Annotated in this window: 55 protein-coding genes (2 of these 55 cut by a window edge); 27 read left to right on the top strand and 28 right to left on the bottom strand. The window is 57.9% G+C overall.

Annotation, left to right across the window (positions count from 1 at the left end; translation table 11 throughout):
• Positions 1 to 2,315, bottom strand: partial view of a carbamoyl-phosphate synthase large subunit gene (carB, locus tag Q0816_RS16255; RefSeq protein ID WP_298852430.1) — the 5' portion only. It extends 1,030 nt beyond the left edge of the window; 2,315 of the gene's 3,345 nt are visible here — the first part of the coding sequence; the start codon lies at positions 2,313 to 2,315; the stop codon falls past the left edge of the window.
• A 177-nt stretch (positions 2,316 to 2,492) separates the two neighbouring features.
• Between carB and Q0816_RS16250 the strand changes: the two genes are divergently transcribed.
• From Q0816_RS16250 to aspS, 4 genes are all read left to right on the top strand, one after another.
• On the top strand, positions 2,493 to 3,620 hold the full coding sequence (locus tag Q0816_RS16250) for an aminodeoxychorismate synthase component I (RefSeq protein ID WP_298852428.1): 1,128 nt from the start codon (positions 2,493 to 2,495) through the stop codon (positions 3,618 to 3,620).
• Positions 3,575 to 4,222 carry an aminotransferase class IV family protein gene (locus Q0816_RS16245; RefSeq protein ID WP_298852426.1) on the top strand — a complete coding sequence of 216 codons (648 nt, stop codon included), beginning with the start codon at positions 3,575 to 3,577 and terminating at the stop codon, positions 4,220 to 4,222. The genes Q0816_RS16250 and Q0816_RS16245 overlap by 46 nt, the downstream gene beginning before the upstream one ends.
• Complete coding sequence (locus Q0816_RS16240) at positions 4,219 to 4,890, top strand: CPBP family intramembrane glutamic endopeptidase (protein WP_367180514.1); 672 nt, start codon at positions 4,219 to 4,221, stop codon at positions 4,888 to 4,890. The genes Q0816_RS16245 and Q0816_RS16240 overlap by 4 nt, the downstream gene beginning before the upstream one ends.
• 79 nt (positions 4,891 to 4,969) lie before the next feature.
• Entirely contained in the window at positions 4,970 to 6,745 is a 1,776-nt protein-coding gene (aspS, locus tag Q0816_RS16235; RefSeq protein ID WP_298852424.1) for an aspartate--tRNA ligase, read from the top strand.
• A gap of 175 nt (positions 6,746 to 6,920) precedes the next feature.
• On the opposite strand, the gene Q0816_RS16230 is transcribed toward aspS, so the two are convergent.
• Positions 6,921 to 7,640, bottom strand: a complete 720-nt coding sequence (locus tag Q0816_RS16230) for a response regulator (RefSeq protein WP_298852422.1) — start codon at positions 7,638 to 7,640, stop codon at positions 6,921 to 6,923.
• Positions 7,641 to 7,776: 136 nt separating this feature from the next.
• Between Q0816_RS16230 and mce the strand changes: the two genes are divergently transcribed.
• Both mce and Q0816_RS16220 read left to right on the top strand, forming a co-directional pair.
• On the top strand, positions 7,777 to 8,181 hold the full coding sequence (gene mce / locus Q0816_RS16225; protein WP_109313240.1) for a methylmalonyl-CoA epimerase: 405 nt from the start codon (positions 7,777 to 7,779) through the stop codon (positions 8,179 to 8,181).
• A 24-nt stretch (positions 8,182 to 8,205) separates the two neighbouring features.
• Positions 8,206 to 8,478: a DUF1467 family protein gene (locus Q0816_RS16220; RefSeq protein WP_298852413.1), complete on the top strand. Its 273-nt coding sequence runs from the start codon at positions 8,206 to 8,208 to the stop codon at positions 8,476 to 8,478.
• 6 nt (positions 8,479 to 8,484) lie between these two features.
• Here the strand turns inward: Q0816_RS16220 and Q0816_RS16215 are convergent, their stop codons facing one another.
• On the bottom strand, positions 8,485 to 9,183 hold the full coding sequence (locus Q0816_RS16215) for an EI24 domain-containing protein (protein WP_298852411.1): 699 nt from the start codon (positions 9,181 to 9,183) through the stop codon (positions 8,485 to 8,487).
• On the bottom strand, positions 9,180 to 9,758 hold the full coding sequence (locus Q0816_RS16210) for a nitroreductase family protein (protein ID WP_298852409.1): 579 nt from the start codon (positions 9,756 to 9,758) through the stop codon (positions 9,180 to 9,182). Before Q0816_RS16210 ends, Q0816_RS16215 begins: the two co-directional genes overlap by 4 nt.
• 135 nt (positions 9,759 to 9,893) lie before the next feature.
• Between Q0816_RS16210 and Q0816_RS16205 the strand changes: the two genes are divergently transcribed.
• Positions 9,894 to 10,169 (top strand): DUF167 domain-containing protein, encoded by a 276-nt coding sequence (locus tag Q0816_RS16205; RefSeq protein ID WP_298852407.1) that lies wholly within the window; start codon positions 9,894 to 9,896, stop codon positions 10,167 to 10,169.
• On the opposite strand, the gene Q0816_RS16200 is transcribed toward Q0816_RS16205, so the two are convergent.
• Entirely contained in the window at positions 10,157 to 10,405 is a 249-nt protein-coding gene (locus Q0816_RS16200) for a hypothetical protein (RefSeq protein ID WP_298852609.1), read from the bottom strand. The two genes, Q0816_RS16205 and Q0816_RS16200, sit on opposite strands and share 13 nt — an antisense overlap.
• 121 nt (positions 10,406 to 10,526) lie before the next feature.
• On the opposite strand from Q0816_RS16200, the gene Q0816_RS16195 reads away from it, so the two are divergent.
• From Q0816_RS16195 to Q0816_RS16175, 5 genes are all read left to right on the top strand, one after another.
• Positions 10,527 to 11,234, top strand: coding sequence for a M48 family metallopeptidase (locus tag Q0816_RS16195; RefSeq protein ID WP_298852405.1), 708 nt, complete (start codon positions 10,527 to 10,529; stop codon positions 11,232 to 11,234).
• Positions 11,231 to 11,599, top strand: a complete 369-nt coding sequence (locus tag Q0816_RS16190; protein ID WP_298852403.1) for a YigZ family protein — start codon at positions 11,231 to 11,233, stop codon at positions 11,597 to 11,599. Before Q0816_RS16195 ends, Q0816_RS16190 begins: the two co-directional genes overlap by 4 nt.
• A gap of 69 nt (positions 11,600 to 11,668) precedes the next feature.
• Positions 11,669 to 11,920 carry a DUF6455 family protein gene (locus Q0816_RS16185; RefSeq protein WP_298852401.1) on the top strand — a complete coding sequence of 84 codons (252 nt, stop codon included), beginning with the start codon at positions 11,669 to 11,671 and terminating at the stop codon, positions 11,918 to 11,920.
• A gap of 14 nt (positions 11,921 to 11,934) precedes the next feature.
• Positions 11,935 to 12,204 (top strand): DUF6455 family protein, encoded by a 270-nt coding sequence (locus tag Q0816_RS16180; RefSeq protein ID WP_298852399.1) that lies wholly within the window; start codon positions 11,935 to 11,937, stop codon positions 12,202 to 12,204.
• Complete coding sequence (locus Q0816_RS16175; RefSeq protein WP_298852397.1) at positions 12,204 to 12,464, top strand: DUF6455 family protein; 261 nt, start codon at positions 12,204 to 12,206, stop codon at positions 12,462 to 12,464. The genes Q0816_RS16180 and Q0816_RS16175 overlap by 1 nt, the downstream gene beginning before the upstream one ends.
• Here Q0816_RS16175 and Q0816_RS16170 read toward each other — a convergent pair whose 3' ends face one another.
• Positions 12,465 to 12,707: a CDGSH iron-sulfur domain-containing protein gene (locus tag Q0816_RS16170; protein WP_298852395.1), complete on the bottom strand. Its 243-nt coding sequence runs from the start codon at positions 12,705 to 12,707 to the stop codon at positions 12,465 to 12,467.
• Between the two features lie 230 nt (positions 12,708 to 12,937).
• Between Q0816_RS16170 and Q0816_RS16165 the strand changes: the two genes are divergently transcribed.
• Positions 12,938 to 13,126, top strand: coding sequence for a hypothetical protein (locus Q0816_RS16165; RefSeq protein WP_298852393.1), 189 nt, complete (start codon positions 12,938 to 12,940; stop codon positions 13,124 to 13,126).
• Positions 13,127 to 13,259: 133 nt separating this feature from the next.
• Here Q0816_RS16165 and Q0816_RS16160 read toward each other — a convergent pair whose 3' ends face one another.
• A complete protein-coding gene (locus tag Q0816_RS16160) occupies positions 13,260 to 13,619 on the bottom strand; it encodes a hypothetical protein (protein ID WP_298852391.1) in 360 nt (119 codons plus the stop codon).
• Positions 13,620 to 13,735: 116 nt separating this feature from the next.
• A complete protein-coding gene (rimO, locus tag Q0816_RS16155) occupies positions 13,736 to 15,124 on the bottom strand; it encodes a 30S ribosomal protein S12 methylthiotransferase RimO (protein WP_298852389.1) in 1,389 nt (462 codons plus the stop codon).
• 94 nt (positions 15,125 to 15,218) lie between these two features.
• Here rimO and Q0816_RS16150 point away from each other — a divergent pair, with 94 nt between their 5' ends.
• Positions 15,219 to 17,174 carry an AsmA family protein gene (locus tag Q0816_RS16150; protein WP_298852387.1) on the top strand — a complete coding sequence of 652 codons (1,956 nt, stop codon included), beginning with the start codon at positions 15,219 to 15,221 and terminating at the stop codon, positions 17,172 to 17,174.
• A 47-nt stretch (positions 17,175 to 17,221) separates the two neighbouring features.
• Here the strand turns inward: Q0816_RS16150 and Q0816_RS16145 are convergent, their stop codons facing one another.
• From Q0816_RS16145 to Q0816_RS16130, 4 genes are read right to left on the bottom strand one after another with little or no spacing between them, the layout of a single operon-like run.
• Entirely contained in the window at positions 17,222 to 18,718 is a 1,497-nt protein-coding gene (locus Q0816_RS16145; protein WP_298852384.1) for a phosphomannomutase/phosphoglucomutase, read from the bottom strand.
• Between the two features lie 15 nt (positions 18,719 to 18,733).
• The gene (gene kdsA / locus Q0816_RS16140; protein WP_298852382.1) at positions 18,734 to 19,567 is read right to left on the bottom strand and encodes a 3-deoxy-8-phosphooctulonate synthase; all 834 of its coding nucleotides are present in this window, start codon (positions 19,565 to 19,567) and stop codon (positions 18,734 to 18,736) included.
• A gap of 5 nt (positions 19,568 to 19,572) precedes the next feature.
• Entirely contained in the window at positions 19,573 to 21,150 is a 1,578-nt protein-coding gene (locus Q0816_RS16135) for a capsule biosynthesis protein (protein WP_298852380.1), read from the bottom strand.
• Positions 21,128 to 21,787, bottom strand: coding sequence for an ABC transporter ATP-binding protein (locus tag Q0816_RS16130; protein WP_298852378.1), 660 nt, complete (start codon positions 21,785 to 21,787; stop codon positions 21,128 to 21,130). Before Q0816_RS16130 ends, Q0816_RS16135 begins: the two co-directional genes overlap by 23 nt.
• Positions 21,788 to 22,035: 248 nt before the next feature.
• Here Q0816_RS16130 and Q0816_RS16125 point away from each other — a divergent pair, with 248 nt between their 5' ends.
• Both Q0816_RS16125 and Q0816_RS16120 read left to right on the top strand, forming a co-directional pair.
• Entirely contained in the window at positions 22,036 to 22,623 is a 588-nt protein-coding gene (locus Q0816_RS16125; RefSeq protein ID WP_298852376.1) for a uracil-DNA glycosylase family protein, read from the top strand.
• Entirely contained in the window at positions 22,616 to 23,404 is a 789-nt protein-coding gene (locus Q0816_RS16120; RefSeq protein WP_298852374.1) for an SseB family protein, read from the top strand. The genes Q0816_RS16125 and Q0816_RS16120 overlap by 8 nt, the downstream gene beginning before the upstream one ends.
• Positions 23,405 to 23,463: 59 nt before the next feature.
• Here the strand turns inward: Q0816_RS16120 and yghU are convergent, their stop codons facing one another.
• Positions 23,464 to 24,342: a glutathione-dependent disulfide-bond oxidoreductase gene (gene yghU / locus Q0816_RS16115; protein WP_298852372.1), complete on the bottom strand. Its 879-nt coding sequence runs from the start codon at positions 24,340 to 24,342 to the stop codon at positions 23,464 to 23,466.
• Between the two features lie 250 nt (positions 24,343 to 24,592).
• Here yghU and Q0816_RS16110 point away from each other — a divergent pair, with 250 nt between their 5' ends.
• Positions 24,593 to 25,111 (top strand): YHS domain-containing (seleno)protein, encoded by a 519-nt coding sequence (locus Q0816_RS16110; RefSeq protein ID WP_298852370.1) that lies wholly within the window; start codon positions 24,593 to 24,595, stop codon positions 25,109 to 25,111.
• Between the two features lie 50 nt (positions 25,112 to 25,161).
• On the opposite strand, the gene Q0816_RS16105 is transcribed toward Q0816_RS16110, so the two are convergent.
• Both Q0816_RS16105 and metF read right to left on the bottom strand, forming a co-directional pair.
• Entirely contained in the window at positions 25,162 to 25,827 is a 666-nt protein-coding gene (locus Q0816_RS16105; RefSeq protein ID WP_298852367.1) for a J domain-containing protein, read from the bottom strand.
• A 231-nt stretch (positions 25,828 to 26,058) separates the two neighbouring features.
• On the bottom strand, positions 26,059 to 26,925 hold the full coding sequence (metF, locus tag Q0816_RS16100; RefSeq protein ID WP_298852364.1) for a methylenetetrahydrofolate reductase [NAD(P)H]: 867 nt from the start codon (positions 26,923 to 26,925) through the stop codon (positions 26,059 to 26,061).
• A gap of 93 nt (positions 26,926 to 27,018) precedes the next feature.
• Between metF and Q0816_RS16095 the strand changes: the two genes are divergently transcribed.
• Entirely contained in the window at positions 27,019 to 27,924 is a 906-nt protein-coding gene (locus Q0816_RS16095) for a LysR family transcriptional regulator (RefSeq protein ID WP_298852362.1), read from the top strand.
• A 98-nt stretch (positions 27,925 to 28,022) separates the two neighbouring features.
• Positions 28,023 to 28,808 carry an inositol monophosphatase family protein gene (locus tag Q0816_RS16090; protein WP_298852361.1) on the top strand — a complete coding sequence of 262 codons (786 nt, stop codon included), beginning with the start codon at positions 28,023 to 28,025 and terminating at the stop codon, positions 28,806 to 28,808.
• An 18-nt stretch (positions 28,809 to 28,826) separates the two neighbouring features.
• Here the strand turns inward: Q0816_RS16090 and Q0816_RS16085 are convergent, their stop codons facing one another.
• Positions 28,827 to 29,570 (bottom strand): rhomboid family intramembrane serine protease, encoded by a 744-nt coding sequence (locus Q0816_RS16085; RefSeq protein ID WP_298852359.1) that lies wholly within the window; start codon positions 29,568 to 29,570, stop codon positions 28,827 to 28,829.
• A gap of 42 nt (positions 29,571 to 29,612) precedes the next feature.
• Entirely contained in the window at positions 29,613 to 33,011 is a 3,399-nt protein-coding gene (putA, locus tag Q0816_RS16080) for a bifunctional proline dehydrogenase/L-glutamate gamma-semialdehyde dehydrogenase PutA (RefSeq protein WP_298852357.1), read from the bottom strand.
• A 107-nt stretch (positions 33,012 to 33,118) separates the two neighbouring features.
• On the opposite strand from putA, the gene Q0816_RS16075 reads away from it, so the two are divergent.
• Positions 33,119 to 33,601 carry an Lrp/AsnC ligand binding domain-containing protein gene (locus Q0816_RS16075; RefSeq protein ID WP_298852355.1) on the top strand — a complete coding sequence of 161 codons (483 nt, stop codon included), beginning with the start codon at positions 33,119 to 33,121 and terminating at the stop codon, positions 33,599 to 33,601.
• Between the two features lie 30 nt (positions 33,602 to 33,631).
• Positions 33,632 to 34,198, top strand: coding sequence for a tetratricopeptide repeat protein (locus Q0816_RS16070; protein ID WP_298852352.1), 567 nt, complete (start codon positions 33,632 to 33,634; stop codon positions 34,196 to 34,198).
• Between the two features lie 114 nt (positions 34,199 to 34,312).
• On the opposite strand, the gene Q0816_RS16065 is transcribed toward Q0816_RS16070, so the two are convergent.
• Positions 34,313 to 35,086 carry a FadR/GntR family transcriptional regulator gene (locus tag Q0816_RS16065; protein WP_298852350.1) on the bottom strand — a complete coding sequence of 258 codons (774 nt, stop codon included), beginning with the start codon at positions 35,084 to 35,086 and terminating at the stop codon, positions 34,313 to 34,315.
• A gap of 333 nt (positions 35,087 to 35,419) precedes the next feature.
• Between Q0816_RS16065 and Q0816_RS16060 the strand changes: the two genes are divergently transcribed.
• The 4 genes from Q0816_RS16060 (at position 35,420) to dld (ending at position 41,504) form a co-directional block, all read left to right on the top strand.
• Entirely contained in the window at positions 35,420 to 36,469 is a 1,050-nt protein-coding gene (locus Q0816_RS16060) for a TRAP transporter substrate-binding protein (RefSeq protein ID WP_298852348.1), read from the top strand.
• Between the two features lie 110 nt (positions 36,470 to 36,579).
• Positions 36,580 to 38,643, top strand: a complete 2,064-nt coding sequence (locus Q0816_RS16050; protein WP_367180510.1) for a TRAP transporter large permease subunit — start codon at positions 36,580 to 36,582, stop codon at positions 38,641 to 38,643.
• 11 nt (positions 38,644 to 38,654) lie between these two features.
• The gene (locus Q0816_RS16045) at positions 38,655 to 39,806 is read left to right on the top strand and encodes an alpha-hydroxy acid oxidase (protein WP_298852346.1); all 1,152 of its coding nucleotides are present in this window, start codon (positions 38,655 to 38,657) and stop codon (positions 39,804 to 39,806) included.
• An 18-nt stretch (positions 39,807 to 39,824) separates the two neighbouring features.
• On the top strand, positions 39,825 to 41,504 hold the full coding sequence (dld, locus tag Q0816_RS16040) for a D-lactate dehydrogenase (RefSeq protein WP_298852344.1): 1,680 nt from the start codon (positions 39,825 to 39,827) through the stop codon (positions 41,502 to 41,504).
• A gap of 7 nt (positions 41,505 to 41,511) precedes the next feature.
• Here the strand turns inward: dld and Q0816_RS16035 are convergent, their stop codons facing one another.
• Together Q0816_RS16035 and gph are read right to left on the bottom strand one after the other, a co-directional pair.
• Complete coding sequence (locus Q0816_RS16035; RefSeq protein ID WP_298852341.1) at positions 41,512 to 43,215, bottom strand: SulP family inorganic anion transporter; 1,704 nt, start codon at positions 43,213 to 43,215, stop codon at positions 41,512 to 41,514.
• Positions 43,216 to 43,563: 348 nt separating this feature from the next.
• A complete protein-coding gene (gene gph / locus Q0816_RS16030) occupies positions 43,564 to 44,223 on the bottom strand; it encodes a phosphoglycolate phosphatase (RefSeq protein ID WP_298852339.1) in 660 nt (219 codons plus the stop codon).
• 207 nt (positions 44,224 to 44,430) lie between these two features.
• On the opposite strand from gph, the gene hemP reads away from it, so the two are divergent.
• Together hemP and Q0816_RS16020 are read left to right on the top strand one after the other, a co-directional pair.
• On the top strand, positions 44,431 to 44,598 hold the full coding sequence (hemP, locus tag Q0816_RS16025) for a hemin uptake protein HemP (RefSeq protein WP_298852604.1): 168 nt from the start codon (positions 44,431 to 44,433) through the stop codon (positions 44,596 to 44,598).
• Positions 44,595 to 45,071, top strand: coding sequence for a hypothetical protein (locus tag Q0816_RS16020; RefSeq protein ID WP_298852337.1), 477 nt, complete (start codon positions 44,595 to 44,597; stop codon positions 45,069 to 45,071). Before hemP ends, Q0816_RS16020 begins: the two co-directional genes overlap by 4 nt.
• A gap of 50 nt (positions 45,072 to 45,121) precedes the next feature.
• Here Q0816_RS16020 and Q0816_RS16015 read toward each other — a convergent pair whose 3' ends face one another.
• From Q0816_RS16015 to Q0816_RS15980, 8 genes are all read right to left on the bottom strand, one after another.
• Positions 45,122 to 48,187 (bottom strand): aminotransferase class III-fold pyridoxal phosphate-dependent enzyme, encoded by a 3,066-nt coding sequence (locus Q0816_RS16015; RefSeq protein WP_298852335.1) that lies wholly within the window; start codon positions 48,185 to 48,187, stop codon positions 45,122 to 45,124.
• A gap of 32 nt (positions 48,188 to 48,219) precedes the next feature.
• Positions 48,220 to 49,164 (bottom strand): NAD(P)-dependent oxidoreductase, encoded by a 945-nt coding sequence (locus tag Q0816_RS16010; RefSeq protein WP_298852332.1) that lies wholly within the window; start codon positions 49,162 to 49,164, stop codon positions 48,220 to 48,222.
• Between the two features lie 18 nt (positions 49,165 to 49,182).
• On the bottom strand, positions 49,183 to 49,572 hold the full coding sequence (gene cueR, locus Q0816_RS16005; RefSeq protein ID WP_298852329.1) for a Cu(I)-responsive transcriptional regulator: 390 nt from the start codon (positions 49,570 to 49,572) through the stop codon (positions 49,183 to 49,185).
• Positions 49,569 to 52,037: a copper-translocating P-type ATPase gene (locus tag Q0816_RS16000; protein ID WP_298852327.1), complete on the bottom strand. Its 2,469-nt coding sequence runs from the start codon at positions 52,035 to 52,037 to the stop codon at positions 49,569 to 49,571. Before Q0816_RS16000 ends, cueR begins: the two co-directional genes overlap by 4 nt.
• Positions 52,038 to 52,115: 78 nt before the next feature.
• Complete coding sequence (locus Q0816_RS15995) at positions 52,116 to 52,880, bottom strand: SDR family oxidoreductase (protein WP_298852326.1); 765 nt, start codon at positions 52,878 to 52,880, stop codon at positions 52,116 to 52,118.
• Complete coding sequence (locus tag Q0816_RS15990) at positions 52,877 to 53,809, bottom strand: SDR family oxidoreductase (RefSeq protein WP_298852324.1); 933 nt, start codon at positions 53,807 to 53,809, stop codon at positions 52,877 to 52,879. The genes Q0816_RS15995 and Q0816_RS15990 overlap by 4 nt, the downstream gene beginning before the upstream one ends.
• Positions 53,806 to 54,708, bottom strand: coding sequence for a bile acid:sodium symporter family protein (locus tag Q0816_RS15985; RefSeq protein WP_298852322.1), 903 nt, complete (start codon positions 54,706 to 54,708; stop codon positions 53,806 to 53,808). Before Q0816_RS15985 ends, Q0816_RS15990 begins: the two co-directional genes overlap by 4 nt.
• A protein-coding gene (locus Q0816_RS15980; protein WP_298852320.1) for an NAD(P)-binding domain-containing protein crosses the window boundary here: on the bottom strand, positions 54,705 to 55,904 show its 3' portion. It continues 117 nt past the right edge of the window; 1,200 of the gene's 1,317 nt are visible here — the last part of the coding sequence; its start codon lies off the right edge, out of view — the gene reads right to left on this strand; the stop codon is at positions 54,705 to 54,707. The genes Q0816_RS15985 and Q0816_RS15980 overlap by 4 nt, the downstream gene beginning before the upstream one ends.

Here is a 55,904-nt window from a genome sequence, read left to right as displayed (position 1 = left end):
GAGACCACAACGGCCTCGTTTATGTAGCGTCTCAGCTGATCCATATCGCGTACAATTTCCATCGCGCGACCGCCCAGGACATAAGAGGGGCGGATCACCAGCGGGAAGCCGATATCCTCGGCGATTTCCAACGCCTGTTCATCGGTGGAGGCGATACCGTTATTGGGCTGTTTCAGGCCCAGATCGTTGACCAGCGCCTGGAACCGCTCGCGGTCTTCAGCCAGGTCGATAGCGTCCGGGGTGGTACCCAGGATCGGGATGCCTTCGGCTTCTAGCGCATTGGCCAGTTTCAGCGGGGTCTGGCCGCCGAACTGAACGATGACGCCGTGAAGTGTGCCGTTTTCCTGTTCCTTTGCCAGGATTTCCATAACGTGTTCGAAAGTCAGTGGTTCGAAATACAACCGGTCCGAGGTGTCATAGTCGGTCGACACGGTTTCAGGGTTACAGTTTACCATTATGGTCTCATAACCCGCATCGGTCAGCGCGAAACAGGCGTGACAGCAGCAATAGTCGAACTCGATCCCCTGGCCGATCCGGTTGGGACCACCGCCCAGAATGACGACCTTTTTGCGGTCGCTTGGGCGTGCTTCGCATTCAACCTCACCCATCATCGGGGCCTCGTAGGTCGAATACATGTAAGGCGTTTGCGCCTCAAACTCGGCGGCGCAGGTGTCGATGCGTTTGAAGACGGCGGTGACGCCCAGATTGCGCCGGGCGCGGCGGACATTGTCCTCATCCCGGCCCGTCAGATTGCCCAAACGCGCATCGGTGAAGCCCATCATTTTCAGTCTGCGGATACCGTTCTCGGTCACCGGCAGGCCGTCTTTCCGCACCTGACGCTCGGCCTCGATGATCTCGCGGATCCGGGCCAGGAACCACGGGTCGAATTTTGTGACACTAAAAATCTCGTCGTCGCTCAAGCCGTGACGCATGGCCTGTGCAATGGTGCGCAGACGATCAGGGGTCTGCTGGCTGATCGCCTTGATCACGGCTGCTTTGTCGTCGGCTTCATCCCAGACACCAACATTCAGGCCGGGGATTTCGACCTCATCAAAGCCGGTCAGGCCCGATTCCATCGAGGCCAGCGCCTTTTGCATCGATTCGTGGATTGTGCGGCCGATGGACATCGCCTCACCCACCGATTTCATGGCGGTGGTCAGGTACGGCTCGGAGCCGGGGAATTTCTCAAACGCGAATTTCGGAATCTTAGTGACGACATAGTCGATGGTCGGCTCGAAGGATGCGGGTGTGACCTTGGTGATGTCGTTGTCGAGCTCATCCAGCGTATAGCCCACGGCCAGTTTTGCCGCGATCTTGGCAATCGGGAAACCGGTTGCCTTGGACGCCAGCGCAGATGAACGCGACACACGCGGGTTCATCTCGATCACGACCATCCGGCCATCGTCGGGGTTGATCGCCCACTGTACATTCGAGCCGCCGGTCTCGACCCCGATCTCACGCAGAACGGCAATCGAGCCGTTGCGCATGATCTGGTATTCCTTGTCGGTCAGCGTCAGGGCAGGAGCCACGGTGATCGAGTCACCCGTGTGAACGCCCATCGGATCGATGTTTTCAATCGAGCAGACGATGATCGCGTTGTCGGCGGTGTCACGCACCACTTCCATCTCGTATTCTTTCCAGCCCAGCAAGCTTTCATCGACGAGGATCTGATTCACCGGCGAAGCATCCATACCCGAGCGGCAAAAATGGATATAGTCCTCACGGTTATAGGCAACACCGCCGCCGGTACCGCCCAAGGTGAAGGCAGGGCGAATGATGGCGGGCAGGCCGATCTCTTCCAATTCGTCCAGCGCCATCTGTACCCCGGCGTCCAGATCGGTCGAGCCGTTGTCGCGCTTGGGAGCGGTGATGATGGTGGCCTTGGGGTTCTCCAGCTCCAGCCGGTCCATCGCTTCGCGGAACAGTTTACGGTCTTCGGCCATTTCGATGGCGTCGCGCTTGGCACCGATCATCTCGACACCGAACTTGTCCAGTACACCCATTTCTTCCAGCGCGAGCGAGGTGTTCAGGCCGGTCTGTCCGCCCATCGTGGGCAGCAGGGCGTCTGGGCGCTCTTTCTCGATGATCTTGGCGACGACCTCGGGCGTGATCGGCTCGATATAGGTGGCATCCGCCAAACCGGGGTCAGTCATGATTGTCGCCGGGTTCGAATTCACCAGAATGACCCGGTAGCCTTCTTCGCGCAGCGCCTTGCAGGCCTGAGCACCGGAATAGTCGAATTCGCAGGCCTGACCAATAACAATGGGGCCCGCCCCGATGATCATGATCGACTGGATGTCGGTTCTTCTCGGCATGGCCTTGATCCTTTGATTGTCCGCGAGTCAGGGCACCGCCCAAGCGCCCAAATTGTCCTGCGTTATAGGGACCGCGCGAAAAGGTGCAAGAGGGATCGGAAACAGGGGCGAAATTGCCGCTTTCCCCTCTTTCACTTGGCGGAGTATTCTCTATATCGCCCCTCACGGCAAATGAGGATGCAAGTGCGTATTCGTTTCGATCAGGGACCGGCCGGGCGTGGAACCCGGTTTCAGCGTCCGTCTCAGATCATCCGCGCGGATGTCGCGGAAGAGGTGCCCCAGGCTCTGGCGGCGCTGGATGAGTCGCGTGCGGGTGGTGCCTGGCTGGCAGGATATGCCAGTTACGAGCTGGGCTATGCGCTTGAGCCGAGGCTAAATGCTCTTTTGCCGGAAGAACGCCGTTTGCCTTTGCTGTGCTTTGGGGTGTACGACGCACCGGATCGGGTCGCCTTGCCGTTGCCTGCGGGTGACGTGGGTGCGTTCCGGCCCCGTTGGGACGAGGCGCGCTATGCCAAAGCCTTTCAGACCGTGCATGACGCCATCGGCGCGGGCGACATTTATCAGGCCAACCTGACCTTTCCGATTGATCTGACCGTCTTGGGCGATAGCGAAACGCTCTATGCCGCGCTGGTGGCAGGGCAGCCGGTGGGCCACGGAGTACTGGTGCAGCAGGATGGGTTGCCCGATCTTCTCAGCCGCTCGCCGGAACTGTTTTTCCGCACGGATGAGGACGGAAAGATCGAAACTCGCCCGATGAAGGGCACGCAGCCACGCAGTGAAGACCCGCATGAGGATGCGCAGCGTCGGGCCTTTCTGTCCACGGATGAAAAGAACCGGGCCGAGAACCTGATGATCGTTGACCTGCTGCGCAACGACATCAGTCGGGTCGCGCTGCCCGGATCGGTCCATGTGCCCGAGTTGTTCAGGGTCGAAACTTACGCCACCGTTCATCAGATGGTCTCTCTGGTCCGCGCGCAGCTACACAAATACGTCGGGCTGGGCGAGATTGTGACAGCGCTGTTCCCCTGCGGATCGATCACCGGTGCGCCCAAGATCCGCGCAATGGAGATTCTGGCCGAGCTGGAGCCATGGCCGCGTGACATCTATTGCGGTACCATCGGCTGGGCCGCGCCTGATGGTCGGTCCGAGTTCAACGTGGCAATACGCACCTTGATGCTTGAAGACGATCACGCCACCCTGAATGTAGGCGGCGGAGTCGTATGGGACAGCACCGCCGCGTCAGAATATGAGGAAGCGCTATGGAAAGCCCGCTTCGCCCATCAGCTGAGCCTGATTTCCGTCTGATCGAAACGCTGGCCTTCCGGCCTGAGCAGGGTTTCGTTCGACAGGACCGCCATCTTGCGCGCATGGCCCGCACAGCATCGGCCCTTGGCGTTCCCTTCAATTCGGATGAAGCGACCGCAGTGTTGAATGAAGCTGTCGGTGATACCCCGTTGCGTTGCCGTTTGACACTGGACGCATCTGGAGTGTTCGATTTGACGACCGGCGTTTTGGCCGGCAATCCACCAATCTGGCGCGTAGCCCTGTCCGATCAGCGTCTGGCTTCGAATGATCTTTGGTTGCGTTACAAGACGACCCACCGCGCTCTCTATGATTCCGCACGTGCCGCATTGCCGGAGGGAATAGATGAGTTGTTGTTCCTGAATGAACTTGACGAGCTTTGTGAAGGCACCATCACAAACCTGTTTTTGGAGATGCCTGATGGCCGAGTTCTGACACCGGCGCTGTCCAGCGGACTGTTACCGGGTATTCTGCGTGAAGAGCTGCTGGATAAAGAAACAGTTATAGAGGCTGTCCTGACCTTGACCGATCTTAAAAACGCACAAACTGTCTACATGGGCAATTCATTGCGCGGACTGATCCGGGTGGAGTTTAGAGACACGTGACCAAAGACTTCGCGATGATCGCTCCGCCGGTTGCGCTGCCGCGGCTACGGCTGGAATTCAGCCTGTTCTTTATCGGCCTGCCTTTGCTGATCGCTGTTTTCTTTCCGCCGAGCTGGATGTTTCCGGCGTTGTTTGCCCTGACAGGGTTGGGTGTCGTCCTATTGCATAGGACGCCCGGATTTCAGTGGGCCGAGCTGCGTTACGACTGGGCCAACTGGTCATTGCGTGAGGTGGCGTTGTTCACCGCTATTATGACCGTCTTTTGCGTGGGATTGATACAGATCACGCGCCCCGATGCTGCTTTCTTCCTGCTCAAACACCGCCCCGAAATGCTGGCCTTTATCTGGATCGGCTACCCGATTTTGTCGGCCCTGCCACAAGAGCTGCTGTTTCGCCCATTGTTCTTTCGCCGCTATCACGCGATTTTACCTGAGGGGCGCGCGGCCTATCCGTTGAACGCGGCCATATTCTCGTTCGCGCATCTGATGTACTGGAGCTGGATCGTCGCTATTATGACCTTCGCGGGCGGGCTGCTGTTCACATGGGCCTACCGAAAGCGTGGCTCATTCTTCTATGCGGTGCTGTTGCACGCGATTGCGGGCAATATCATCTTTGCTGTGGGGCTGGGTGTCTATTTCTACTCAGGCAATGTGCAAAGGCCGTTTTGACGGGGCAACCCGCCTTGACTTTCCCTGTCTGACAGGGTGTATCGGCCCGACGAATTCTGCGCCCGAAGGGATATGATCCATGCACGCCTATCGCAGCCACACCTGCGCCGCTCTGACCGCCGCCAATGTTGGCGAAACCGTTCGCCTGTCCGGCTGGGTGCATCGGGTACGAGACCACGGTGGCGTGTTGTTCATCGACTTGCGCGACCATTTCGGCGTGACGCAGGTTCTGTGCGACGGCGACAGCGCCGCTTTTGCCGAGCTTGAAAAGGTGCGCTCCGAATGGTGTATTCGCATCGACGGCACCGTCAAAGCACGTGACCCGGAACTGGTGAACGCAAAGCTGCCCACCGGCGAGATCGAAGTTTACGTGCGTGAACTGGAAGTGCTGGGTGCTGCCGACGAACTGCCGCTGATGGTGTTCGGCGATCAGGAATACCCTGAAGAAACCCGCCTGCGCTATCGCTATCTGGACCTGCGCCGCGAAGCGATGCAGCAGAACATGACCCTGCGCTCGGACGTTGTGTCCTCGATGCGCAAACGTATGTGGGATCAGGGTTTCCGCGAGTATCAGACGCCGATCATCACCGCTTCGTCGCCCGAAGGCGCGCGCGACTTTCTGGTGCCCTCGCGCCTGCATCCCGGCAAGTTCTATGCGCTGCCGCAGGCACCGCAGCAGTTCAAGCAGCTGATCATGGTGTCGGGGTTTGACAAGTATTTTCAGATCGCGCCGTGCTTTCGTGACGAGGACCCGCGTGCCGATCGTTCACCCACCGATTTCTATCAGCTCGACCTTGAGATGTCGTTTGTCGAGCAGCAGGACGTGTTTGACACGATCCAGCCCGTTCTGACCGGCGTGTTCGAAGAGTTCGGTGGTGGCCGCAAGGTCGATCAGGACTGGCCGCAGATTTCCTACAAGGACGCGGCACTTTGGTATGGTAGCGACAAGCCCGACCTGCGGAATCCTATCAAAATGCAAGTGGTCTCCGACCACTTCCGCGGGTCTGGCTTTGCGATTTTCGCAAAGCTGCTTGAGCAGGAAGGCACCGAAATCCGCGCCATTCCCGCGCCGACCGGTGGCAGCCGCAAGTTCTGTGACCGCATGAACGCTTTTGCCCAGAAGGAAGGTTTGCCGGGAATGGGCTATATCTTCTGGCGCGATCAAGGCGAAGGGATGGAGGCCGCAGGACCGTTAGCCAAGAACATTGGCCCCGAGCGCACCGAAGCGATCCGTCAGCAACTGAGTCTGGGCGTTGGTGATGCAGCGTTCTTCTTGGGCGGCAAGCCCAAGGCTTTTGAGAAGGTCGCTGGCAAAGCCCGTGATGTGATTGGCGACGAGCTTGGCCTCTCCAAAAAAGACCGTTTTGCCTTTGCCTGGATCGTGGACTTCCCGATCTACGAGCAGGACGAAGAAACCGGCGCGATCGATTTTGAACACAACCCGTTCTCGATGCCGCAAGGTGGCATGGAGGCGCTGCAAGGCAACCCGCTGGACGTGCGCGGATACCAGTACGATTTGGCCTGTAACGGGTACGAGTTGGTTTCGGGCGCGATCCGGAACCACAAGCCGGAAATCATGCTGAAAGCCTTTGAACTGGCAGGCTATGGCGAGGATGAGGTCAAATCCCGCTTTGGCGCCCTGTTCAACGCCTTCCATTTTGGCGCACCGCCACACGGTGGCTGCGCAGCTGGCATCGACCGGATCGTGATGTTGTTGGCGGATGAAGCCAATATCCGCGAAGTCATGATGTTCCCGATGAACCAGCGCGCCGAAGATCTGATGATGGATGCACCTTCGGATCCGACCTCGGATCAGTTGATGGAGCTGGGGCTTCGCATTATCCCGCAGGACTAAGCAATTTCCGCCCGCGCCATGCGGGCGGATTTTTGCTCGTGCAGGCTGTGCGCATCAGTCCAGCGGGTTTTTCAAATTGTCCCGATTGATACGAATGGAACGCGCAGCGTGCCGGGTTTGTCGGTAAACCCAAACGCACAAAAGGGTCGCGGTGATGAAATAGGCCGTGACCATTTCAAATCGCCTCTCTCTGTTCCAGACGGTTCTGCACCATCCCTGCAACCTGAGCCGCTTGCGCCGTGATCGGTGCCCCGGTTGCACGCGACCGCGCCAGCTTTTGGGCTGCTTCGGCAAGGGGGCGGTCGTCAGCTTCGCGCGCGACGCCTTGCAGAAACTGGGCGGCATAATCCAATGTGCGGTGATCGTGGGTACCGGACAGAACATCAGCGATATGAGCCATATCGTCCTGATAGGCCATCGGGTCGGGGTTGATAATTTCGTCGCGCACCGCATGCAGTCCACTGGGCCGCCGATCTTCCGGCAGGCGTTCCAGGATGGACTTCTGAAAATAAGACATTGATTTTAGCGGCTTGGGCAAAAAACCATCCGCCCCGGCTGCAATAGCCGTGTCTTCGTTGGCATCATCACCCGACAGGCCGAGGATGACACTGATACGTGGAGTGGCTTCTGCCAGCTCCGCGATCAGATCGGCACCGGACCCGTCCGGCAGGCCCATATCGACCAGAATGACCGAGGGGCGATAGATCTGCAGATGTCGTCGGGCCGATTTCAGGCAATCCGCGCGGCGGATACGCGCGCCGCTGTGCAAGCACATCAGGCGTATCGCGTCGCAGGCGTATCGGCTGTCTTCGACAACCAGAATGGTCTGACCCAGCAAGGGCCGCGTCGCGGTGGGCGCGGCGGTGGTGGTGACAAGTAGGCCCGAATCGTCCATGACAGCTCTCCTATCCAGCAGATGCTTCAAGCTAGGAACTTCTGGCTAACACGACGTTAACGCGCGATTTGGCGCACTTGTCCTTTTGCAGATCAGCCCCCATAACCCACGCAACGCAGGACAGCAGGAGTGAGACATGATTGGACGCTTGAACCACGTTGCCATCGCCGTGCCGGATCTTGAGGCGGCGTCCGAGCAATACCGCAACGCGCTGGGCGCCAAGGTTGGCGCACCGCAGGATGAGCCGGATCACGGCGTCACGGTTGTGTTCATCGAACTGCCCAACACCAAGATCGAGCTTTTGTACCCGCTGGGCGACGACAGCCCGATCAACGGATTTCTGGAAAAGAACCCCGCAGGCGGCATCCATCATGTGTGTTATGAAGTCGAAGACATCATTGCTGCACGCGATCATCTGAAAGAGACCGGAGCCCGGGTTCTGGGGTCGGGCGAGCCCAAGATCGGTGCGCATGGCAAGCCGGTTCTGTTCCTGCATCCCAAAGATTTCAACGGCTGCCTGGTTGAGCTGGAACAGGTATGATCCCCCAACCCCGGAGGGCCTGAAATGACCATTACTGCCGCATTGGTGTTGTTCGCCGTCATCTGGTTCATGACGTTATTGGTGGTGCTGCCCATTCGCATCAAGACCCAGGGCGATCTGGGCGAGATCGTTCCGGGCACCCATGCGGGCGCGCCGGAAGTGCATCACATGAAGAAAAAGATGTGGATCACCACAGGCATTTCAGTGGTCCTATGGGCGATCATTGCCGGTATTATCCTTTCCGGAGCGATCTCGGTGCGTGATTTCGACTGGCTGAACCAGTTGGAGCGACGGTAAACCTTGTCAGACCTTTGGGTCTGACAAAGCGTGATAGATATGAGTGAAGGTGGCTGCTCCGATGATCGGGATCACCAGGTTTATCAGGGGCACCGAAAGCGGAATGGCCATCAAAGTCCCCGCCACCCATATCGTTGTCGCATGCTTGGCACGCAGCTTGCGTGCACCATCGCGTCCGACCCTTCGCATGGCAGCAAGGGTGAAGTATTCCCGCCCCAGCAAGAACCCGTTCATGGCCCAGAAGATGAAGGGCGCTAGCGGAGTGAAGATTGCATAAAGGATCAGCGCCAGCAGGTTTGCGAAAACCAAAACGCCAAGAAAACTGAGACTGTCCAAAAGCGCCTCGGAAACCGGAATACGCCGCGCAGTTGGCAAGGTAGGGAAGTGCTTGTCCTCAACGGCCTGTGCCACCTCGTCCAGAAAGATTGAGGTGACAGCCGACGCGACCGGTACCATCAGAAAAACGGGCAGAATCAGGACAAGTAGGATACCAGAATAATTCAGAACGTCGTTCAGCCATGGCACCGCGCCGATAAATGGCAGAGAGATCTCGCGGCCTGACAACCCGTTAATGAGCCAGATTGCACCCGCGCAGGCGATGACCAGAAATAGGATGGTCAAACCTATGCCGCGCAGCAAAACGGCACGAAATTTGGGATCACCAATCTGGCCAAGTGCGCTGAAAAATGCGTTCAGGATGTTCATTCCATGACCCATTCTGTCAGAGCCTCTATATCGGGCCGTGGGCGTTCTGGCGGCACCGTTCCTTCGGTTGCGATATGGATCAGCCCGGCCACACGTTCGCTGTTGGCTAGTCCAAATGCGTCGACGCAAAAGTCGCGATCATGGGTTTGCCAACCTGACAGCCAGTTCGCGCCCCAGCCTGCAGCCAGCGCGGCGTTCAACAAGGCCAGGCAGACCGCGCCAGCGGAATAGGTTTGTTCGACCGCTGGGATTTTCTCGGATGGCTTGTGCACCTCGATGACTACAACAGCCAAATGCCCCATATCGAATTGATTGCGCGCTTTGACAATGTCTTCAGGGCTTTTACCTAGCTTTTGCCCGCAGGTTTCAGTCAGGGTCGCCAGACGCGGCATCGCGCCCTTCTCCAGAACGATGAATCGCCAGGGCTCAAGCTTGCCATGATCAGGACTGCGCGCGGCGGCCGTCAGCAAAGGCAGCAACTCGTCCCGCGTCGGGGCCGGTGCAACCAGTGTCTTGGCGGGCCGGGACCGGCGCGACTGTAAAAACTCCAGAGCGGCGGGGTTTTTCAGGGACATATGTTAACTTCCTTTACATCACGACACTGTATCTTGGTCGACATTCAGCCCGTTTCAAGGGCGCGCCGATGGATTGCGTGGATCAATTTCATTCTGACGTCCTTCATGCAAGACTATTGAAAGAAGGGGATGACAATGGCGAAATCCAAACTGCGCGATCTGCCGGATCTCAGCGCGCTGGCGCGGGCGGAGACCACGTTAAAACTGAAGGTAACGCCCAAGGCGGCCCGTGATCGGGTGATCGTCGAAGAAGATCAGATCAGGGTTTTCGTTACGGCCCCGCCTGACAAAGGAAAGGCCAACCATGCGGTTCAAACGATCCTTGCGAAATGCCTTCGCGTTCCGCCGTCAACCTTGACGCTGAAGCAGGGGCAAACCGCGCGGAATAAGGTATTCGTCTATGAGCCCTGAGTCCCGGTTTCACGAATCTGATAAACGCCTTCGGGCAGGTCCAGCGCCGCCGCCAGATCACGCACCTGTTCCGGAGACAAGGTGATCTTTTGAATCTGATCTGTACGTGGATCAAGCTGCTCCAACGTAACGCATTCGGCGAAATTGTTGATCACGACATCTTCTTGCAAAGGCTTTTCACCTTCGTCCACAAGCGTAATGACCGTCGAGTCGAATTCATGCTCAATCGAAAACATGGAGCCAGAGTGCAGCCCACCGAGGTGCAATGCAAGCCGTTCCTTGTGTTGCACGGAGTGGTCTCGTCGGAATGGTCGTACTATGTTGAAATTACGGCTATTCGGTCCCAGAGGATATAAGATGCACAGATGGTTTGCTTTATTGCTGTCCTTGCTGGTTGTTGCCTGCACAGAGGGTACTCTGCGCGTGCAGCCCGCCGAGGAATGGCTGGGAGGTGAGCCGGAAGCCGAAGCCATGGTCCAGACCTTTCGTGAGGTCAGCCAGGCCATTGGGGAAGAGGCTCGCAGCCAGTGCTTGCAACAGACGACAGGGCAGAATTGCGAATTCCGGATTTTTGTCGATCTGAACCCTCAGGCCCCGGCCAATGCGTTTCAGACGCTGGACGACAAACGTCAGCCGGTGATCATATTCACCCGCTCGATGATCGAATCTACTCAGAACGCGGATGAGTTGGCGTTTGTCATGGGGCACGAAGCTGCCCACCACGTTCTGGGACATATCGCGAGGCAGAGTGAAATCGCCAGCGCAAGTGCGGTCGAGTTCGGACGGGTGGCACAGTTGCGCGGCGGGGATGCCGCTGCCATAGAAGAGGCGCAAAAGGTGGGGGCGAAGGTTGGCGTTCAAGCTTACGTGAAAGACTTTGAGCTTGAGGCAGATCAGTTGGGAACCATCATCACACATAACGCTGGGTACAACCCATTGATTGGCGCCAAGTTCTTTGACCGCATCCCGGATCCAGGTAACAGGTTTCTAGGAACTCATCCGCCAAACGCACAGCGTGTTCAAATCGTGCTGGAAACCGCCGGGCAACTGGGTCTGACCCAATGACCGAGCTTACGCGTCTGGGTGTCATTCTGTCAGACCGCGGGTCGAAATACGCGGTGTCCGGGGCGTGCGTCACGTCGCGGGCTGAAATCGATGCTGTGCTGGATGATCTGAAATCGATCAAAAGCTATGCCAAAGCCTCACATAACACTTGGGCCGCGACGTTGCCGACCGGTGCGTTGAAGGCTGACGACGGGGAAAGCGGGGCCGGCATGGTGATCCTGCGGATGATCGAACGTGCTGGGTTGGAAAACCATGTGATCATCGTCACCCGATGGTATGGCGGCAAGAAACTGGGCGGGGATCGCTTTCGCAGGGTTCAGGACGCCACCCGGGCCTATCTGGATCACATCGGCGTTCAATCTTGACCTGTGTCAAAGTGCATCTTTTCAGATTCGCTACGCTTTTAACAAAGCGCGAAAGTGAAAGGAAACAGCATGCCCACCCAAGAGACCCTGCGACTGCACGCCGGACTGGTGGACGATATGGCCAGAATGCTGGATATTGATCTTGAGGAAGCAGCTATAGATGGTTCCGTTTCCGTGGACCAGATTTCTGACGCTGTTTTGCGCTGCAGCGACTGTCCAAACCCCGATCATTGCAAGTATCTACTGAACACTGCGGTGTCCGCGCAACGTACGCCGGAATACTGCCGAAACCAGGAATTGCTCCATAAACTCATGCCTTAACTCACGGGTTCCTCATGTCACGTCTGGGCGAAATCATGACCCATCTGCGTCTGGTATTGCGCATGGGGCAGGCAACCGGAACCGATTTGGCCGCGGCCTATCGGGACGGTCATCTAAGGCACGAGGAATGGGCCGAGATCGTACAACAATGTCGTGGCTGTGCCTGGGCCAAAGACTGCCCGGAATGGCTGGAACAACGCGAGCAGGTAAATCAAGCGCCTTGCACCTGCCCGAATCGGGAGCGATTCGCTGACTTGAAATCCCGGCAGATGGAGCACGCGTGATGCCTCAGATCGCGTTGGGCGACATCGAAAAGCACTTCTGGCTGACACGCTCTATTTCGCGATGTATGGGCATTTCGATGACCGAGGCGATGGCGGAGGGGCGACTGTCGCCGGATGGATATGCTGAACTTGTCACACGGTGCCGAGCCGCCGGATGTGACGTGCAATGTGAACACTGGATGTCCACGCAACAAGGCCCGGTAGCCAGAGCCCCGGAGTTTTGCGCGAATGCCGAGACCCTGAACAGGCTGAAAACCTGATCAAAGCCCGCTGTGCGTTCCATCGCATAACGGTGCCTTCGAACTGTGTTTGCACCCGCAAAAGAAGACCTTTTTAGTGGCGTCTGCGGTATATTTCACGGGTTCGAATTCGGTTCCTTTATGCGATCCGTCGCAAAACGGCTGGCGGTTGGACTTTCCGCAGGCGCACCAAAAATAGGTTTTTCCTTCGACCACCTCGACCGGAAAGGGTGACTTCTGGGCAACGATGGGTGCGTCTGACATGTGGCTTCTCCGTTTTTTGGCTGATGTCATAGGAACAGTTTACGGTGCTGCGGCCAAAAGAATAGCTGCGACGCCGTAAAGATCAGCGTTACGAGCCTCAATTGGCATGGAATCGCTTTGACTCACAGAGACGTGATCGATTTAGTTGCCAGATTGTCGTTCAGCCCGTATTCTAAACTCGGCCCCGAAAAGTTGGGCAATATCAGAAAAGTAATAGAGGAATGACGGACATGAAACTGAAACTCGCTGCCGTTGGCGCATTTGCTCTGATCCTGACTGCCTGTGCGCAGCAGGAAGAACCGACACCAGTTTACGTTCAGCCCAGCTATGACAAAGCCGGCACAGCCAGCTGCCCGGGCGGCTATGAGCTGGCCACAACCGAAGCAGGCCAGACCGTCTGTAACCCGGTTACTCAATAAGCTCTTTGCAGGCGGTCCGGATACGGACCGCCTGCCCTATTTTCGGAAATTGCCGCCGCCATCCATGGCGGTTTTTTCTTGCCTGCGTTTTTTCGCGCCATTGGGCAGGGCGCATTTTGTACGCCGCCCCACCTTAGTGCCTTTTGAACCCGTAGGAATGCTTGAACCTGTAAGACTTGAACTTGTGTCGTTTGATCGACCTGTAGGGGACATGCCCGATCACACGCCGTTTGGGGCTGTGTTTACGATAAATCTTAGTTGGCTTTTTGTGATGCAACTTGGGGTGTTTGACATGTGATTTAGCTTTCGGCGCGACATAGTACCGTTTGATCTTGTGGTTGCCGTGTTTGTGAAAGTTGAGATGCTTGCCCCCAACCGCAATGACCCCGTCAGAGCCGATCTGTATGGGCTGGGCATAACCGGGGGTGGCCAGGAAATGCACGGCCATCAGAAAGACCACGCCGTTCAGGCCAAGCTTGCAGATACGAGACATGAAAACCTCCGTGTTTGGCTTTCAGTCTAAGATCGGGTCTGGCCGCGCGTTCCGCCAATAAACTTGCTTCACGCTTTGCCCATGTGCTGTGTGTCGGGCACGTTCATTGTCAGACGTTAGGCAAGCCTTCCCCACAAATCGTATTCGCCGGCTTCGTCCACTTCGACTGTGACGACGTCGCCGGGCTTTAGATCTTCAAACCCTTCATCGATGAACAGGTTCCCGTCGATCTCGGGCGCGTCTGCCCTCGTGCGGCAGGAGGCGGCCTCGTCATCAACCTCGTCCACGATCACCTGAAGTGTCTGTCCGACCTTTGCCTGCAATTTAGCTTCTGAAATGGCCTGCGCTTTTTCCATGAAGCGATCCCAACGCTCTTGCTTGACTTCGGCCGGGACGTGATCGGGCAGGTCGTTCGATCGTGCTCCGTCTACGTTTTCATACTGAAAACAGCCGACACGATCCAATTGAGCCTCGCCCATCCAGTCCAGCAGGGTCTGAAACTCGGCCTCGGTCTCACCCGGATAACCAACGATAAAGGTCGACCGCAGGGTGATGTCCGGGCAGATCGCGCGCCAAGCTTGGATTTCATCCAAAGTTTTGGCCGCTGCAGCCGGGCGGGCCATGCGCTTCAGAACGTTAGGGTGCGCATGCTGGAACGGGATATCCAGATAAGGCAGCACGTTGCACCCGGCATCGGCCATCAGCGGAATCAGGTCGCGTACATGCGGATAGGGGTAGACATAGTGGAGCCGAACCCAGGCATCCAGCCGCCCCAATTCGCGCGCCAGATCGGTAATGTGGCTACGCACCTCGCGTTCTTTCCACTGATTGACATCGTATTTCCGGTCCAGCCCATAGGCCGAGGTATCCTGCGAGATCACCAGCAATTCGCGCACGCCATTATCAACCAGTTTCTCGGCCTCACGCAGAACAGCATGCGCAGGGCGGCTGGCCAGTTTGCCGCGCATATCGGGGATGATGCAGAACTTGCACTTGTGGTTACAGCCTTCCGAGATTTTCAGATAGCTGTAGTGGCGCGGCGTCAGTTGCACACTGCTGGCGGGCAGCAGGTCTACAAACGGGTCCGGATCGGGCGGAACGGCGTCATGTACCGCATCCAGAACCTGTTCGTATTGATGTGGACCAGTGACGGCCATGATGCGGGGATGATGTTCGCGGATGTAGTCGGGTTCAGCGCCCAGACAGCCGGTCACGATGACCTTGCCGTTTTCAACCAAGGCCTCACCGATCGCGTCCAGCGATTCCGCTTTGGCGCTGTCAAGGAACCCGCAGGTGTTCACAATGACGGCATCGGCCCCGGCATAATCGGGCGAAATGCCGTATCCTTCGGCGCGCAGTCGGGTCAGAATGCGCTCACTATCGACCAACGCCTTCGGGCAGCCCAATGACACCATACCGATGGTCGGCTGGTTCGCGTGCGGTGTCTCGGTGATCCGGGCGGCAGGTGCCAGGTCGGGGCGGAGGTTTGGCGGGTTTGTCGTCATGCGCGGCATATAGTGGGGAAAGCTTCCCCTTGCAAATGTGACGTGTGATTTGAATGATCACAGCAAAGATAAGCCAAAAGGCGGAGAGCAGAATATGAAATGGCTGATGCGCGTCCTGTTTATTGTTGTAGCGGTGGTCGGGTTGGTTATCGGCGCGCTGCTGCTGATGCCGGGGGACAAGTTGGCTGCAATCCTGGCCGAGCAGGTGAAGGCGCAGACCGGGCGTGATCTGACACTGACCGGTGATGTGAACATATCGTTCTGGCCGGTGCTTGGGATGGAAACCGGGCCGGTGCGTTTTGGAAATGCCAGCTGGGCCGGACCAGAGCCGATGCTGAGCGCCGAAAGCCTTGCCGTGGGCGTGGACGCCGCTGCGCTGTTAAATGGAGATCTTCGGATAAAACGGGTTTTCGCGGAAAACCCGGTATTGCGATTGGAGCGGTCGCAAGGGCGAGGAAACTGGGAGCTGAGCGCGCCGGTGGCCTCCTCGGCCACTGCCCCGTCCGAAGGGGCGGGGCCTGCGGATACATCGGCAACTGTTACCTTGGAAGAGTTGCAACTGACAAACGCGCGGTTGATTTATTTGGAAAACGGTGTCTCTCAGATGGACTTTTCTGATGTGACGTTGGCGGCAAGTTGGCCACAGGTCACGGCACCTATGGTGATGGAAGCCGCCATCTCTGTACCCGGAGGTTCCGTTCGGGTTGACCTCAAAATCCCGGATTTACCCGCATTTGCCTCGGGGTCCGTGACCGGGCTGGACTTGGCTATGACGGCTCCGGGGGGTGAGATCGGCTTTGACGGGCGCGTCAATCTGATTGGTGAAATGGATGGAATGATCAAGGTTGAGACCCGGGACACCGAAAAGATGCTTGCAGCCTTTGGTCAGAGCGGGACAACTGTACCGCCCGGGTTGGGCAAAACTGCCGATATCGCGGCGCATATGACTTACACGCAGGACGGGCAAATTTCCCTGCGAAAAATGAATGCGCAGTTAGATGACAACCGATTTGCGGGTGAGGCGGATATCACGATCTCGGACCCCCCGAAGATCGTGGCTCGTCTGGATGCCGGTGATCTGAACCTGTCGCGGATTTCCGATACAGGGTCGACGTCGGCAGGAACGCCTCAACCGGGCGCACCTGCATCGGAAGGATGGTCGCAAGACCCTATCGACGCGTCCGCTCTGGCGCTGGCGAACGGCAAAATTCGTCTGACCGCCAACACAATCGCCGTTCCCGGAATGACGTTCGGCAAAAGCGACCTGACCCTGTCTTTGGATCGGTCGCGGGCCGTGCTTGAAATGCACCCGGCCACACTGTTTTCGGGTCAGTTGAACGGGCAAGTGGTCGCTAACAACCGCAATGGCCTGTCCGTGGGTGGCAATGTGACGGCCGGCGGGATCGACCTGAATCAGGCGCTGACCACCATGGCGGGCATCGAGCGCCTGTCGGGAACCGCTGCCGGAGCGTTTGAGTTTCTGGGTGTCGGTCAGTCTGAGGATCAGATCATGCGATCTCTGAGCGGCAAAGGAAATCTGGATGTCGGGCCCGGAGTGATATCCGGTTTCGATCTGGACCGTTTGATGGGGCAGGGAAGCGGGTCGGGTGGAACGACGGTGTTCAACAGTCTGACAGCCAGCTACACCATCGATCAGGGTGTTCTGACGAACAACGATCTTCTCATGTCGTTGAAAAACTTCCGCGCAGATGGAACTGGCACCGTGGGGTTGGGTGCCCGCGATATAGATTACCTGTTCACTCCGGTGGCGCTGAGGGCCAATTCCGGGCAGGGGATTTCGGTGCCGGTACGCATCGTCGGCCCGTGGAGCAACCCGTCGATCAAGCCGGACCTGACCAAGGTGATCGAGGCAGCCGCCGATGTGAAGGTCAAAGAACTGGAAGACGACGCCAAACAGAAGGTTTTTGAGAAGGTCGGGAACGAACTGGATACGACCATCACCGACAGCGATCAGATCGAAGATGCGATCAAGAACAAGCTTGAAGAAGAGGCGAAGAAAGGTCTGCTCAAGCTGTTTGGCGGCGACTGAGCAAATGTTGCGCTTGGGGCATTAGGATATGCCCCAAGCGGTTAGCTTCAGATCGTCTGGTCGTAATCGCCGACGCCCGGTTCCGTCCGGATGACCGCGTCGATATCCGCAAAAATCGCCCGCATCTCGGCCTCGCTTTCGCTGCTTTCACAGACGACAACCAGATTGGGCGTGTTGGACGACGCCCGCACCAGACCCCAGCTGCCATTGTCCAGAATGACACGTGCGCCGTTCACAGTGACCACTTCCTTGATCGCGCGACCTGCCAGAGTCTCGCCCGCGTCGCCTTTGGCGACCAGTTTGTCGACCAGACGCTGCAGGATATCGTATTTTTCGGTATCGGCGGCATAGGGTGACATCGTGGGCGTGGACCATGTCTTGGGCAGAGCCTTGCGCAGATCCGACATGCTTTTTTCCGGGTTGCGGTCCATCAGCTTGCAGATCTCGACCGCGACGCGCATGCCGCAGTCATATCCGCGCCCGATCGGCTCAGCCAAAAAGTAGTGGCCAGACTTTTCGAACCCGGCCAGTGCGCCGATTTCCTTGACCCGACGCTTCATGTGGCTGTGGCCGGTTTTCCAGTAATCCGCCTTGACGCCCAGGGCCTGCAACTCGGGGTCGCTGGCGAAAAGGCCAGTGGATTTTACGTCCGCAACGAATGTTGATCCGGGGTGCAGCTTGGCCAAGTCGCGCGCCATGATCACGCCGACCTTGTCGGCAAAAATCTCTTCACCTTCGTCATCGACGACGCCGCAGCGGTCGCCATCACCGTCAAATCCCAGCGCCATATCGGCACCGCTGGATTTCACCGTGGCGGCCATGTCGTGCAACATTTCCATCGCTTCGGGGTTGGGGTTGTAGTTCGGGAAAGTATAGTCCAGTCGGTTGTGACTGGGTACGATCTCGACCCCGATCCGTTCGAAAATCTCGGGCGCAAACGCCGAGGCGGTGCCATTCCCGGTCGCGCAAACCACTTTCAGCGGGCGGGACATTTTGAATTCGCCTACCAGATCATCGATATAGGCTTCTTTCACGCCCTCGACGAACTCGTAAGAGCCGCCTTCATTCGTAAGGCCTTCGTCATTCAGAACGATGTCGCGTAACTCAGTCATCTCATCCGGGCCATGGGTCAGCGGGCGGTCAAAGCCCATTTTTACCCCGGTCCAACCGTTCGGGTTGTGGCTGGCGGTGACCATCGCGACTGCAGGTACATCCAGGTGAAATTGTGCGAAATAGGCCATGGGGCTGACTGCCGGGCCGATGTCTTTCACCTGAATACCGGCCTGCATCAGGCCAAGGATCAGCGCGTTTTTGATCGCAAGTGAATAATCGCGATAGTCATTGCCGACTGCGATCACGGGCTCGATCCCCCTCTTGCGCATCTGGGTGCCCAGGCCGAGACCCAGGGCGGTCATGCCGGGCAGGTTGATCTCTTCGGGGTATTTCCAGCGCGCGTCGTATTCGCGAAACCCGGTGGGTTTGATCATCGCGTCGCGCAGAAAACTCCAGGTGTTAGGTGTCACCTCGGGGAGGGGTTTGGTCATAACAAGTCTCAATCGTTAAATCTGAATCGGATTCGCTTTTGCCAACGCATCAAAGCGCATCAATGTGTCAACAAGTTGGGGCATCTGGTCGAGATAAATCATGTTGGGTCCGTCGCAGGGCGCGTTATCCGGATCCTGATGAGTTTCCATGAAAACCGCAGCGGTACCTACTGCAACCGCCGCACGTGCCATGACCGGAGCGAATTCTCGCTGGCCACCGGAAGATCCACCCTGGCCACCGGGCTGTTGCACTGAATGGGTCGCGTCCATCACCACAGGATACCCGGATTGGGCCATTTGCGGCAGGGACCGCATATCAGCCACCAGCGTATTATAGCCAAACGAGGTGCCGCGTTCAGTCAGCAGGATATTCCGATTTCCCGTACTTTCGATCTTGGAAACGATATTGGGCATCTCCCACGGAGCAAGAAACTGGCCCTTTTTCACGTTGATCACAGCGCCGGTATTGCCCGCGGCCAACAGCATATCGGTCTGACGGCACAAGAAGGCAGGGATTTGCAGAACGTTCACTGCCTCGGCGGCGATGGCGCATTGTGCTTCGTTATGGACATCGGTCAGAACCGGGATGCCCATGGTCTTGCGGATGTCGTCCAGAACCTGCAGCCCCGCATCGATTCCCATGCCACGCTTGCCCGACAGTGAAGTGCGGTTTGCCTTGTCGTACGACGCCTTGAAGACATATTGCGCCCCGGCTGCATCGCAGGCTTCTTTCATCTTACCCGCAATCATTTGCGCGTGGTCTGCCGTTTCAAGCTGACAAGGGCCCGCAATAATGGTCAGCGGAAGGTCGTTGCCGACTGTCAGGTCGGAGATTTTTACATGTTTCATGAGTCTTATGAGGATACCTGTTCACGAAGGACCGACGCGGTAAGCGAGATCATGAGGTAGATACCAGCAAACAGCAGGAATGCCAAAATCGTATTTTCGAACTTGCGCGGATAGCTGGGTTCCTGACTGGGAATTGGGTTGACTGAGACGGTCAGATAGCGAACCTGTCGGTTGGCTTCGGACCGGGTCGATTCCATTTGCTGCATTGCCGTTTGCAGCATCATATCCCGCGTCGCCAGATCTGCCTGCGCGATCTGGATGCGCACGCTCAATCGCGCCAGCGAATTTTCGCCGGCAGAGGCATCCTGCATCTCGGCATTCAGTTCCTCCAGCACCTTTTCCAGGCGGTTGATATCCGCCGTGACGCCATCAACTTTCGCTTTGTTCGGGCGCAGGTTGTCTTGCAGAGCGGCAAGTTCAAGTTCTTTGTCCTGCACGAGTATTTCGATTTCGTTGATGCGGCCACGCAGGCTGGCGATGACGTTTTCAGGGTCCAGAACCGCCCCCTGAAGCTGAAGCTCAATCAACTCTTCCTGAGCCTGTTGTCGCGCTTCCTGCGCCGCTTCAAAGCTTTGCAGCGCGTCGCGCATCTGGTCTTCACGCTTCTTGCCGGACAAGGCGTTCACCCTGTCTTCAGAATAGGAGATCAAACGTTCGGAAAATTCGGTGGATGTCTGCGCATCAGGTGCGGCAACTTCCATCCGAATGACTCCTTCGGTCGGGTCATAACCGATGGTGATCATGCGTTTGAATAGCTTATAGGCGTCTTCCAGCGTCGCATCGGGTGCCAGCCTTTGGATCGGGTCGATCCAGTCCTGCTTGAAGACATCAGAAAACCCGGCGTCTTGATCCAGCAATAGCAAAGCCTCTTTAGATTCCAAAAAGGACTGGACCGAGATCGAGTCCTGAGTGGTGGCAAATTGCGTACCGGCAAGCAGACCGCCGATATTGCCCGGTCCGCCATCAGCTTGCAGGATCAAGAATTCTGAATCGCTGGCGTACATCGGGGTCGCGATGCGGTAGAAATAGAAGCCGACAATGAAGGTTGGCAGGAATACGAACGCCGCCAGACGCGCAAACAATCCAAATAATTTGCGCTTGCGACGGCGCGCAATGTCTTTTTGGATCTGCCCGATTTCAAGGTTGCGCCGTTCAGCCGGGCTGAGCTCGGGGCCGGGCAGGTTGGATTTCTCTGCGCCCACGGTTTGCGGCAGTTGAATGCTGATCTTGTCCTTCGGCTTGTCGTCCTGTTCCGATGGCTTGGCGGCGACCAGATCAAGGAGATTGGTCCGCTGGAAAGGATCGACACCCTTATTGCGCAGCAAACGCACCGCGTCATAATCGGATGTGGCGGCCAGGCCATGTTTCTGTGCCAGACGTCGCGCGATACGCAATTGGCGACCGGTCAGGCCTTCGCGCTTGATATCGTCCAGTTGTATACCCGGTTGTGCCTCTCCGGCGGCCGCGGGCCCCTGCGTCGCGTTGCGAATGCGCGAGATCGCATCCGACCGCGCCTCGGCCGAACCTTCCGTCTGCCGTTTGCGGCGCCAGTTATATTTTCTAACCTTGGGTTTCGTAGTCATAAAGCTGCTTTGCCTCTTCCAAGGAGTCAAACATATACAATTGCCCGTCCAGAAGAACGGCGGCTTGAAGGGCGAATTTCTCCAGCACGGAGGGGCTGTGCGATACGATCACCAATGTCGTTGTGCGCAGCCTTTCCTTCAGGATCGATCCTGCTTTTTCGTTGAATTCGACATCTGTTGTCGCAGGCATCCCTTCGTCGATCAGATACATGTCGAAATCCAGCGCCAGCATCAAAGAAAACGTAAACCGGGCCCGCATCCCGGAAGAGTATGTGGCCAAGGGCTGGTCGAAATACTCGCCCAGACCGCAAAGCCACTTGCAATAAGCCTCGATGTAATCGGGGTCCATGCCGTAGATATTGGCAATATAGCGAGCATTTTCCAGCGCCGACAGTTTCCCCACCACACCGCCTGTAAAACCCATGGGGAACGACACGCGGCACTCACGACGGATCACACCTTCGTCGGGTTTTTCCAGACCGGCCATCATGTTGATAAGTGTGGTCTTGCCGGTGCCGTTCGGGGCCAGAACGCCCAGCGACCTGCCCAGTTCGACCCGGAACGAGACCCGGTCCAGGATCACCTTGCGGCGCGTCCCGGTCCAGAAGGATTTGCTGACATTTTCGAACTCTAGCATTCGCGGTCTGCTGCTCGTTTTGGTCGTGTTGTCGCTCGTGCGGGTGGCCAGAAAGGGTTATTTTTACCGACCCATGTTGGCTACATTATGTCCAATTATGAAACAAATGATCAATGCGTCCTGATAATGGTCGTGAGTGCCTGATCAGACGCAGCTGAGTTTTCTAATCCCTTGGTGCTGCGTCTGGTCATTATTATCTGTCTAACCAGCCAACAATAGCAACGGTGAACAGGAGCTTTTGCCATCAGATGAACGGTTTACGAGAGGACATTCGAAATTGCCGCCTGTGTGCTGAATCATTCGCACAAACAGAATCCGCACACGAGCCGCGCCCTGTGGTCTGGTTTCGCCCCGGAACACCGATCCTGATCGCAGGGCAAGCTCCGGGTGCGCGCGTGCACGAGTCCGGGCGGCCGTTTACCGACCCGTCCGGTGACCGGCTGCGGCACTGGTTGGGTATTGACGATACGATTTTCTATGATCGTGACCGCGTGTCGATCGTGCCGATGGCGTTTTGTTTTCCCGGATATGATGCGCGCAGTGCCGATCTTCCTCCACCCGCGATTTGCCGCAAGACATGGCATGATCGGGTGATGCAGGATCTGGGACAGGTGCCGCTGACCGTTCTGGTCGGAGGCCACGCGCATAAATATCATCTGGGCACGCGCGGGTCTGTGACCGATACGGTTCGGAAATGGCAGGGCTATGCGCCGCGGGTCTTTGCCTTGCCTCATCCGTCCTGGCGCAATACGGCATGGTTGAAGAAAAACCCGTGGTTCGAAGCTGAACTGCTGCCGGTTTTGCGTGCGCGGGTCCAAGAGGTGCTGAATGACTGAAACTACAGCGTTGGACACAGTGCATGCTGCGATGCAAGCGGATCCGCAGAGTGATGCTGCCCGGCTGCGTTTCTTCGAACGGCTTGCCGACAGCGAGCTGTTTCTGATGCTGACCGAGGAAGCGCGGGGCGAGAATATCTCGCCCGAACTGTTCGACGTGGCCGACGGGCGCTTTGTGCTGGTCTTCGACCGAGAGGAGCGGCTGGCGCAGTTTGCCGGACGGCCCGTGCCCTATGTCGCACTTTCGGGGCGGGTGTTGTCGGGGATTCTGGCAGGGCAGGGGATCGGGCTGGGCCTGAATCTGGAAACGGCGCCATCTTCGATGCTGGTGCCAGCAGAGGCTTTGGGTTGGTTGGCTGAAACGCTGCAACACGGTCCGCAAGAGGTCGAGGAAAAGCTGGCTGAATTCATGCCGCCCTCTGGCTTGCCCGATAACTTGCTGACCGCTTTGGATGCCAAGCTGGCAACCGCAGGCGGGTTGGCCCGCGCAGCCTATTTGGTTGCAACCAAGTCAGAGACTGGCGCGCAGGGGCATCTGTTGGGATTTGTCGATGTGGTTGACGGGGCCGAGACCGCTCTGGCCAAGGCCGCGTCCGAGGCACTTACCTTTTCCGGGATCGAAGCGGGCGCGATGGACGTTGGTTTCTTCACCGCCAGTGAGGCCGCCGCTGCGCTGCTGGCCAAGGTGGGTCTTCGGTTTGACCTGCCAAAGCCGCAAGCGGCTGAGCCGGTACGGGAAGTCCCCGGCAGCAACCCGGACAACCCGCCAATTCTGAAGTAACCGACAAAACGCAAACACACGGCGCAAGCTGCACCGCGTGTTGTTCGGCGAAGCTGTGATTATTCTGCAGCCGCTTCCAATTTGTCCTGCGTGCGGGTTTCGAAATCGCTGGCGTCATGGCGCTCGTGAAGCTGCGTGTGCGGCTCGCCAAAGGCGCGGTTGACCATACGACCACGCTGAACTGCTGGACGCGCGTCAATATCCTTGGCCCAACGCATGACGTTCTTGTACGATTCAACGTCCAGAAACTCGGCAGCACTGTAGAGGCGACCCAGAACCAACTGGCCATACCACGGCCAGATCGCCATGTCGGCAATCGTATACTCGTCGCCTGCGATGAAGGTCTTATCCGCCAATTGCTGATCCAGGACGTCCAGCTGTCGCTTGGCCTCCATCGCGAAGCGGTTGATCGGGTATTCCCATTTCTCGGGTGCATAGGCGTAGAAATGGCCGAACCCGCCGCCCAGGTAGGGCGCGCTGCCCATCTGCCAGAACACCCAGTTCATCACTTCGGTCCGCTCCGGACTGGATTCGGGCAAGAACGCGCCGAACCTTTCGGCCAGATGGAACAGGATCGAGGCGCTTTCAAAGACACGAACAGGTTCTTCACCCGACCGATCCAAAAGAGCGGGGATTTTTGAATTCGGGTTGGCTCCAACAAAGCCCGAGCCAAACTGATCGCCCTCACCGATGTTGATCAGCCACGCGTTGTATTCCGCTTCTTCGTGACCCAGCGCCAACAGCTCTTCCAGCATGACGGTGACTTTTACGCCGTTGGGCGTGGCCAGTGAATACAGCTGAAGGGGATGACGCCCGGTTGGCAGGTCTTTGTCATGAGTGGCCCCTGCAATTGGACGATTGATGTTGGCGAATTGTCCGCCACTTTCACTGTCCCAGGTCCAGACCGTTGGAGGGGTGTACGGGGATTGGTCGCTCATCTCTTGCCTTTCTTCCCTAATTTGCGGGGCCGTGCCCACGGCTGCCTTACAGCTAATGTTGCAGTCTGCAGAGTCCAACCCAGTCTATCCGGCTTATTTTGTAATAATCCACGATCAATCTTTCACGTTTTCTCGTTCGGGGTCACAGCGCCGTTAGGTGGACTACGAACTGGACGGGAATCGCATATTGTCTTCTCAGACCAGCCAATACGGCGACACCGAGTCAGTTGACACGAAAAGGATAGATCACATGAAACGCTTCGCAACGACCTTCGCCGCGGCCATATTCTTGGCCATTCCGGCCTTTGCCGGCCCACAATATGTTGACGGCACTGGCTTTGCCGTCTCGGGCTATGACGTTGTCGCCTATCGCAGCCTGGACCAAGCGCCTGTTGGCCAGTCGCAGCCGGAAGGCGTGCGGGGCAAAGCCGACATCACTGCGGAATACAACGGTTCAACCTGGGCTTTCGCGACCGCGGAAAACCGCGACAAATTCCTGGAAAACCCGGCCTATTACGCACCGCAATATGATGGGCACTGCGCTTATGGTGTGTCGCGCGGTGGTAAAGTTCCGGCAAACCCGAACCTGTGGCGGATTGTGGACGACAAGCTGTACCTGAACATCACCGATGTGGTTGTCGGGTTCTTCGAAGAAGATATCCCAGGCAACCTCAATCTCGCTGAAGGCAACTGGCCGGGTATCGAGGCCACAGATGCCTCGACCAACGTGATCCCGAAATTTACTTCGGAAGGTCCGGTTTCCAACTGATCCGGTACTGAAGGATCAAAGCCCGGCTTGTTTAAGCCGGGCTTTTGCGGTTAGCCAGCAAGCCAGAACTGATCCCGAATATCCTGATCGGCGTCAAATCTGATCCGCACGCTCTTGGCCCCGGGAAACTTGCTTTCGCGGATTGTATCGGGAATGACCACTTCTCCGGCGCCTGTATCTTTGGACTGAAAGCTCAGAATTTCAGCCTCGCTGTGACGCGCGCTGGTCAGGACGGTGGTTGGCAGGGCCACGCGATTTGCACCATGATTCACAGGCGTGGTGACAAAATAGGTCAGATGACGCCCGTAACACCCGACCGCGTCGGGAACATGGTCACAGACAATTTTGTCGGGCGCAGGCTGAACATCGGTTGTGCTGTGCATTTGCGGTAGCACCTGGTCGGGGTTCAGCATCGCCTTGCAGGTGGCAATATCTTCCTGTGGAAGTTCAATAATACGCTTCTTCAATCGGGGTCGGCGCGGCTGGGGTGGGCCGGAACTGGCACCACCTTTTGTTGCCAACCCTTCTTGGCGCAGAAAATCATAAGCCGCCTTGGCGCGTGAAAACCCGGAACTGTCCCCATCCTTGTGATCAGGATGCGAATGAAAGGCGATCTGCCGCCAGGCATCCCTGATTTCACGGGAACTGGCGCAGGGGCTTAAACCCAGATCTGCCAACGCGTCCGTGCGTGCCCGTACTTTATCGACAGGTTCCATACTCAAAACACTCTTTACAAACTACACTCCTCCAGTGTTACCAGAGTCATAGTTTTGTCAAATTTCGAGGCTGATTTAAGGGGCTTGCGACGACAATCAGGATGCGGTGATTCAATTGTCCCGCAATGGCGGCGTTTTGTGAACGGGACTGCGAAACAGTTCACACATACCGAAACGAAAAACGCCCGGGCGTAAACGTAACCCGGGCGACTCGTTGGGGTTTTTTAGATTTCAGGCGACGTTTTCCAGCTCGACGCTTGGTGTGATCCCAAGGGCAAAACACACATCGCGCGTCAGTTCCGGGCGGTTCAGGGTGTAGAAATGCAACTTGTTCACACCGCCTTCGATCAGGTCCGAACACAGTTCGGTGCAGATCGCCGTTGCCAGTAAATCTTCACGCTCGTCACGCACGGCCTTTTCAAAGGCCTGTTCCACCCACACGGGAATATGCGTGCCACAGCGCTTGGCGAAATTGCGGGCACCCGCCCAGTTTTCGATCGGCAGGATGCCGGGCACAATCGGTTTATCGATCCCTGCCTTGGCGCAAGCGTCGCGGAATCGGAAAAAGGTCTCGGCCTCGAAGAAGAACTGTGTCAGCGCCTCATCCGCGCCGGCGTCCAGCTTGGCTTTCAACCAGTCTACATCTGCAGCCATATCCGCAGCTTCGGGGTGTTTGTCAGGATAGGCACCAACGCGGATGTTGAACATCTCGGTTTCGGCCAGCGCCTCGATCAGTTCGACTGAACTGGTGAACCCGTCGGGATGTGGCACGAATTTGTCCTGGCCCTTCGGCGGGTCTCCGCGCAGGGCGACGATGTCCTGTACACCTGCGCGTGCAAAAGTGTCGGCTATTTCCAGCGTTTCCTGCCGCGAGGCATCGACGCAAGTCAGATGCGCGGCCACGTTCAGACCTGAGGATTTGTGCAGGGTCGAAACCGCGTCGCGCGTCAACTCTCGTGTCGTACCGCCAGCGCCGTAGGTAACGGAAACAAAGCGGGGATCCAACGGCGCCAATGTCTGAACCGTGTCCCATAGGCGGAAAGAGGCTTCCAGAGTTTTGGGCGGAAAGAACTCGAATGAAATTTCAGGTTTGGACATAACGGCCTCTCTGGATCAATTGAGCCTCTTGTGCCATGACTGGCAATGTGAAACAAACTCATATTACTCAACAACAACATGAACGCTGTTTGAATGCATATTGAATTCCGGCACCTGCGCACCATCAAGGCAATCCATGAATGCGGCGGGCTGGCGCGTGCTGCGGACCAATTGAATATCACCCAATCCGCTTTGAGCCATCAGATCAAAGGGTTGGAGGATCAGGCCGGAGTTGAGCTGTTTCTGCGCCGTTCCAAACCCATGAAACTTTCAGCTGCCGGATTGCGCCTGCTTCGGTTGGCGGAACAGATCCTGCCGCAAGTGGAAGCTACTCAGAATGAGTTTTCATCGTTGCGGGACGGGCGCACCGGGAGAATGCACATAGCCATCGAATGCCACGCCTGTTTCGAGTGGCTGTTTCCGGTGCTCGAATCCTTCAGAAAATCCTGGGGCGATGTGGATGTTGATATTCGCCCCGGTCTGGCTTTCGATGCCCTTCCGGCCTTGCAAAAGGAAGAGGTCGACCTGGTGGTTTCGTCCGATCCCGAAGACTTGCCAGGCGTCGAATTTGTTGAACTCTTTGACTACAATGCCGTTTTTGTAGCGGCTTCGACCCATCCGCTGGCCGAGAAAGACTATGTCGAGGCAGAGGATTTTCGTGGCCAGACTCTGATCACCTATCCGGTGGAACGTACGCGTCTGGACGTGTTCAGCCAGTTACTGATCCCTGCACGGGTCGAACCCGCCACGATCCGGCAGGTGGAACTGACCGCTGTCATCCTGCTGCTGGTGGCGTCAAACCGTGGGATCTCGGTGCTGCCGGATTGGGTCGTGCGCGAAGTCAAATACAACTCTGACTATGTCACCCGACCCCTGACAAAAGAGGGCATCACACGGCGTTTGTACGCTGCGGTCAGATCGGAAGATCTCGAAAAACCGTTTGTGCAGGAACTGGTGAAACTGGCCCGTAAAGAGGCGCGCAAGCTGCAATCCCAGTAACGGCGTTTGCGGCGGGTCTGATATGCGTATCATTCCTCTTGGCAAGGGCGCATTGCGGCAGTATACGCGCGGTTTGACCGGACAGGAGCCTTTTGACAATGGTTGGCAGTGCAAATCTCAACATCATGATCAAGGCCGCGCGCAAGGCGGGGCGTTCTTTGGTCAAGGATTTCCGTGAAGTCGAGAATTTGCAGGTGTCGATGAAGGGCGCGGGCGATTTTGTCTCGAAGGCCGATATCGCCGCCGAAGCCATTCTGAAAGAAGAACTTCTGGGCGCGCGTCCGACCTATGGCTGGCTGGCCGAAGAGGGCGGCGTTATTGAAGGCGAAGACCCGACCCGCCGCTGGATCGTCGATCCGCTGGACGGCACCACAAATTTCCTGCACGGCCTGCCGCACTGGGCGATTTCCATCGCGCTGGAGCACAAAGGCAAGATCGTTGCCGGCGTGATCTATGACGCCGCCAAGGACGAGATGTTCTTTGCCGAAAAAGGCGAAGGTTCATGGATGAATGACACCCGTATTCGCGTGTCAGGCCGTCACCGCATGATTGAATCGGTCTTCGCGACTGGTTTGCCTTTTGGTGGGCGTTCGGACCTGCCCGCGACCCTGCAGGACCTGGCGCGACTGATGCCCGCCTGCGCCGGTGTGCGCCGTTGGGGCGCTGCCGCACTCGACATGGCATATGTGGCTGCTGGTCGGTACGAAGGCTTCTGGGAGCGCCGCCTAAACGCATGGGATTTGGCTGCCGGTATCATCATCGTGAAAGAAGCAGGTGGCTTCGTGCAGGCACTGATCCCTGAAGGCAGTGTTCTGGAGGATGGTGAAGTGATCTGCTCGAACGAGCCAATCTTTGATCAGTTCGCCAAAGTGATCCGGAGCTGATCGCTCTTTACCGAAGCTTTACCGGCGCGGAACATGCGGTATGCGTGACTGCGACAGCTTATACTTCGCCTCCGGGTGGGGCGGGTGTCCATGGGTGCGGTCCCAGAACTGAATTCCGCCACGCCTCAGCCACAGCGGAATGCACAGGATCAAGCCAACAGCAAACCCACCCGTATGGGCCCAATAGGCGATTCCTCCTTCGTCCGGATTGCTGGTGACACTGCCAAAGAACTGTATCGCCAGCCAGATGCCCAGCATGATGAAGGCAGGAATGGTTAAGACCCTGAAATAGACAATCAGGATCAGCAGGATATCTACCCGTGCTTTCGGGAACAACAACAGATACCCGCCCATCACTCCCGCAATCGCGCCCGAGGCCCCAACGGTCGGGACCTGAGAGGCCGGCCCGGTGATGATGTGAATGAGGCCCGCACCGATTCCAGCTGCTAGATAGAACAGCAGGAAAGGCAGGTGGCCCATCTCGTCTTCCAGATTGTCGCCAAAGATCCAAAGGAACAGCATGTTCCCGGCCAGATGCATCCACCCCCCATGCAGGAACATGGACGTCAAAAGGGTTTCCAGCCCGAACCCATCGCTGACCCGCGCCGGGATGATGGCGTAGTCAAAAAACAGCCTGCTGATCCGCGGTCCGTCATCCATGATCCCCACATAACTGAGGAAGATCAGGATGTTGGCGGCCATTAGTGCGTAGACAACATAAGGCGTGCGCCCCGAAGGGTTATGGTCTCGGATCGGAAACATGGAGTGACGCTGGGCTTTTGTGCGCCCAGCGTCAAGGCAAGCTTATGCCGCACCTCCCAACAACGCAGCGTTTCCGCCTGCTGCCGTTGTATCGACGCAGACATGACGTTCGCCCAGGACCCGCGCGCGGTCGGGTTTACCGGGGATCAGCGGTAGAATCGGACCATCGCGGCGGGCCAGATGTTGTTCGATCTGCCAGGCGGTTTCATCGTCACCCCACCAAATCACGCCTGAAATGCCGGTCAGGTTTTCCAACCGGTGCAGATCAAGCATCCCCATTGCCTGAATGGCGGTACCACCCAGCGCTTGCACGGTCTCAGCCTGCACGCGCGCCGCGGCCTCTCCGGGTCCCATGCACAGAAGGGGTGGGCGCGGATATTCGCTCAGGCGGTTCGATTCACCGGTCGGACCGGGCAGAGATTGGGTTTTGACCGGCGCGGGTTGTCCTTGCGCAGCAGGCAAATCAGCCACAGCACTCCATGTATCCGCCGAGTTTTGTCGGTCTGGCGCGCAGAACCGTGCCATATAGTTCGGTCCACCCGCTTTTGGCCCGGTGCCCGACAGCCCTTCGCCGCCGAAGGGTTGCGAGCCGACGATGGCGCCGATCTGGTTGCGGTTCACATAGATATTGCCCGCATGAATAGCCTCGGTCACATGCTGCACCCGGTCATCGATCCGCGTGTGCAGGCCAAAGGTCAGCCCGTATCCGGTTGCGTTGATATCGGCGACGACCTTGTCGATCTCTTGCGATTTGAACCGCACCACGTGCAGGATAGGGCCGAAAATCTCGCGTTCCAGCGCGGCAATGCCCGGAATCTCGATCAAAGCAGGGGCCACAAATGTGCCTTCGGGTGGCAGCGGCAGCTCTTTCAGAACTCTTCCTTCGCTTCGTGCCTTGGCTACATGATCGGCGATGCCTTGCCGGGCTTGCTCGTCGATGACCGGGCCGCAATCGGTCGAGATCAGCCATGGATCCGCAACACTCAGCGCATCCATCGCCCCTTTGAGCATGGTCAGAACGTCGTCGGCGATATCCTCCTGCAGATACAGACACCGCAGCGCGGAACAACGCTGGCCTGCTGACTGGAAGGCGCTTTCGATGATCGATTGTACGGCTTGTTCGGGCAGTGCGGTGCTGTCGACGATCATGGCATTCAGACCACCAGTTTCCGCGATAAGCGGCGTGCCGGGGCGCATGGACCTCGCCATCGCCGCCCGAATCTTCAGAGCGGTTGCCGTCGACCCGGTGAAGGCTACACCTGACACGCGCGCATCCGAGGTCAGCGCGGCACCTACGACTGGCCCACCCGGCAGCAATTGCAGCACATCGCGGGGCACGCCCGCCTCATGCAGCAATTGAATGGCGCGATGCGCAATCAAGGGAGTCTGCGGCGCAGGGGCGGCCAGAACCGCGTTTCCGGTGGCCAGCGCGGCCGAAATCTGACCGGTGAAAATCGCCAATGGAAAGTTCCACGGACTGATACAGGTGAAAATACCGGCAGGTTTGGCGTCGGGGATATTGGCGGCGTAATACCGCAGAAAATCCACCGCCTCCCGCAGTTCGGCGACCGCATCGGGCAGCGACTTGCCCGCCTCACGCGACAGCAGGGCGAACAGCTCACCATAATGCGCCTCATAAAGATCGGCGGCGGCGTTCAGAACACGTGCGCGTTCGACAGCGGGGGCTTGCCACGGGTTGGCGGAAGCCAATGCCAGTTCCACGTCCTCTGCGCTTGCTGCAGCCACCGCACCCGGTTTGTCCTGAGAGCGCGCCGGGTTAACCACTGGCTCATCGGCTTCAGGCTTGGCGTCGCTGGCCAGCAATGGTTGCGCATACCAGTGATGGGCTCGGTATTGATCCCGCGCCGCGTCGACCTGATCGAGGGTCGGCGTGTGGTGCAAATCGAAGCCCTTGGAGTTGGGTCTTTCAGGCTGAAACAGTTCAGGCCCGGTCGGCAGCGCGGGCGGTAGCGTCTGCACCGCGATAAACGGATCGGCGGCAACTTCTTCCGGTGGTACGTCCTCGTCCACGATCTGGTTGACGAAGGACGAGTTTGCGCCGTTTTCCAGCAAACGCCGCACCAGGTAAGCCAGCAAGTCGCGATGCGCCCCGACCGGCGCATAGATGCGGCAGCGGGTGTTCTGCTTGTCCATCACGATCTGATGCAGTGTCTCGCCCATTCCGTGCAGGCGTTGGAATTCGTAGGGCTGACCTTCAGCCATGTGCAGGATGGCGCTGACGGTATGGGCGTTGTGGGTGGCGAATTGCGGATAAATCCGGTCTGTCATGCCCAGCAATTTGCGCGCATTGGCGACATAGGACACGTCGGTTGCGGCCTTGTGTGTGAAGACCGGAAAGCCATCGACGCCTTCGACCTGCGCGCGTTTGATCTCGGTGTCCCAATAGGCCCCTTTGACCAACCGCACCATCAGCTTGCGATCGTGACGTTCGGCCATGCCATACAGCGTATCCAGAACCAGGCCAGCGCGTGGGCCATAAGCCTGAACGACAATACCGAACCCATGCCATCCCGCGAGGGCCGGATCAGACATCACCGCCTCGATCACCTGCAGTGACAGTGACAGACGATCCGCTTCTTCAGCATCGACGTTCAAGCCCATGCCTGCGGCTTTGGCCAGCAGGGCCAGCGCACGCAGCCGTGGCACCAGTTCGTCCATGACCCGCAGCTCCTGCGCCAGTTCATAGCGAGGATGCAGGGCCGACAGTTTGACCGAGATGCCTGGGTTGGCGCGGATATCATCATGGGTGCAGGCCTCGGCAATGGCCGAAATGGCGCGCGAATAGGACAAGTGGTACCGCGCGGCATCTGCGTCGGTCCGGGCCGCTTCGCCCAGCATGTCATAGGAATAGGTATAACCCTTCTCCTCCATCCCGCGTGCGCGTTCCATGGCGGAGTGAATGGTTTCACCCAAGACAAACTGTCGACCCATTTCTTTCATCGCGCGCGCCACGGCGGTGCGGATTACCGGTTCACCCAGCCGTTTGATTGCTCCGCGTAGTGCGCCGACCGGAGAGGCCTTGCCTTCGTCCAGCACTTTGCCGGTCAACATCAACGCCCATGTTGATGCGTTCACCAGCGAGGAGGAGGATTGCCCCAGATGCTTGCCCCAGTCGGATGGGGCGATCTTGTCTTCGATCAGCGCATCGATCGTGTCGGCATCCGGCACACGCAATAACGCTTCGGCCAGACACATCAGGGCGATGCCTTCGTCTGTGGACAGGCCATACTCGGCCAGAAATACCTCCATTAGCCCCGGCGAGGTGCTGGACCGGATGTCGCGCACAAGCTGTGCGGCCGAAGCACAGATGGCGCTTCGATCTGCATCCGTCAGGCTTGCCTGAGAAATCAGGGTATCAAGAACAACCGACTGATCGGCATAGGTTGGGGTATCGATGAGTGTGCGCAGGCTGTGTGACATGTGTGCTCCGGTCTTTTGGGTACTATAGAGGGGAAAAATTAGGACATTCGACCGATTTTAGTGGTATCGAAGTCGAGTGTTCTGAAACTATGGTAAAATGCAGTTCAATGGACTTTTCTGATCTGGACCGGTTCGACCGGTCGATTCTAAAGATTGTGGCTGAAGACGGTCGTATCTCGGTCGCTGATCTTGCGCGTGAGATTGGGCTTTCAAAATCCCCGACACAGGCGCGGCTCAAACGGCTTGAGGCGAGCGGGGTGATTACGGGCTATCGGGCGTTGCTGGATCCGATCCGGCTGGGTCTGGATCACGTCGCATTTGTCGAGGTGCGATTGACCGATACACGCGAAAAGGCGCTGGCCGAGTTCAATGCTGCCGTCCGTAAAACCGCTGAGGTTGAACAAGCACATATGATTGCGTCCAATTTCGACTATCTATTGAAAGTGCGCACGGCGACGATGTCGGAGTATCGCCGTGTCCTGGCCGAGAAAATCTCGTCCCTGCCGCATGTCGCCAATACCTCAACTTTTGTGGCGATGGAGGCGGTGAAGGAAACCGGAATGCTGGGCGGGATTGAACATCAAACTTGACCGGGCAGGATTACAGCCCACCCTTGTTCCATGATGCGAACACTGGCCGCCACGTTTTTTCTGATCGCCTATTCATGTTCGGCCGCCGCCGAGACATGTCCCGCCACATCCGATCATACGGAAGGGGTGGATGCGCTGATCAAGCAGATCCAGAAAGCGGAATCGCAAAGTGACGCACGTGTCATCTCGGATCAGCTGTGGACGCTTTGGACAGATGCACCGGATGCCCGGTCGCAGATCCTGCTGGACCGGGGGATGGCACGACGCGAGGCGTGGGATTTACTGGGCGCCTTGGACGACTTCAACCAGCTTGTCGATTACTGCCCGAACTTTGCCGAAGGTTACAATCAGCGTGCTTTTGTGAATTACCTCAGGCAGGATTTTGATGCTGCATTGCAGGACCTGAATGTCACGATAAAAATGTCGCCAAACCACATCGGCGCGCTGAGTGGACGCGCCTTGGCGTTACTCGGTTTGAAACGTCTGGAAGACGCGCGCGAGGCGCTGTCTGAGGCGCTTGAGCTCAATCCATGGCTGTCCGAGCGGGCTTTGCTGGAGCCTGGCGGCCTTCTGGACCCGCCCGGAGAGGATATCTGACATCAGGCTCCGAATATCGGTCCTGCTGGCCGTCAACCGCCGATGCGATGTTTCTATCGGCAAAGCCAGTTCCATCAAGTCCGTAGCCTGAATGACATGTAAACTGCAACGCGTTTAGCGCGACAGTATCCGGCGCTTCTCGGCCATGGCTTCGCGTCGCTGCTGTTCAATTCCCAGCCTGAAGGATTCTTCGACAAAGTCGATGTGATCCGTTGCGGCCTTTTCTGCTCGCTCCTCATCGCTTTCGATCACTGCATGGCCTAGTTCAAGGTGTTGCTGCAACAGCTTTTCGCCGGTTCCATCAATCGTGCGCAGGAAGTCGCGATTGTAGAAAACGCCCTTTCGGGTCAGTTCGTAGATCGATGCCATCATGTGGATCAGAGTCGCATTCTGACTGGCATCGACTATTGCTGAGTGCAGTGCAAAGTCTGCCTCTTGCGATGCCTTGGTGTCTTGCTGCTGCCACGCACGTTCGTTCTCGTCGAGGATTTCCGAAATCCGTTCCTTATCTGCCTTGGTCGCGCGACGTGCGGCAAGGCGGGCTGCAAACCCTTCTTGCTCGCGGCGATATTCCAGATAATCGAAAAAAGCGGGCTCATGACGTTCATACAGTGCAAGAAGCGCGGGCATCATGGCTTGGCCCGTCAAGGCCGCAACGAACGTCCCTTCGCCGTGTTGCGTGGTGACCAGACCGCGCTCTTCCAAAACCTGAAGCGCCTCGCGCAGCTTTGGGCGTGACACGCGCAGCATCTCGGCCAAGTCTCGTTCCGAGGGCAGTTTTCGGCCCTGTTTCAGGATGCCAGAGGCGATCAAATCTTCGACTTGTGAAACCACCGCTTCGGCCAGTGATTCGTGTCCGACAGGTTCAAAAATCGCCGTGGTGTTCATGAAGTGTTGCCCTGTGTGAAGCCGAATATCCGAAATAACTGGTAAATAAACATAACCATATCCGTGCAAAATTCAAGCTTCAGAGTTCTGCTCCCAAGAGAAGGGTACGTCTCTGTTTATGAACGATTTTCAAACAAATTGCTTTCACTTAAAGCATATACCTCCAGTTTTAAGCGGCATTGCTGACGTCAAATTTCACATTTTCAAATTTCATCAGTGGTAAATAAAGTTGTTGACTGGTTTTATCTGGTAAAGTTAGTTTACCACCGGAGGGCGCTGGAAGAGCCTGCGCCACTGATCGGAGAAAACCCGACCAACCCTGGAGGAGATTTCATGAAGAAGACCCTGACGAGCCTGGCCGTGGCCACGAGCCTGCTGGCCGCACCTGCGGTTGCCGCTGACAAGCTGCTGCTGAAGACACCGATTGCTTTTTCAACCGAATTGCCGGGCCTGGGTTCGCCGATCCCGCGCGTAGCTGATCAGCTGGAACTGATGTCTGGTGGTACGCTGAAGATGAAGGTCTACGAGCCGGGCAAACTGGTTCCGCCGTTCGAAATTCTGGATGCCGTGTCCACCGGCAAGATCAACTCGGGCTACACCACCGCGGGGTACTGGGCGGGCAAAATCCCGGCCGCACCGCTGTTCTCGGCCGTACCATTTGGCCCCGAAGCGGGCGAATACATGGCTTGGCTGTATTACGGCAATGGCATGACCCTGTATCAGGAGATGTATGATCAGGCCGGTTACAACGTGAAAGTTATGCCCTGCGCCATCATCGCACCCGAGACCTCTGGCTGGTTTGCATCAGAAATCAACGCGCCCGAAGATCTGAACGGTCTGAAGATGCGTTTCTTTGGTCTGGGCGGCAAGGTGATGCAAAAGCTGGGCGTTGCGACTTCGCTGCTGCCGGGTGGCGAGATCTTCCCGGCGCTGGAAAAAGGTGCCATTGACGCCACCGAATTCTCGATGCCCGCCATCGACTCGCGTCTGGGTTTCCACAAACTGGTGAAATTCAACTATTTCCCAGGCTGGCATCAACAAGCGACTGTCTTCGAACTGCTGATCAACAAGGATGTCTGGAACGAGACCAGCGACCAGCACAAAGCGATCATCGAAAGCGCATGCAAGGCATCGATGGCGGACAGCTTTGCCGAAGGTGAGGCCATTCAGCACGCCGCGCTTATCGACAATGTTGAGAACAACGGTGTCACCATCAAGCAGTGGTCGCCCGAGATGCTGGACACCTTCCGCGCCACCTGGGAAGAGGTTGCCGCTGAAGAAGCCGCCAATGACGCCTTCTTCGCGCAGGTTCTGGCCGACATGAACGAATTCCGTGACGGTTACAGCCTCTGGAAAACCAACGCTTTCCTCCCACGTCAGTAACCTCCCTGACGTCCAGGGGCGGCGGGTCCGCCGCCCCGTTCTATTTCCTAACTCCCGGAATTTCTAACTTTTCACGACCTGCCCGACGGGTTGCTGAGCGAGGAATGACCATGGCCAATGAACAATACACAAGTGATCCGGTTGAAGCCTATGAAGGTATCCTGGAACATCCCGAAACTGACCGCCAGAAGATCGCCGTTGCGATCGACACCGGGGTCAAGGCAGTTGGCCATGTGGTCATGTGGGCCAATATCCTGCTTATGGGTGCAATTTTCTCGCAGGTGGCGCTGCGGTACCTGTTCAGCCAGAACTATCCCAAGCTGGATGAAATCCAGTGGCATTTCTACGGCATCGTCACGATGATCGGTATTTCATACGCGCTGATCACGGATAGCCACGTGCGTGTAGATGTCCTGCATATGCAGCTGTCGCGCCGCGCGCAGCGGATTATTGAAGTGATCGGCATTCTGACCCTGCTGACCCCGTTCATCTATCTGATGATCGATCAGGGGTACGACTATTTCTATGAAAGCTTTCGCGTCAACGAACGCTCGGACAGCCCCACTGGCCTGCCTGCGCGCTGGGCCTTCAAGGCAGTCATTCCATTCAGCTTTGTCCTGCTGGCGCTGGCCGCACTGGCACGGTTGATCCATGACGGGCACGCGTTGATGTACGGGCCGGCCTCAGAGCGCGACGGCGCACCGTTGCGTCGTATCCTGCTGGTGCTGGCTGTCTTTGCCGCTGTTTGCGTGGGCCTGACCTTCCTTGTCGAAACCACTGAGGAAAAGCTGGTCATTGCGATGTTCCTGACTTTCATCGCGCTCTTGTTCACCGGCTACCCGGTGGCCTGGGTGCTGGCGGGTGTTGGTGTGGCCTATTGCGGTCTGGCCTATCTGTTCGACAATGACCTGATGCTGTGGACAGGGCTGGAAAGCACCTTTACCGGTCTCGACTATCTGACCCTCGGCGCGGTGGTAAACCGGGTCTATGCGACCATGTCCAACGCGGTTCTGGTGGCGCTGCCGATGTTCATCTTCATGGGCCTGATGCTCGACGAATCCGGTGTGGCCGAGCGTCTGATGTCCTCGATGCAGCGCCTGTTCGGTACTGTACGTGGTGGTCTGGCCATCACGGTAGCGCTGATCGGTATCATTCTGGCGGCCTCGACCGGAATCATCGGTGCATCTGTTGTACTATTGGGCGTGCTTTCACTGCCCTCGATGATGCAGCAGAAGTATCAGCCGACACTGGCGGCGGGTGTAGTGTCGGCCTCGGGCACGTTGGGCATCCTGATCCCGCCCTCGATCATGTTGGTGATCATGGCTGACCAGATGGCCTTGTCGGTGGGTGACCTGTTCATGGCTGCGGTCTTTCCGGGTGTGATCATTGGCGGTTTGTACCTGACCTATATCTTCATCCTTGCGCTGGTAAAACGCGATGCGGCTCCTGCGCCTGAAGGCGCGAAAGCTCCGGACTGGGCAGCTGTCAAAGACGTGTTGATCGCCGTTATCCCGACGCTGATGCTGATCCTTGCCGTGCTGGGCTCGATCTTCGCAGGTCTGACTACGCCGACCGAAGCCTCAGGCATCGGTGCGCTGGGCGCGGCCCTGCTGGCGCTGGGATACCGCAAGCTGACCATAGCCAAGCTCTGGAACGTGCTGGTGTCGACCTTCAACACCACCGCCTACATCTTTGCGATCTTCCTTGGCGCAACCGTGTTCTCATATGTCCTGCGCGAACTCGGCGGGGATGAGCTGATCGAGCATGTAGTACAATCCACCGGGTTCGGAGCCAGCGGCACGGTTCTGTTCATCCTGTTCATCGTCTTCCTGCTGGGCTTCGTGCTGGACTGGATTGAAATCACACTGATCGTGCTGCCGCTGATGCGCCCGATCGTGAACGGGCTGGGCATCGACATTCCGGGCTTTGGCGTTCTGGACGAACCCGCGCTGGTCTGGTTCGTGATCCTGGTCGCAGTGACGCTGCAAACCAGCTTCCTGACGCCGCCGGTTGGCTTCGCGCTATTCTACCTGAAAGGCGTCTGCCCGCCCGAGATCAAGCTGACGCATATTTACAAGGGCATTATCCCCTTCGTGCTGCTGCAGCTGACCGGTCTGGCGCTGGTCTTCCTTTGGCCCACCCTTGCCACCTGGTTGCCCTCGGTCGCTTATTAAGGAGCAGCGCCATGCGTCTGAACCAATGTCATAACTTCCACGACTTCCGGCGGCTGGCCAAACAGCGGCTGCCGGGGCCCATCTTCAACTACATCGACGGTGGCGCGGATGATGAGGTGACGTATCGCGAGAATACCTGCGCCTTCGACCGCTGCGACCTGTTGCCCTCGGTTCTGCGCGGGGTGTCGGATGTGGATATGTCCGTCACGGTGATGGGGCAGAAGCTGGATATGCCGGTCTACTGCTCGCCCACCGCCTTGCAACGCCTGTTCCATCATCAGGGCGAACGCGCCGTCGCGGCCGCGGCAGAGAAGTACGGCACCATGTTCGGCGTGTCCTCGCTGGGTACTGTGTCGCTGGAGGAACTGCGCCGGAAACATAAGAACCCGCAGGTCTACCAGTTTTATTTCCACAAGGATCGCGGCCTGAACACGGCCATGATGCAGCGCGCCAAAGAGGCCGGCGTTGAGGTGATGATGTTGACCGTCGACAGCATCACCGGCGGCAATCGGGAACGTGACTTGCGCACCGGTTTTTCGATCCCGTTCCGGCTGACACTGGGCGGCATGATCCAGTTCGCGATCAAGCCGATGTGGGGCATCAACTATGTGACCCACGAAAAGTTCCGCCTGCCGCAGCTTGAAGAACACGTGGATATGGGCGGCGGTGCCAGCTCGATTGGCGGCTATTTCACCGACATGCTGGACCCGTCGATGAACTGGGATGACGTAGCGCAGATGGTGCGTGACTGGGACGGCCAGTTCTGCCTCAAGGGCATCATGACCGTCGAAGATGCCAAACGCGCGGCCGAGATCGGCTGCACCGGCATCATTCTGTCGAACCACGGCGGTCGCCAACTGGACGGCTCGCGCACGCCTTTCGATCAATTGGCCGAGATCGTGGACGCGGTCGGCGACAAGCTGGACGTGATGATGGACAGCGGCATTCAGCGCGGCACCCATGTGCTGAAGGCGCTGTCGCTGGGGGCCAAGGCCGTCGGCGTGGGGCGGCATTATCTGTACCCGCTGGCCGCCGCCGGGCAGGCGGGCGTCGAACGCGCGCTGGGGTTGATGCGGGCCGAGATCGAGCGCGACATGAAGCTGATGGGCGTCACCAGCATCGACCAATTGAGCCGCGAGAACATCCGCTTTCGCGCCGCATAGACCGTAACGGAGGCTGCCATGACCAATGATGAACTGATCACCCATTTCCGTTCAATCGTTGGATCGCGCCATGTCCTGACCGGCGAGCGTGCGACGGAACGATTTCGTCGCGGGTTTCGCTCGGGTGAGGGCGAGGCACTATGTGTGATCCAACCCGGCAGCTTGGTAGAGCAATGGAAAGTCCTTCAGGCCTGTGTGGCCGCAGACAAGATCGTCATTATGCAGGCGGCCAATACGGGATTGACCGAAGGGTCCACGCCCTCCGGCACCTATGATCGCGACGCTGTTCTGATCAACACTCGTCGGATGGACACTCTGGTGCCGCTGAATAATGGAGAGCAGATCGTCAGCTTTCCCGGTTCCACGCTTTTTGCGCTGGAGAAATTGCTGGCCCCGTTGGGGCGCGAGCCGCATTCGGTAATCGGGTCATCCTGCATCGGTGCGTCGATTGTGGGTGGGGTGTGCAATAACTCGGGCGGGTCGCTGGTCGAGCGAGGTCCTGTTTACACAGAACTGTCCGTCTATGCGCAGATCACCGAACAGGGTGCACTGGAACTGGTCAATCACCTCGGCATCGACCTGGGCACCACGCCCGAAGAGATCCTTGCCAATCTCGATGAAGGGAATTTCGAACGCAATCCTGGGGCAACGAACAAACGCGCTTCGGCCAGCGACTATGCGCAGGTCGTGCGGGATGTGAATGCAGAAACGCCAGCCCGGTTCAATGCGGATAAAGCCAGGCTTTTCGAATCTGCCGGGTCTGCCGGTAAGCTCGCGGTCTTTGCGGTTCGGCTCGACACTTTCCCCAAGAACAGGGCCGAGAAGGTGTTCTATGTCGGAACTGACAACCCCGACGATCTGGCAGATCTGCGCCGGCACATTCTGTCAGAGTTCAAATCGCTGCCAGTTTCTGCCGAATATATGCAGCGTGAGGTTTTCGATATCACTGCGCGCTATGGCAAGGACACGGTCGTTATGATCGACAAGTTTGGCACGGACCGCCTGCCGATGTTCTTTGCCCTGAAGGGCGCGGTGGATGCCCGCCTTCGAAGCATCCCGTTTCTGCGTAACTTCACGGATCGCTTCATGCAGGCGGCGTTATTGCTGTGGCCGCGCGTCCTGCCCAAACGAATGGTGGAGTTCCGCGACAAGTATGAACATCACCTGATCCTGAAGATGAAGGATGACGGCATCGCCGAGGCAGCAGAGTGGCTGCCAGACTTCCTGAAGGACCGCGATGCAGGCTTCTTCGAATGCGATGCGCGGGAAGCCGAGGTCGCGGGTCTGCATAGGTTCGCCGCCGCCGGGGCTGCTGTTCGTTACATGGCTATCCATGCCAATGAAGTCGAAGATATCATCGCGCTGGACGTCGCACTGCGCCGCAATGATCTGGACTGGCTGGAAAAGCTGCCGCCAGAGATCGAGGATCAACTGGTGCACAAACTCTATTACGGTCACTTCATGTGCCATGTGATGCACCAGGATTACATCGTCAAAAAGGGGGCGGACCCCAAGGCATTGAAGGCAGCTATGCTCAAGCTGTTTGACGAGCGCGGCGCGGAATACCCGGCCGAACATAACGTGGGGCATCTCTACAAGGCCAAGCCCGATTTGGCCGCGCATTACAAGTGCTGCGATCCGACAAACTCGTTCAACCCGGGAATCGGAAAGATGTCGAAGGTGAAACACTACCAATGAGCGATCTTCACGGGGCGTTCTGACGCATGTGAAAGGCGTCCAGCAAGCTGCTGCCGGTCTCGAAGAACGCTGTTTCACCAACCAGATCAGTTACGCCAAAGCGGTTCAGCTCGGCCTTCACATCCGGCTCGACCAACGAGAACACCAGCCGGATACCGTTATCATCCAGGAATTTGGCCATGCTGCACAGCGTGTAACCGGCGGTGAAATCGACCTCATCAATGGCCGAAGCGTCAATACAGAACCATTCAGGTTTGTTGTCAGGGTCCTGAGCTATAGACGTGACTTCATCCGTCAACCTCTGCACGTTCGCATAATACATGCCATGCGAAAACCGATAGATGACAAGGCCGGGCTCGAATTGGTTCGGGGCGGCCAACCCTTTTGAGTGCCAGCCACCGGTTTCAGATTTGACAATCACCGAGTTTTTCGGCCGGTAGCCGCGGCGCGTGTGGTCGACCAGAGACAGGGCCATTGCGAAGATGATGCCTTGTTCAACGCCGACCAGAACAACGACGGCAGCAGTTGCGGCCGCCACCCAGAATTCTGACCGGGCCTGTCTGTAGATCGTGGCCAAACCTCGCAGGTCGATCAGTTTGAGACCGATCAGGAACACAATGGCTGACAGGGCAGCGGTGGGCAGATAAGCAAGCGGCTTGGTGAGAAACACGATCACCAGCAGAACGATCGCAACGGTTGTCAGCTGCGCCAATTGGCTGCGCCCGCCGGCACTGGCGACCATCTCAGTTTTTGTGGGGCTGCCATTCACCACAAATGTGCCTGTGAAGGCCGCGCCGAAATTAGCGAGACCCAGCCCGATCAGGTCCGTGTTCTCGCTGAACTTCTCGTCATATCGCGCAGCATACGCCCGGGAGGTCGCGGCACTTTGGGCCAGAATGACTATGAAAATGGAGAGAGCTGTAGGCAACAGTTGTTTGAACAGGGGCCAGTTCCACTGCACATCCGGGATCGAGATCGAGGGCAAACCACCGGGAACCGCCCCAAGCAGCGTAATGCCAACGGAATCGAGCGAAAAGGCCCAGCTGCACAGAATCACCCCGACAATTGCAATCAATGGACCGGGGATTTTGTGCGACAGTCTTGTGCAACCGATCACGACGCCAAGCACAGCCGCAGAGACAAGGACGGTTGGCCAATTGATGTGTGTTATGTTCAGAAAGACGTCATTCAGTTTGGCGAGCGTCCCGTGACCGCTGGCCATGAGGCCCAGTAATCCGGGAATTTCACCAATTGCGACCTGAATGCCGACACCGGTCAGGAAGCCGACCAGAACCGTTCTGGACAAGAAGTCGGCCAGAAACCCCAGCCCGATGATCCGCGCGCCGATCAAAAGCAAAGCTGCCATCAGCGCCAATAGGGACGCAAGGGCCAAATATTCCGAAGATCCCGAAACGGCCATACCCGCCAGCGCCGAGGCAGTAATGGCGGCTGTGGCCGAATCGGCCCCGACCACCAGATGCCGCGATGACCCGAATAGCGCGAACAGGGCCATCGGAATCAGGATCGTGTACAGCCCGGTTATGACCGGAGTACCGGCGATTTTGGTGTATCCCATGACTTCGGGAATTGCGAGGCAGGCAAATGTCAGACCCGCCAGCACTTCTGTCGGCAGGTGTGAACGGTCAAATGGCAGTGTGCCCTGCAGGATCGGAAACGGCGTGGCTTCAGAATTTCTGCTCTGTTTTTCCATGGGTTACCTTTCGCCTGCTTTCGGCCGACGGTCCCGCCGTCCAAGCCAGCAGACCGCCAGGTCAAAAATTTTGCAAGGGATCGCGGGCCAACCGAAGGATCAAAACGCCGGTTTTTCACGGGTTTTGTGAGTATTTTGCCCAACTACGGGAATCCCCCAATTTCGCGCGGCGTCGATCAGGGGTAAACATTACCTACCGTACTTACCACACAAACACACACGGTATTTACTTTCCCCGATGAGGGGCTGGTCACACCCCCTCGACCGGCCCCTCTCAAACTTTTTGGGGTGCACGTAAACGTGGATCGAAGACAGCGCCGGAACGCGCGGTGATCTTGCTGAGCGGCTTTAACTCTTGATCAATTTGGCCACGAGATCGGGCAAGTCCCGCGATGCGTCATAGGCTATTGTGTGCGGAATTTCTGCCACAGGCGTTTTCCGGTACCCTTCCGTAAACAGCAAAAACGGGATCTTCGCACGAGCCGCGGTTTCCGCATCAACTTCGCTGTCGCCGACGAACAGACGTGGGCCTGATCCCTGAAGCGCATCGAAGCTTGCGAACAGATGGTTGGGGTCCGGTTTTCGCGTTGAAAGGCTATCGCCGCCAAGCACGACGTCGAAATATTGGGATAGGTTCAACGCCGCAAGCACATGCCGCGCGGGCGCTTCTGGTTTGTTGGTGCAGACACCCAGAACGCACCCCATTTGTCGCAAGGCAACCAGCGCTTCGGGGATACCGGGGTAGGGAACAGTCGTATCGCTTGCAGCGGCATTGTAATGTTTCAGGGTCAGCTGCGCCAGTTCCGCATGGCGATCCAGCGGCAAGCCGCAATGGCGGATCATGCGCTCGACCAGTTTGGGTAAGCCGTTGCCGACGAATCCTTTGATGACGTCATGCGACAAGGGATCGCGCCCGACGTCGTTCAGCGTGCGGTTGGCCGCCGCTGCCAGATCACCCAGGCTGTCCACCAGCGTTCCGTCCAGATCAAATACAACTGCTGCGGTCATAATTTACGCGCCTTTCATCATCTGGCCCAAGACCTAACGCGCCTTGTACCAGGCCGCAATCGCTTGTGTTAAAACGACACTTGACAATCCTTACTAAAATAATCAGATTAAATCACAGGAACAGAAAGCCAACCCTTTCGGGGTCAGCCAGATCACATGAAACGCGATAGATATGGCACCATGCCGAAACGCTCTGGAGATGTCCCGATGAACCTACAGAACCCGACCCCAACCCAAGGTTATGCTGTCTCGATGCTTCCCGCGCATAAGGCCGAGGAACTGACCAAGGGCGGCAACCTGGCTCATATCGAACTGGGCGATCAACTCTATACACTGCGCATCACACGCGCAGGAAAACTGATCCTCACAAAATGAGCAGGCAATCGATGCGCGGCGGCGCAGCGGTTGGCCGTCTTGCCGATCTCGAACCCGTCGAAGCGGGTGCCGTGATGTATTTACGGATGTGGAGCGACGGTGAGGGCGGTCGTACAGATGCTGCCAGCGATTTTAACATCGCCCTGGGCTCGGAGGCCGGGCGTGTCGCAATGCTGACGCTGGATCGCTTGTGCTCACTTTGCGCTACGTATGGTCGTCGTCCTCTGATCCGGCATGGTCTTGGATGTGCCTGCCTTGGCGCAGATGAGAACTGTTTTGCTCAGATGATCGCGGCTGCCTCCGAAGGCGCGCGTGAAGACGCGATGATGATTGCATCCTTGATCGTGCGTCCGGATTTTGCGCCTGCTCTGGCGTCTTTGTCAGAAGAACTGGGCCTGACGCTCAGGCGCATGACAGCGGGTTTCAAGATGCCGACCACCGGCCACCAGACCCCCTCGACCGTGCTCCACTGATCACATGTGCAGAACGGTTAAACCCCGGCGATGCGTCGGGGTTTTTTTGTTCAGCAACACCCGCATCCTGCGTGGTGATGGTCATGATCGCAAACCGGGGCGGGGGTGTAGTCGCCCACCTCTGACAACACGTCCCGCAAGGCCCACAGGATCATGTCCACATCTTCGGCTTCGATTGTCAGGGGCGGTCTGATTTTCAGGATGTTGTCCTTCGGTCCTTCGCTGCCGATCAGAATGCGATGATCGCGCATCCGGTTCTTGACATAGCTGCAAATCTCGGTGCCTTCGCTCCCGTCGGTGTTGATCAGTTCGACGCCCAGAAACAGGCCCATGCCCCGCACATCACCCACGCATTCGAAATTGGCTTCGATCTGGTACAGCCCGGTCATCAAGCGCTCACCCATTCGGGCGGCATTGTCCTGCAACCCTTCGTCGTCAACGATATCCAGCACTTCTTTGCCGATCCGGCAGGACAGGGTCGAGCCGCCAAAGGTCGAAAAGAACTCGATCCCGTTGTTGAAGCTCTCGGCAATCTCCTTGGTCGCTACCAAAACGCCCAAGGGGTGCCCGTTGCCGATGGGTTTGCCCATCACCACGATATCCGGAAGTGCGCTCTGGTGTTCGAAGCCAAAGTAATATTCGCCCAGACGCCCTAGGCCTGTCTGCACCTCATCGGCGATGCACACGCCGCCAGCGGCGCGGATCTTTTCATAAACTGCAGGCAGATAACCCTTGGGCGGAATGATCTGCCCGCCAACCGACGGGAAGGTTTCCGCGATGAACCCGGCCACGCCTTGCCCCCGGTTCAGCAAGGCCGCAATTGCAGGGTCCACAAGATCGGCAAATCTCTGTGCCCTGTCCGCATCGTCGCGTTTGAACGACCCGCGGTAGTCATCGGCAACCTCGACCAGCTCAACCCAATCGGCCTTCCCGATGCCGCCAGGTTTGTTGAACTTGTAAGCCGAGATCGCCACAGCCGCGTTCGTATTGCCATGATAGCCATGATCCGGCGTCACGATCCCCTTGGCACCGGTATGCGCGCGGGCCAATCGCAGAGCCAGTTCATTGGCCTCAGTGCCTGAGTTGACAAAGAAACAGACCTCGAAATGATCCGGCAGTTTGGACAGGATCTTGTCGGCAAAAGCTGTCTGAGCCGGATGCAGATAACGGGTGTTCGAATTCACCCGCCTCAGCTGATCCGCCGCCACGGCCTGAATGCGCGGATGCGCATGGCCGACATGGGGGACGTTGTTATAGGCGTCCAGATAAGGGCGGCCCCATTCGTCAAACAGATGATGTTTCCACCCACGCATCAGCATGACCGGATCATCATAGGTCAGCGACAGGTTACCCCCAAAGTGATCGCGGCGCCCCTGCAGGATCACCTGCTTGTCGGTGGGTTGATAGAACACCTTGTCATCCGGCAAGTTCAACAATGCCGCCGGGTTCGGGCAGACCGCGTTCCACAGATCCATTTCGTCGGGATCGCCGACACCGGGCCAGTCCGCCTCCATGCCATCGGTGGTCAAAGCCAGTTGGAAATGCACATGCGGCGCCCATCCGCCATTCTGGCTGGCATCGCCTAGCCGGGCAAACGCTGCCCCTTGCGCAACCGGGTCGCCGGGTTTCAGCCGCTCACAGAATTCCGGGTCCAGATGGCCATAGAGTGTATAGAACGGATCACCTTCGGGCGTTTCGTGGTGCAGGATGATCACACCACCATAGTCGAGGTGGTTGTCCCGGTTCTCGACCACTTCAACCCGCCCGCTCATCGGCGCGTGCAGCACCGTTCCGGCGGGCGCAAACACATCCACCGCCAAATGCACCGTTCGCCGGTCCGAGGCTTTCCACGGCCCCTTGCGGAACCCCGGCTCGGCATAGATCAGGCGGGGCTCGTTATAATACCCCAGCCACAGACCCTCACCGTATTCCTCGCCCACCCGTGCGGCCTCGGCCAAAGGCATGTGGAACGGATTCTGTGGCCAGACGCAGTTTTCAACGGACAGCGATCCCATGGGCACATCGCTCAGATCCTGACCGAACATTTCGGCAAAATGACCCCGGTGACCCTGCAGATAGGTGTGGATGCGTTCGGCCCCATCGACGACAGGCAAGCCACAGGCCGCCCGCAACCGCGCCGACATCAGCCCACCATTGACCGAGGCGTTTTCAAGGAAACGCCACGCCGGAGCCTGAGAAATGGTCACATAAGGATCATCCGGGTTCTCGGCCGCCATCAGGGTCGAGTTGACCACCGATACCGCCAGTCGCATCCGCAGCAGCGGCCAAATCAAGTCAACCTCACCTGCGCTCAACCGATTGGCCGCGTGATAGCCCTTTACCAGCGCGGCCAGCGCCCGTTCCGGTTTGGAATGATCCAACACGATGTAAGCCCCGGCAATCGCCAGTTCGCAGATCCGCGGCGCGGCACACATATCGCCCAGATCAATCAGGCCCGAGATCCGCCGCCGTTCACTCAATTCCCCTTCGACCAGAATGTTATAATCATTGGCGTCGTTGTGGATGGCCTGTTTCGGCAGATCCGCCAGCGCGCCCGAGATTGCAACAAATTCCGCGTAGATTTCCGTCAGCACAGCCTGTCGAGTGGGGTCCGAAATTACACCCAGCTTGTCTGCAATCCAGCCCGCCTGCATCAGGTCCCATTTGAATTCCGGTCGATGCAATCCCTCATGCTCAAACCCTTCCAAGGCCCGATCGGTTGCTCCCAGCACGCGCCCCAGTTTCAGGATCAGTTCTTGGGATTTTGGCGCAGCCTTCGCATAACAATGGCCCGGCAGGCACTCCAGCAACCACACCAGCCTTGGTTGCCCCTCGGAATCTGCAATTTCCGGTAGCACTGCGTCGTTCAGATTCGGGAATACTTTGGGAAACGGCAACCCGGGCGCTTGCGATGCGATACGCGTCAGCGTCTGAATTTGCAGTTGCACAAGACCGGCATCGCAGCCTGCCCGCATGACTTTCAGCACATAGTCCTGACCATTGGTGGCCTGTACCAGAAAGTTCAGGTCATATTCACCATCCAGCCGTGTCAACCGTGCGTCCAGTCCCCAGTGCTGACGCAGCGCATCCGCCCAGAACTTCACCAATTCGCTCATGTCGTTCTCCGTCCCGCTACACCCGGGATTCTTTAGTCCAATGCGCGCAGCCGTTTAAACAGCGACGACGTATCCCACCGCCCACCGCCCAGTTTCTGCACATCTTTGTAAAACTGATCGACCAGCGCGGTCACGGGCAGTGAGGCACCATTGACGTTGGCCGCATCCATGCAAATACCCAGATCCTTGCGCATCCAATCCACGGCAAACCCATGGTCAAAATGATCGTCCAGCATCGTCTCGTGGCGGTTCACCATCTGCCAGCTTCCGGCCGCGCCCTGGCTGATCACCTCAACCACGGATCGCCCGTCCAACCCCGCTTTCTCGGCAAAATGCAATGCCTCGCTGAGAGCCTGGACCAAACCGGCAATGGCGATCTGGTTGCACATCTTGGTCAACTGGCCTGCACCGCTGTCACCGATGCGGCGGCAAATCTTCGAATAGACATCCATCAACGGCTCAACCGCATCATACGCGCCCTGATCTCCGCCGCACATGATGGACAGAACCCCGTTTTCAGCCCCAGCCTGACCGCCCGAGATCGGGGCGTCGACAAAGGCGATCCCCTGCGCGGCTCCGGCTTCGTAAAGCTCTCGCGTGACGTCTGCCGAGACTGTTGTGTGATCGACGAAGATGGCCCCGTCGGACATGCCCTGAAACGCACCGTCCTCGGCTGAGCAGATCATGCGCAGATCGTCGTCATTTCCCACGCAGGCCATTACGAATTCCGCGCTTTTGACCGCATCTTTCGGAGTCGCCCCCATGGCACCACCATGCTGCGCCACCCAGGCTTCGGCCTTGGCGGTTGTGCGGTTGTAGACGGTGACGTCATGACCTGCGGCCTGCAGATGTCCGGCCATGGGATAGCCCATGACACCAAGGCCAAGGAACGCGACTTTTGCCATTTTGTGATCCTCTCCGCTGTTCGGTCGGCACGTGTGACCGAATTGTCTGGCGAAGACAAAGCAAAGCTGCACGCAAAGGGCAACCCCGTGTCAGCTTTTCCCGCCCAGATCCTGCAGGATCGGGCAATCGGGCCGGTCGTCTCCGGCGCAGGCGTCGACCAGGTGGCTTAGCGTATCACGCATGGCTTTCAGGTCGGCGATCTTGGTCTCGATCTGCGCCAGATGATCCCGCGCCACCCGTTTCACATCAGCGCTGGCGCGGGTTTCATCCTCATACAGGGCCAGCAGCGTTCGACAATCCTCGATGGTGAACCCAAGCGCACGGGCGCGGCCCAGGAAGTTCAGTTTGTGCACATCCTGATCGCGAAACCGGCGATAGCCGTTGTCGTCGCGCAGCGGTTTGATCAGGTCGATATCCTCATAATACCGGATCGTCTTGGCAGGCAGGCCGGTGCGGGTAGAGACATCTCCGATATTCATGCGTGCACCTCCTTGGGGGCCGAGGCCGGGTTTTCCGCCACACTGGCACGAACGTGACGCAGGCGCAGCGCATTCGAGACCACAAAGACACTCGACAGTGCCATCGCACCGGCCGCCAGTGCCGGGGAAAGCAGATGCCCTCCGAACGGGTACAGTGCACCAGCGGCTACCGGGATCAGAAGGACATTATAACCGAAGGCCCACCCAAGGTTCTGGCGGATGTTCCGCATCGTCCGACGGCTGATTTCGGTCGCATTTGCAACCCCGCGCAGATCACCGGACATCAGCACAACGTCGGCTGTTTCGATGGCCACATCCGTGCCGGTTCCGATGGCGATGCCGATATCCGCAGACGCCAGCGCGGGGGCATCGTTGATCCCGTCGCCAACAAAGGCCAGCGTTCCGAACTGATCCCGCAGGACCGTGATCGCATCTACCTTTCCATCGGGCAGCACCTCGGCAGTGACATGATCGATCCCAAGCCGGTCGGCCAAAGCCTGCGCCGTGCGCGCGTTGTCTCCGGTGACCATGGCCACGGTCATCCCCATCTGGTGCAACCGTTCCAGCGCCTCTTCTGCGCCGGGCTTGATCGGATCAGACACAGATAACGTTGCTGCGGCCCGCCCATCCAGCGCTACAAACAGAGGGGTTGCACCTTCTGCGGCGCGGGTCTCTGCCTCGTCTGCTAAAACCCCAAGGTCGATCCCACGTTGTTGCATCAGCTTGTGCGATCCGATCAGAACATCCCTGCCTTCAACCAAACCTTGCACACCAAGCCCGGTAAGCGACCGCACATCCGATGCCTGCGGCAGCGTCGCGGGGCCAGCGCGGGTGATGGCCGACGCAATCGGGTGCTCCGATCGTGTCTCAAGGGCGGCGGCGAGCCGCACAACCTCGTCTTCTTCAAATCCGTTCGCTGTAGAAACGCTGTCCAGTTCCGGACGACCGAGTGTCAGAGTCCCGGTCTTGTCCAGCGCGATGACGCGTGCCTGCTGAAGCTGTTGCAAGGCATCGCCTTTACGGAACAAAACCCCCAACTCCGCTGCACGCCCGGTGCCCACCATGATTGAAGTGGGTGTGGCCAGACCCATGGCGCAGGGGCAGGCGATGATCAGCACGGAAACACCTGCGACCAATGCCAGAGGCAGGGCGGGGCTTGGGCCAAAGATCAGCCAGATCAAGACGGTGATCACAGCAACGGCGATAACCGTAGGGACAAAGCGATAGGTGATCCGATCGACCAGCCCCTGAATGGGCAGCTTCGCCCCTTGTGCCTGCTGCACCATGCGGATGACCTGCGCCAGAACGGTGTCGCCGCCTACACGCGTGGCGCGTGCACGTAATGCGCCTGTTCCATTTACTGTGCCGCCGACAACTGACGCACCTGTCGACTTGCCGACTGGCACTGGCTCGCCTGTGATCATGGCTTCGTCGACGTAGGAGGTGCCCTCGACCACTTCGGCATCCACCGGCACGCGTTCGCCGGGGCGGATGTGCAGGATATCTCCGACGGTTATTTCAGCAATTGGACGGTCCTGCATCTGGCCGTCGACTTCAACGCGTGCAGTCTTCGGCTGGAGGCCCACCAGCTTACGTATCGCGGTCCCGGTTTTGCCCTTGGCGCGCGCCTCCATGAGTCGGCCCAGAAGGATCAGAACCACGATCACTGCAGCGGCCTCGAAATAGACATTGGCCGTACCCTGCGGCAGCACGCCGGGCGCGAATGTGGCCGTGACCGAATATAGGTAAGCCGCCCCGGTTCCCAGCGCGACCAGCGCGTTCATGTCCGGCGTGCCCTGCAGCAGGGATGGGATGCCCTTGCGGTAAAACACGCGGCCAGGCCCGATCAGCAGGGTTGATGTCAGGACAAATTGAATGAGCTGGCTGGATTGCGCGCCGATGGTTGCGTGCACCCAGTGATGGAAGGCGGGGATCATATGCCCGCCCATCTCAAGAATGAAGACTGGCAGGGCGAGGGTGGCGGCAAGAATCGTGGTGCGGGTCAGACTTTGAATTTCATCCTCTTCGCGGTTTTCAGGTCCTGAAACGTCTTGAACCCGCGCGGGATATCCAATTTCGGTTATCACCTGAGCCAGCGACTCTGGCGCTGTTGCGCCCGTAGCATAGTTCACGGTGGCAGTTCGGGTCGCCAGATTGACCTGTGCTTCGATGACACCGGGGCTAGAGGTCAGCGCGCGTTCGATCTTGGCGACGCAGGACGCGCAACTCATGCCGTCTATGCTCAGATCTGCCTGACTGCTTTCAGCTGGATAACCTACCGCATCCAGTGCTTCGGTCAGGGCTGTAATGGGTCCGTCAAAGGCCACCTGCGCTGACTTGGTCGCGAAATTGACCGAGGCCGCATCGACCCCCGGTACATTGCGCAGCGCCGCTTCGACGCGGCCCACACAGGACGCACATCCCATGCCGGTAATTTTCAGCTCTGTCAGTGCCTCTTGCGCCATGCGACTCGTCCCGGAAGTTTCGTTGCCCTCCAAATGGGGGTTCCAGTGACCGGAAGGTCAAGAGCCTATGGCTATTTTCTATTGCCCTGACCCACACATATTTCGTTCCATCATACGCTGATAGAAGCGTGGTGACAGGCGGTTGAGCCACCAAGACAGGCGCGCCACACGACCGACCGGGATCATAAGGTGAGATTTGTCCAGCCCGCGCAGGATTGTCTCAGCCGCAGCCTCGGGGCTCATTTCATCCATCCCGTCCTTTGCCGATCCGGGGCGCGCGGTTCCGTCTGCTTGTTCATGAGCGTTACCGGGATTGGTGGCCACAAAGGACGGTGCTGCGATCTGGACCTGAACGCCATGAGACTTTTCTTCGGAGCGGAGCGACTTGAAGAAGCCTTCAAGCGCGTGTTTCGACGCGGCATAAGCCGTCCGATGATAAAGGGGTGCGAACCCAGCCACGGATGAGATGGCCAGATGTGTCCCCTTTGACGCCCGTACTGGTTGCAGAAATGCGCGGGCCATTTCAACGGCTGCAAAATAGTTGATGTCGAAGACCATTCGGTGACTGGCGGCGTCAGACTGATCAAATCCCCGAATTTGAGTGACTCCCGCGTTGTAAATGACAAGATCAACGCTGTCGCTGGATGTGATCGCCTTTTGGGACGCACTGGCAAGTTGTTCGGGGTCTGTCAGATCACAGGCAATCGGTAACTGGTTCGATCTGGAGTTCAGGCCCGAAACATCAAGGTCCAGCAGCACGACCCGCCAGCCACGGTCTTGAAGGGCTATGCTCAGGGCCTGTCCCAAACCGCCCGCCCCGCCGGATATGACGGCCGTCTTCATAGCCCGGCCTGCTTTTGCCAGAATGCGAAAACCTCAGCGCTGGTTTTTTTGGGTATGTACCCGAACTCGGACTTCAAGGCAGAGTTATCCAGAACCGGTCGATATTGAAGGAACCGCACCTGTTCTGGCCCGTAACGCGACAGGCCGAGCGGTCGCGCCACGGCCAAGGCGGCTTTCAGCACCCACGTAGGCAAGCGCCGAACCGGTTTGCCCATGGCGCGGGCCAGGTCGGTCACACCCATCGCACCATCTCCAGCGACGTTGTAAATACCGGGTGGCCCGTCGGTTGCTGCGCGCTGCAGGATACGTGCCAGATCGTGCGTCCAGATAAAAACAAACGGGCTGTCGCTGCCGGATACTGCCAGCAGGCGCGGTTTGTGAAACAGGGCGGTTATCTGGTTTTCGGTTCCAGCCCCCAGAACTGTTCCCACGCGCAGAATGACTTGTTCAAGATCAGGGGAAGCGCTGCGAGCTTCAGCTAATATTTCTTCGACCTGGCGTTTGTGATCGGAATAGGGGAACTCTGGATTGCCTCGCAGAGGATCGTCCTCACATAACGGCACAGGGTTGTCGGCGTGATACCCATAAGCAGCACCGGAGGACGTTACCACCAACCGGCGCACGCCATTGGCAATTGCTGCGTTCATCACCTTGCGCGTGCCTTCGACGTCAACCGCATAAGCCGCCGCGCGTCCCATCTTTGGCGGCGGGGTCACGATCGAGGCCAGATGCACGATCACATCCGGTTTCACCTTGGCGATCACACGCGCAGGGGCGTCGGTTGTAACGTCCATAGGCAGATAGGGGATGTTTTCCGGGAGAACATCCGGTCGTCTAACGTCGGTGGCAAAGACCTGGTGGCCTTCCAGTTCGGGCAACAGCGCTTGCCCGACCATACCGGCGGCACCTGTGATCAGGATACCGGTCATCGCGCAGCCTCGGTTCGGGCCATGACTGAAGCCAGGGCAATGCCCGAGATCGCGTGCCAGATGCCCCAGAACGCTGCGACGACGGCCATGCCGCCCAGCCCGTGGAAGAAGGCAAAGATCAAGACCAACCCAAGGCCTGAATTCTGAATCCCGGTCTCGATGGTGATGGCGCGCCGATCAAAGGGGGACAGCCGGGTCAGAGTGGCCACAACCCAACCGCCCCCCAGTGCCAAGGCGTTGTGAAGGATCACAAGCCCGGCAACAGCCCCGGCAAAACTGAGGAAGAACCCCCAATTTGCACCTAGGGCAAGTAAGATGAATGCCGCAAAAATACCCATCGACAGGTATTGCAACGGCGCGCGCAACCGTGCGGTCAGGGCAGGGCGTTGTTGGTTCAGTGCTATGCCCAGAACCAGGGGCAAGATCAGCATCAGCCCGACAAGAATGGCGATTTGCATCGGATCAATCTGAGTCTGCTGCAGGATCGCGCGGGTTGGCGGATACAGCCCGCCCCAAAGCGCAATGTTGAAGGGCGTCATGAAAATCGCACCAATGGTGGCAAAGGCGGTCATCGACACCGACAGCGCCGCGTTCCCACCAGCCCGGTGGGTTATGAAGTTCGAAATATTGCCCCCTGGACAAGCCGCAACTAGGATCAGCCCCAGCGCGATCGACGGGCGCGGGGTCATTATCCACACAAGCGCAAAGGTCAGCGCAGGCAGGACCACGAACTGTGACACCAGCCCGACAATCACTGGTTTGGGCGCGCGTCGCAGACGGTCAAAATCCCGAGGCGCCAAATCGATCGCGATAGAGAACATCACAATCGCCAGTATCGCGTTCAACAGCGTCAGCGATGCCGGGCTGAAATTCAGCGTAATCTCGTCGATACCACTCATGTGGCGGCTTTCCGCAGCCGTTCAATCCAGCCGGTGACGGCGTTTCTGTAAGTGGCCTTATCCACGTAATACGCCATGCGGGGCAGGTCGATATAGTTCATGCCTCCGGTGGCGCGCGTATAGTCTTTTTGTTTTTCGGATTTCAGATCGGCCGCCGCCGGGCAGCCTTTTTGTAGGCCCTTGATATAGCGCGCCACCATCTCGGCCTGCTCATGCCTTCCCTGCCAGCCAAGACCCGTGGCCTCGACCATTCCCAGCACAAACAGATCGTCACGTTCGGGATGTATGGTGTTCAGATAAAGATGCGGGGCATCGCCCTGCCAATTCAGAAGATCCCTGTCGATGAACGGATAGTGCAGCTTGTATCCGGTTGCGGCGAGGATCATGTCATAGTCTTCGCTGGAGCCGTCCTTGAAATGTACGGTGTGACCCTCCAGCCGGTCGATGTCGGGGCGAATGTGCAGATCGCCATGGCCCGCGTGATACAGCACCAGCGAATTTACCACTGGATGGCTTTCGTAAAGCTGATAATCCGGCTTGGGAAAGCCGTATTTCTGCGGATCACCGACAAACCAACTTAAGATCAGGCTATCGACCTTGCGCTTTAACCACATGGGCAGGCGGATCTTGCCGCCCATCGTGTCAGCAGGTTTTCCAAAGACGTATTTCGGTACAAAGTAATACCCACGGCGCATCGACAGATCGCAGCGTTTCGCGTGATGGATCGCGTCCACCGCAATATCGCATCCGGAATTGCCCGCGCCCACGACCAACACACGCTTGCCGTCGAATTGGCCGGGGTATCGATACTGCGAGGCATGGATCAACGCGCCGTCAAACGAGCCCGGAAAACTGGGCATGTTCGGCTCTGACAAAGTGCCATTTGCAATCAGAACGCCAGCGAACTCTGCCTGGTGGTCGCCGTCTACATCCCGCCAACAGACGCGCCAGCCGTCACCCGGTTTGCCCAGCGGCGTGATCTCGATGACCTCTGCGTTGAATCTGTAACTCTCACGCAGCCCGAAATGATCGGCAAAGGCACGGAAATAGTCGCGCATTGCCCGATGCGAGGGATACTCGGCCACCGCCTCATCCATCGGGTAGTCCTCGAACTCAGTCATACGCTTGGACGAAATCAGATGCGCGGTTTCATACATGGTTGATTTTGGCGCGTCGATGTCCCACAGACCGCCCAC

Source organism: uncultured Ruegeria sp., from assembly GCF_947497005.1.
Lineage (GTDB): Bacteria > Pseudomonadota > Alphaproteobacteria > Rhodobacterales > Rhodobacteraceae > Ruegeria.
The sequence above is the reverse complement of the archived record's forward strand: the minus strand, read 5'-3'. Positions and strand labels throughout refer to the sequence as shown.

What these genes read in the sequence shown, in the direction of transcription:
- Q0816_RS16145 (WP_298852384.1), bottom strand. Translation starts at nt 18,718, where the DNA reads ATGACCAAACCCCTCCCCGAGGTGACACCTAACACCTGGAGTTTTCTG.
- hemP (WP_298852604.1), top strand. Translation starts at nt 44,431, where the DNA reads ATGAACCTACAGAACCCGACCCCAACCCAAGGTTATGCTGTCTCGATG.
- Q0816_RS16175 (WP_298852397.1), top strand. Translation starts at nt 12,204, where the DNA reads ATGCCTCAGATCGCGTTGGGCGACATCGAAAAGCACTTCTGGCTGACA.
- Q0816_RS16105 (WP_298852367.1), bottom strand. Translation starts at nt 25,827, where the DNA reads ATGGAACCTGTCGATAAAGTACGGGCACGCACGGACGCGTTGGCAGAT.
- Q0816_RS16205 (WP_298852407.1), top strand. Translation starts at nt 9,894, where the DNA reads ATGGCGAAATCCAAACTGCGCGATCTGCCGGATCTCAGCGCGCTGGCG.
- yghU (WP_298852372.1), bottom strand. Translation starts at nt 24,342, where the DNA reads ATGAGCGACCAATCCCCGTACACCCCTCCAACGGTCTGGACCTGGGAC.
- Q0816_RS16150 (WP_298852387.1), top strand. Translation starts at nt 15,219, where the DNA reads ATGAAATGGCTGATGCGCGTCCTGTTTATTGTTGTAGCGGTGGTCGGG.
- Q0816_RS16035 (WP_298852341.1), bottom strand. Translation starts at nt 43,215, where the DNA reads ATGGAAAAACAGAGCAGAAATTCTGAAGCCACGCCGTTTCCGATCCTG.
- Q0816_RS16135 (WP_298852380.1), bottom strand. Translation starts at nt 21,150, where the DNA reads ATGACTACGAAACCCAAGGTTAGAAAATATAACTGGCGCCGCAAACGG.
- Q0816_RS16180 (WP_298852399.1), top strand. Translation starts at nt 11,935, where the DNA reads ATGTCACGTCTGGGCGAAATCATGACCCATCTGCGTCTGGTATTGCGC.
- Q0816_RS16185 (WP_298852401.1), top strand. Translation starts at nt 11,669, where the DNA reads ATGCCCACCCAAGAGACCCTGCGACTGCACGCCGGACTGGTGGACGAT.
- Q0816_RS16190 (WP_298852403.1), top strand. Translation starts at nt 11,231, where the DNA reads ATGACCGAGCTTACGCGTCTGGGTGTCATTCTGTCAGACCGCGGGTCG.
- Q0816_RS15995 (WP_298852326.1), bottom strand. Translation starts at nt 52,880, where the DNA reads ATGAAGACGGCCGTCATATCCGGCGGGGCGGGCGGTTTGGGACAGGCC.
- Q0816_RS16220 (WP_298852413.1), top strand. Translation starts at nt 8,206, where the DNA reads ATGACCATTACTGCCGCATTGGTGTTGTTCGCCGTCATCTGGTTCATG.
- Q0816_RS16215 (WP_298852411.1), bottom strand. Translation starts at nt 9,183, where the DNA reads ATGAACATCCTGAACGCATTTTTCAGCGCACTTGGCCAGATTGGTGAT.
- Q0816_RS16200 (WP_298852609.1), bottom strand. Translation starts at nt 10,405, where the DNA reads ATGTTTTCGATTGAGCATGAATTCGACTCGACGGTCATTACGCTTGTG.
- aspS (WP_298852424.1), top strand. Translation starts at nt 4,970, where the DNA reads ATGCACGCCTATCGCAGCCACACCTGCGCCGCTCTGACCGCCGCCAAT.
- gph (WP_298852339.1), bottom strand. Translation starts at nt 44,223, where the DNA reads ATGACCGCAGCAGTTGTATTTGATCTGGACGGAACGCTGGTGGACAGC.
- Q0816_RS16195 (WP_298852405.1), top strand. Translation starts at nt 10,527, where the DNA reads ATGCACAGATGGTTTGCTTTATTGCTGTCCTTGCTGGTTGTTGCCTGC.
- Q0816_RS16000 (WP_298852327.1), bottom strand. Translation starts at nt 52,037, where the DNA reads ATGGCGCAAGAGGCACTGACAGAGCTGAAAATTACCGGCATGGGATGT.
- Q0816_RS16160 (WP_298852391.1), bottom strand. Translation starts at nt 13,619, where the DNA reads ATGTCTCGTATCTGCAAGCTTGGCCTGAACGGCGTGGTCTTTCTGATG.
- kdsA (WP_298852382.1), bottom strand. Translation starts at nt 19,567, where the DNA reads ATGAAACATGTAAAAATCTCCGACCTGACAGTCGGCAACGACCTTCCG.
- Q0816_RS16070 (WP_298852352.1), top strand. Translation starts at nt 33,632, where the DNA reads ATGATGCGAACACTGGCCGCCACGTTTTTTCTGATCGCCTATTCATGT.
- Q0816_RS16075 (WP_298852355.1), top strand. Translation starts at nt 33,119, where the DNA reads ATGGACTTTTCTGATCTGGACCGGTTCGACCGGTCGATTCTAAAGATT.
- Q0816_RS16090 (WP_298852361.1), top strand. Translation starts at nt 28,023, where the DNA reads ATGGTTGGCAGTGCAAATCTCAACATCATGATCAAGGCCGCGCGCAAG.
- Q0816_RS16060 (WP_298852348.1), top strand. Translation starts at nt 35,420, where the DNA reads ATGAAGAAGACCCTGACGAGCCTGGCCGTGGCCACGAGCCTGCTGGCC.
- Q0816_RS16015 (WP_298852335.1), bottom strand. Translation starts at nt 48,187, where the DNA reads ATGAGCGAATTGGTGAAGTTCTGGGCGGATGCGCTGCGTCAGCACTGG.
- Q0816_RS15990 (WP_298852324.1), bottom strand. Translation starts at nt 53,809, where the DNA reads ATGACCGGTATCCTGATCACAGGTGCCGCCGGTATGGTCGGGCAAGCG.
- Q0816_RS16130 (WP_298852378.1), bottom strand. Translation starts at nt 21,787, where the DNA reads ATGCTAGAGTTCGAAAATGTCAGCAAATCCTTCTGGACCGGGACGCGC.
- rimO (WP_298852389.1), bottom strand. Translation starts at nt 15,124, where the DNA reads ATGACGACAAACCCGCCAAACCTCCGCCCCGACCTGGCACCTGCCGCC.
- putA (WP_298852357.1), bottom strand. Translation starts at nt 33,011, where the DNA reads ATGTCACACAGCCTGCGCACACTCATCGATACCCCAACCTATGCCGAT.
- Q0816_RS16095 (WP_298852362.1), top strand. Translation starts at nt 27,019, where the DNA reads ATGCATATTGAATTCCGGCACCTGCGCACCATCAAGGCAATCCATGAA.
- mce (WP_109313240.1), top strand. Translation starts at nt 7,777, where the DNA reads ATGATTGGACGCTTGAACCACGTTGCCATCGCCGTGCCGGATCTTGAG.
- Q0816_RS16165 (WP_298852393.1), top strand. Translation starts at nt 12,938, where the DNA reads ATGAAACTGAAACTCGCTGCCGTTGGCGCATTTGCTCTGATCCTGACT.
- Q0816_RS16125 (WP_298852376.1), top strand. Translation starts at nt 22,036, where the DNA reads ATGAACGGTTTACGAGAGGACATTCGAAATTGCCGCCTGTGTGCTGAA.
- Q0816_RS16085 (WP_298852359.1), bottom strand. Translation starts at nt 29,570, where the DNA reads ATGTTTCCGATCCGAGACCATAACCCTTCGGGGCGCACGCCTTATGTT.
- Q0816_RS16230 (WP_298852422.1), bottom strand. Translation starts at nt 7,640, where the DNA reads ATGGACGATTCGGGCCTACTTGTCACCACCACCGCCGCGCCCACCGCG.
- metF (WP_298852364.1), bottom strand. Translation starts at nt 26,925, where the DNA reads ATGTCCAAACCTGAAATTTCATTCGAGTTCTTTCCGCCCAAAACTCTG.
- Q0816_RS15985 (WP_298852322.1), bottom strand. Translation starts at nt 54,708, where the DNA reads ATGAGTGGTATCGACGAGATTACGCTGAATTTCAGCCCGGCATCGCTG.
- Q0816_RS16120 (WP_298852374.1), top strand. Translation starts at nt 22,616, where the DNA reads ATGACTGAAACTACAGCGTTGGACACAGTGCATGCTGCGATGCAAGCG.
- Q0816_RS16245 (WP_298852426.1), top strand. Translation starts at nt 3,575, where the DNA reads ATGGAAAGCCCGCTTCGCCCATCAGCTGAGCCTGATTTCCGTCTGATC.
- Q0816_RS16170 (WP_298852395.1), bottom strand. Translation starts at nt 12,707, where the DNA reads ATGTCAGACGCACCCATCGTTGCCCAGAAGTCACCCTTTCCGGTCGAG.
- Q0816_RS16065 (WP_298852350.1), bottom strand. Translation starts at nt 35,086, where the DNA reads ATGAACACCACGGCGATTTTTGAACCTGTCGGACACGAATCACTGGCC.
- Q0816_RS16045 (WP_298852346.1), top strand. Translation starts at nt 38,655, where the DNA reads ATGCGTCTGAACCAATGTCATAACTTCCACGACTTCCGGCGGCTGGCC.
- Q0816_RS16110 (WP_298852370.1), top strand. Translation starts at nt 24,593, where the DNA reads ATGAAACGCTTCGCAACGACCTTCGCCGCGGCCATATTCTTGGCCATT.
- Q0816_RS16210 (WP_298852409.1), bottom strand. Translation starts at nt 9,758, where the DNA reads ATGTCCCTGAAAAACCCCGCCGCTCTGGAGTTTTTACAGTCGCGCCGG.
- cueR (WP_298852329.1), bottom strand. Translation starts at nt 49,572, where the DNA reads ATGAATATCGGAGATGTCTCTACCCGCACCGGCCTGCCTGCCAAGACG.
- dld (WP_298852344.1), top strand. Translation starts at nt 39,825, where the DNA reads ATGACCAATGATGAACTGATCACCCATTTCCGTTCAATCGTTGGATCG.
- Q0816_RS16020 (WP_298852337.1), top strand. Translation starts at nt 44,595, where the DNA reads ATGAGCAGGCAATCGATGCGCGGCGGCGCAGCGGTTGGCCGTCTTGCC.
- Q0816_RS16250 (WP_298852428.1), top strand. Translation starts at nt 2,493, where the DNA reads ATGCAAGTGCGTATTCGTTTCGATCAGGGACCGGCCGGGCGTGGAACC.
- Q0816_RS16050 (WP_367180510.1), top strand. Translation starts at nt 36,580, where the DNA reads ATGGCCAATGAACAATACACAAGTGATCCGGTTGAAGCCTATGAAGGT.